This window comes from Pseudomonas sp. A-1 (assembly GCF_004801855.1).
Lineage (GTDB): Bacteria > Pseudomonadota > Gammaproteobacteria > Pseudomonadales > Pseudomonadaceae > Geopseudomonas.
The window spans coordinates 1-43,501 of sequence record NZ_SSTC01000036.1 but is presented as its reverse complement, the minus strand read 5'-3'; the positions used below and the strand labels follow the sequence as shown (position 1 = coordinate 43,501).

Genomic DNA, 43,501 nt, shown 5'->3' with positions numbered 1-43,501 from the left:
CGGCCGATCTGCCGGCGGCGCCGCTGAGCATCGTCGGCGTGCGCGAAGGGGAGCGGCTGCGCCGCCCGCCGGGCAGCGGCGAGCCGCTGCGCCTGAGCCTGTCGACGCTGGGCGGCAGCGGGCAGCGCTGGTGGTTCGTCGACGGCCGCCCGGTGGGCGAGGCCGGCGCCGACGCCTCCTTCAGCCACGCCTTCGCGTCCGGTCGGCACCAGCTCGGCGTGCTGGACGAGAGCGGGCGGACCGCGCGGCTGGAGTTCGTCGTGGAGCCCTGAGGCGGCAGACCGGCTCAGCCGCGGCGGATCAGCCACACCCCGGCGACGATCAGCAGCAGTCCGGCGACCTTGCCGAGGGTCATCGAGGACTGCGGGAAGCCGGCCCAGCCGAAGTGGTCGAGCAGCAGCGCGGCGCTGAGCTGGCCGGCGAGGATCAGCGACATGAACAGCAGGGCGCCGATGCGCGGCGCGGCGAAGGCGGCGCTGACCACGAACAGCACGCCGAGCAGGCCGCCGGTCCAGTGCCACCAGCTCAGCCCGCGGAACGGCGCGATGCCGCTGGGCAGCTCGCGCTGGGCGGCGGTGATGAACAGCAGCGCCAGGCTGCCGACCACGAAGGAGATCAGCGAGGCGGTCAGCACGCTGTCGATGCGCTGCGCCAACTGGCCGTTGACGCCGGCCTGCACGGGCATCATGGCGCCGGAGAGCAGGGGCAGGGCGAGCAGGAACCAGCTGGGCAACGACATGGGGGACTCCGGTGAGCGGGAACGGGGCATAGTATGCCGCAACTGGCGGTGCCCGCCGGCTGGACTATGGTTAAGGCGAAGCGGTCGCCCGGCTCGCCGGACGACCTTTCCCTGCCTGACGAGGAGCGCACGATGGACATGAACCGTCGGCAATTCTTCAAGGTCTGCGGTGTCGGCCTCGGCGCCTCGAGCCTGGCGGCTCTGGGCATGGCGCCACCTGCGGCCTACGCCGAGACGATCCGCCACTTCAAGCTGACCAGCACCCGCGAGACGCGCAACACCTGCCCGTACTGCTCGGTGGGCTGCGGCCTGATCATGTACAGCCGCGGCGACGGCGGCAAGAACGTCGTCCAGGAGATCATCCACATCGAGGGCGACGCCGACCACCCGGTCAACCGCGGCACCCTGTGCCCGAAGGGCGCGGGGCTGCTCGACTTCGTGCACAGCCCCAACCGCCTCAGGTACCCCGAGGTGCGCGAGGCCGGCAGCAACGAGTGGCGGCGGATCGGCTGGGACGAGGCGCTGGAGCGCATCGCCCGGCTGATGAAGGATGACCGCGACGCCAACTTCGTCGCGAAGAACGCCGCCGGGCAGACGGTCAACCGCTGGCTGAGCACCGGCTTCCTGGCCGCCTCGGCGTCCTCCAACGAGGCGGGCTACATCACCCACAAGGTGGTGCGTTCGCTGGGCATGCTGGCGTTCGACAACCAGGCGCGTGTCTGACACGGCCCGACGGTGGCAGGTCTTGCCCCGACGTTTGGCCGTGGCGCCATGACCAACCACTGGTCCGACATCAAGAATGCGGACCTGGTGCTGATCATGGGCGGCAACGCCGCCGAAGCCCACCCCTGCGGCTTCAAGTGGGTGACCGAGGCGAAGGCGCACAACAAGGCGCGCCTGATCGTGGTCGACCCGCGCTTCAACCGCTCCGCCTCGGTGGCCGACCTGTACGCGCCGATCCGCACCGGCACGGACATCGCCTTCCTCGGCGGGCTGATCAACTACCTGATCAGCAACGACAAGATCCAGCACGAGTACGTGCGCAACTACACCGACGTGTCCTTCGTGGTGAAGGAAGGCTTCGGCTTCGCGGACGGCCTGTTCAACGGCTACGACGCGGACAGGCGCAGCTATCCGGACAAGTCCGCCTGGGGCTACGAGATCGGCGAGGACGGCTACGCGGTGGTCGACCCGACGCTGAGCCATCCGCGCTGCGTCTACAACCTGCTCAGGCAGCACTACAGCCGCTACACCCCGGAACTGGTCAGCCGCATCTGCGGCACGCCGCAGGACACCATGCTCAAGGTCTGGGAGGCCATCGCCGAGACCTCGGCGCCCGGCAAGGCGATGACCATCATGTATGCGCTGGGCTGGACCCAGCACACGGTGGGCTCGCAGATGATCCGCACCGGCGCCATGGTGCAGCTGCTGCTCGGCAACATCGGCATGCCCGGCGGCGGGATGAACGCCCTGCGCGGTCACTCCAACATCCAGGGCCTGACCGACCTGGGCCTGCTGTCCAACCTGCTGCCCGGCTACCTGACCCTGGCCGGCGACGCCGAGCAGGACTATCCCGCCTACATCGCCAAACGCACGCAGAAGCCACTGCGTCCGGGGCAGCTGTCCTACTGGCAGAACTACGAGAAGTTCCACGTCAGCCTGATGAAGGCCTGGTTCGGCAAGAGCGCCACCGCTGAGAACGACTGGGCCTACGACTGGCTGCCCAAGCTGGACGTGCCCGGCTACGACGTGCTCAAGGTGTTCGACATGATGTTCCAGGGGCAGGTCAACGGCTACTTCTGCCAGGGCTTCAACCCGATCGCCGCCTTCCCCAACAAGGCCAAGGTCGGCGCTGCGCTGGCCAGGCTCAAGTACCTGGTGATCATGGACCCGCTGGTCACCGACACCTCGGAGTTCTGGCGCAACGCCGGCGAGTTCAACGACGTCGACACGGCGAGCATCCAGACCACGGTGTTCCGCCTGCCGACCACCTGCTTCGCCGAGGAGGACGGATCCTTGGTCAACAGCGGGCGCTGGCTGCAGTGGCACTGGAAGGCCGCCGAGCCGCCGGGTGAGGCGCGCACCGACATCGCCATCATGGCCGGGCTGTTCCATCGCCTGCGCGCGCTGTACACGACGGAGGGCGGCGCCTTCCCCGAGCCGATCCTCGGCCTCGACTGGCCCTACCTGCGCCCGGACGAGCCGGGGCCGGACGAGCTGGCCCGCGAGTTCAGCGGCAAGGCGCTGGCCGACGTCGTCGATCCCGCCTCCGGCGCCGTGCTGGCCAGGGCCGGCGAACAGCTGGCGGGTTTTGCCCAACTGCGCGCCGACGGCTCGACCGCCAGCGGCTGCTGGATCTTCAGCGGCAGCTGGACCCAGGCCGGCAACCAGATGGCGCGGCGCGACAACGCCGACCCCTACGGCATGGGCCAGACCCTCGGCTGGGCCTGGGCGTGGCCGGCCAACCGGCGCATCCTCTACAACCGCGCCTCGGCCGCCCCCTCGGGCCAGCCGTGGGACCCGGTGAAGAAGCGCCTGGTGTGGTGGAACGGCAAGAGCTGGGGCGGCACCGACGTACCCGACTTCAAGGCCGACTCGGCGCCGGAGGAGGGCATGAACCCGTTCATCATGAACCCCGAAGGGGTGGCGCGCCTGTTCGCCGTCGACAAGATGGCCGAGGGGCCGTTCCCCGAGCACTACGAGCCGTTCGAGACTCCGATCGGGCGCAACCCGCTGCACGACAACGCCCAGGCGGTGAGCAACCCGGCGGCAAGGGTGTTCAAGAACGACCTGGAGCTGTTCGGCAAGGCGGAGGAATTCCCCTACGCGGCCACCACCTACCGGCTGACCGAGCACTTCCACTACTGGACCAAGCACTGCCGGCTCGCCGCCATCACCCAGCCCGAGCAGTTCGTCGAGATCGGCGAGGCGCTGGCCAAGGAGCTGGGCATCAAGGCCGGCGACCGCGTCAGGGTCAGCTCCAACCGCGGCTACATCAAGGCGGTGGCGGTGGTGACCAAGCGCCTGCGGCCGCTGACGGTGGACGGCAAGACCGTGCACCACGTCGGCATCCCGATCCACTGGGGCTTCACCGGGGTGGCGAAGAACGGCTTCATCACCAACACCCTGACCCCCTTCGTCGGCGACGGCAACACGCAGACGCCGGAGTTCAAGTCGTTCCTCGTCAACGTGGAGAAGGTGTGACATGGCCAGCCAGGACATCATCGCCCGTTCCGCCACCACCACGCCGATGCCGCAGGTACGCCAGTCCGGCGAGGTGGCCAAGCTGATCGACACTTCCAAGTGCATCGGCTGCAAGGCCTGCCAGGTCGCCTGCTCGGAGTGGAACGAGCTGCGCGACCAGGTCGGCGGCAACGCCGGCACCTACGACAATCCCAACGACCTCAGCGCCGACTCCTGGACGCTGATGCGCTTCACCGAGTACGAGAACCCCGCCAGCGGCAACCTCGAATGGCTGATCCGCAAGGACGGTTGCATGCACTGCGCCGACCCCGGCTGCCTCAAGGCCTGTCCGAGCCCCGGCGCCATCGTCAAGTACGCCAACGGCATCGTCGACTTCAACCAGGACAAGTGCATCGGCTGCGGCTACTGCATCACCGGCTGCCCGTTCGACATCCCGCGCATCTCGCAGAAGGACCACAAGGCCTACAAGTGCACCCTGTGCAGCGACCGCGTGGCGGTGGGCCTGGAGCCGGCCTGCGTGAAGACCTGCCCGACCGGCGCCATCGTGTTCGGCAGCAAGGAGGACATGCAGGCGCATGCCGCCGAGCGGGTGAAGGACCTCAAGGAACGCGGCTTCGACCAGGCCGGGCTGTACGACCCGGACGGCGTCGGCGGCACCCACGTGATGTACGTGCTGCACCACGCCGACCAGCCGTCGCTGTACGCCGGCCTGCCCGATGCGCCGGTGATCAGCCCGCTGGTCAGCCTGTGGAAGGGCATCACCAAGCCGCTGGCGCTGCTGGCGATGGGCGCCACCGTGCTGGCCGGCTTCTTCCACTACGTGCGGGTCGGCCCGAACAAGGTGGACGAGGAGGAGGACCCCGGCGAGCCGACGGTGCATGAGGTGGATCCGTCGGTGCATGTGGTCGATCCGAACAAGCGGCCCTGAGGCGCTCGCCGCGGGTCGATTCAGCCACGAACCACGCATTCTCCCCTCGCGGGATGAGGGGGCGGCAACCAGGCCGCCGCCTCCGGGAGCCCAGCATGAAACACGAGATCCAGCGCTACACCCCTTCGGAGCGGTCCAACCACTGGGCCGTGGCCATCCTCTTCGTCCTCGCCGGGCTGTCCGGGCTGGCGCTGTTCCATCCGGCGCTGTTCGGGCTGTCCGTGCTGTTCGGCGGCGGCCCGTGGACGCGCATCCTGCATCCCTTCCTCGGCGTGGCCATGTTCGTGCTGTTCTTGGTCATGGCGCTGCGCTTCGCCGGGCATAACCGCCTGACCGCCAACGACCGCCAGTGGCTCGGGCAGATCGGCGACGTGCTGTGCAACCGCGAGGACCGGCTGCCTGAAGTCGGCCGCTACAACGCCGGACAGAAGCTGCTGTTCTGGGTGCTGGTGCTGTGCATGCTGGTGCTGCTGGCCAGCGGCATCGTCATCTGGCGCCAGTACTTCGGCCACCTGTTCGGCATCGAACTGATCCGCCTGGCCGCGCTGGCCCACGCCGCCGCCGCCTTCGTGCTGGTGACCAGCATCATCGTGCACATCTACGCCGCCATCTGGGTCAAGGGCTCGGTGGGCGCCATGCTCACCGGCAAGGTCAGCCGCGCCTGGGCGCGCAAGCACCATCCGGGCTGGCTCAAGGAGATCGGCCGCAAGTAGCTCGGCCAGCGGTGCGCACGGCGCACCCTACGGCGGGGCAATCCGCTGCGCAGGGGGCGCCGCGCGCGCCAGCGCTGAGCACGAAGCACCCTGCGGTGGGGGTAGGGTGCGCCGTGCGCACCATTCCCAGGCCAACCCTGTCACCATGGCCAATGCCGCAGACGTGCATTCCCGAGTGCAGCGACTACGCTTCCCTTCAGGCCCCGAAAAACCACAACAAGCCCAGAAGGAGTCCTGCGTGTCAGGCACCATTCTCGAGCCCGGCCAGATCGCCGCTGCCGCCAGCAAGCCCGTGTTCCTCCAGTTGCCGCCGCGCCAGTTGTTCGCCCTGCGCGCCGAGCGTCTCGCCCAGCTCGCCAAAGGCCATGCGCTGGGCGACTACCTGCGCCTGCTCGCCGCCGCGTGCCGCGCCCAGCAGCAGGTGCTGGATGCGCCGCCTTCCGTTGCCGCTCCCGACCCGCAGCGCTGCGCCCAGGCCATCGCCCACGGCATGCCGCCGCTGGCCGCCGACAGCCTAGTGCGCGAGGACGCCTGGCTGGCGCTGCTCGACGCCTGGCTGGACGCCTTCGTGCCTCCTGAACCGGTCAATCCATCCCTCGTCGCTGCGCTGGAGCAGCTGCGCGGCGCCGACGCCGGCCAGCGCAAGGCCTGGGGCGTGGCGCTGGTCAGCGGCCAGTTCGCCGGCGTGCCGGCCGGCGTGGCGCCCTTCGTCGGTGCCGCCCTGCAACTGGCCTGGAGCCACTGGCTGCTCGGCCTCGACCTGTCTGCCATCGTCGAGGCCGAGGATCAGCAGACCTGTCCGGCCTGCGGTTCGCTGCCGGTGGCCGGGGTGATCCACGGCCACGGCGCGCGCAACGGCCTGCGCTACCTGGTCTGCTCGCTGTGCGCCTGCGAATGGCACTACGTGCGCCTCAAGTGCAGCCACTGCCGCAGCACCAAGCGCCTCGACCATCTGCATCTCGAGCACTCGCCGCACGGCGTACGTGCCGAGGCCTGTCCGGAGTGCCGCCACTACCTCAAGCAGCTCTACCTGGAGCTGGAGCCGGGCGGCGAGGCGCTGTCCGCCGACCTGGCCAGCCTCGACCTCGATCTGCTGCTGGACGGCGCCGGCTACCTGCGCCAGGCGCCCGACCTGCTGCTGATCCCGGGAGGCGAGGGATGACCGCCCTGCGCCTGCCCTCGGTGGACAGGCTGCTGCGCAGCCCGGCGGTGGAACCGCTGCAGCGCCGCTACGGTCGCGAGGCGCTGCTCGCCACCTTGCGCGACCTGCTCGACGAGCTGCGCGAGCCGGCCCGCCACGGCCAGCTGGCGGAAATCGAGCTGAGCGAGGCGGTGCTCGCCGGGCGCGCCGGCGAGCGGCTGGCCGCCCAGCACCGCAGCCGCGTGCGCCGGGTGTTCAACCTCACCGGCACCGTGCTGCACACCAACCTCGGCCGCGCCCTGCTGCCGCAGGCGGCCATCGACGCGCTGGTCGAGGCCGCGCGCTATCCGCTCAACCTCGAATACGACCTGGCCACTGGCCGGCGTGGCGACCGCGACGAGCTGGTCGAGGGCCTGCTGCGCGAGCTGACCGGCGCCGAGGCGGTCACCGTGGTCAACAACAACGCCGCCGCCGTGCTGCTGGCGCTGGCCGCCCTCGGCGCGCGCAGGGAAGGCATCATCTCGCGCGGCGAGCTGATCGAGATCGGCGGCGCCTTCCGCATCCCCGACATCATGGCCCGCGCCGGGGTCAAGCTGGTCGAGGTCGGCACCACCAACCGCACCCATGCGCGCGACTACGAGGCGGCCATCGGCCCGCGCACGGGCCTCTTGATGCGCGTGCACACCAGCAACTACAGCGTGCAGGGCTTCACCGCCAGCGTGGCCACCGGGCAACTGGCAGCCATCGCCCGCGGCCACGGTCTGCCGCTGCTCGAGGATCTGGGCAGCGGCACCCTGGTCGACCTGACCCGCTGGGGCCTGCCGGCCGAGCCGACCGTGCAAGAGGCGCTGGCCGCCGGCGCCGATATCGTCACCTTCAGCGGCGACAAGCTGCTCGGCGGCCCGCAGGCGGGGATCATCGTCGGCCGCCGCGAGCTGATCGCGAAGATCAAGAAACACCCGCTCAAGCGCGCTCTGCGCGTCGACAAGCTGACCCTCGCCGCGCTGGAGGCGGTGCTCGGCCTGTACCGCGATCCCGAGCGACTCGCCGAGCGCCTGCCGACCCTGCGCCTGCTCAGCCGCCCGCAGGATGAGATCCGCGCCCAGGCCGAGCGCCTGGCTCCGCAGCTGCAGGAGGCCCTGGGGCCGAGCTGGCAGGTGAGCGTCGCGGACGCGCTGGGCATGATCGGCAGCGGCGCCCAGCCGGTGGCGCGCCTGCCCAGCGCCGCGCTGTGCCTGCGCCCGCAGCAGCCCAAGCGCCTGCGCGGCCGCGCCCTGCGCCAGCTGGAGGAGGCGCTGCGCCTGCTGCCGCTGCCGATGATCGGCCGCCTCGACGACGACGCCCTGTGGCTCGACCTGCGCCAGCTCGACGACGAGCCGGCCTTCGTCGAGCAACTGGCGCAGCTGGCCGGAGCCGTATCGTGATCGTCGGCACCGCCGGGCACATCGACCACGGCAAGACCGCGCTGCTGCGCGCGCTGACCGGGACGGCCGGCGACCGCCGCCGCGAGGAACGCGAACGCGGCATCACCATCGACCTCGGCTACAGCTATGCCGATCTGGGCAACGGCGAGCTGACCGGCTTCATCGACGTGCCCGGCCACGAGCGTTTCGTGCACAACATGCTGGCCGGCGCCGGCGGCATCGACTGCGTGCTGCTGGCGGTGGCCGCCGACGACGGGGTGATGCCGCAGACCCGCGAGCACCTGGCCATCGTCACGCTGCTCGGCATTCCCCGCGCGCTGGTGGTGCTGACCAAGATCGATCGGGTCGACGACGCGCGCCTGGTCGAGGTTGCGCAGCAGGTCGGCGAACTGCTGGTCGCGGGAGCTTTCGCCGGAGCGCCGCTGCTGCCGGTATCCAGCGTCAGCGGCGCCGGCCTCGACGCCCTGCGCGCGGCGCTGCTCGCCGAGGCGCGGGCGGTGGTGGCGCGTGCCGCCGACGGCCACTTCCGCCTGGCCATCGACCGCACCTTCAGCGTCGCTGGCGCCGGCGTGGTGGTCACCGGCACGGCGCTGGCCGGGCGGGTCACGGTCGGCGACGAGCTGCTGCTCAGCCCGAGCGGGCGCCGCGTGCGGGTGCGTGGCCTGCACGCGCAGAACCGCGAGGCGCAGCAGGCCCACGCCGGCCAGCGGGTGGCGCTGAACCTCGCCGGCGAGCGTCTGGCGGTGGAGCTGCTGCATCGCGGCGACTGGCTGCTCGGCGCCGCGCTGCATGCACCGACCACCCGCCTCGACATCGACCTGCGCCTGCTGCCCGGCGAGACGCGCGCGCTGCAGCACTGGACGCCGGTGCACGTGCATCTGGGCGCCAGCGATGTCACCGGCCGGGTCGCCCTGCTCGAGGGCGACAGCCTGGCGCCGGGTGGCCGGGCATTCGCCCAGCTGGTGCTCAACGCACCGCTGCACGCGGTGCACGGCGACGCCCTGGTGCTGCGCGACCAGTCGGCGCAGCGCACCCTGGGCGGCGGGCAGGTGCTCGATCCGTTCGCTCCGGCGCGGGCGCGGCGCACGCCGCAGCGGCTCGCCCAGCTGCACGCGCTGGCTGCGGGCGGCCTGGAGCAGGCGCTGCCGAGCCTGCTGGCGACGGCGCTCAACGGCATCGACCCGCAGGCGCTGGAGCGCCAGTTCAACCGCCCGCGCACGCTGTGGCAGGTGCCGGAGCAGGTGGTGGAGATCGCCACCCGTGGCGGCGTGCGCCTGCTGCCGGCGGCGCGCTGGCAGGCGCTGGGCGAGCGGCTGCAGGCGGCGCTGACGCGCTTCCACGAAGAGCAGCCCGACGAGCTCGGTCCCGACCGTGACCGCCTGCGCCGCTACGCCTTCGCCGAGCTGGAGCGGCCGTTGTTCGTCGCCCTGCTGGAGCAGGCGCTGGCGCACGGCGCAGTGCAGGCCAGCGGCCCCTGGCTGCACCTGCCGGAGCATCGCGTGCAGCTCGCCGCCGCCGACGAGAAGCTGCGCGCCCAGGTCTGGCCGCTGCTGCTGGAGGGCGGCTACGACCCGCCCTGGGTGCGCGAGCTGGCCGCCGAACTGGTGGTGGAGGAGGGCGCCATGCGCCTGCTGCTGCGCAAGCTGGCGCGCCTCGGCCTGCTGCAGCAGGTGGTCAGGGACCTGTTCTATCCGCTGCAGACCCTGCAACAGCTGGCGCAGGTGGTCTTGCAACTGGAGGCGCAGCTGGGGATGATCCGGGTGATCGACTTCCGCGACCGCCTCGGCATCGGCCGCAAGCGCTGCGTGCAGATCCTCGAGCACTTCGACCGCATCGGCCTGACCCGGCGCTGCGGCAACGAGCGCCGGGTGCGTCACGACAACGCGCTGGCGCAGCCGGCCACCGCGGTCGCCGCATGAGTTCGACTGGCATGCCAATCCGGCACGCCGCCCGCGAGACAGGGAAGGCAATCGCGCCCGGTGGCGCGGCCGGGCTTCAAACCCTATTTATGGCATGGCCATTGCGGCGCTGTGTCGGTCTATGCCTGCAAAATCAAGGGTTTGCGGTTGGTGCTGCTGGCCATTGCTGTGCATTGTGGGGCTATGTTTTCGACACTTTTTCGACAGTTATGGGCCGTTATGGGCCGTTATGGTCGGTGGCTACCATGTGCGTTCTCGGTAGCCTCTGACGCACTCCTGGACGTCGTCGTCGATCACGTTGCCCGGCTTGATGCACTCCTTCACGGTGCGGCGCTCGGAGCGTTGAGCCTCTTTCTTTTCAATCTCTCGATTTTTCAGGTGCTGCTGGGCAGGCTCTGCCATTCCGCCTTTTCCTTGAGCTAGTCCCCTCATAATTTGGTCGGTGAATGCATCCGTTATGGGGGTGAGCCAGCTTTCGTCTTGCTCCGCTCCAATGGCCTGGCTTCCCAGTGCCATCAGCAGAATCGCCACCGCGCCTTTCTTCATGACTCGTCTTCTCGTCCTCGGGCAAACCATCGCCTAGCCGCTTCCCTTGTGAGTGCTATCCCGCGCTTTGACTGGTCAAGTTTCGGTTGGCTTCGTCGTATTCCGGACTGGTCTGGCCTGCTTCTGGGGCGATCGCCCCACTTGCCAGCCAAAGGGCGTACTGCGGAAACAGCCTTGTTAGCTCTCCGACCTCTTGGGTGCTGATCCTGGTGCGTTTGTCGTAACGCACCGTTCGCCAGCGTGTGCCTCCGATGCTGGTGTTTTTCACCAGTTCGTCGATGCCTGCCTTATCGACAAGCGTTCTAACGCGGTCGTCTATTGATTCCATAATGTTCTAGTAGATTACAGTTGTAATGTACAACTGAGCCTGATTTGTTGTATATTACAACTCAGGCGGTAAATGTAGTCCAACAAAGTCCAGCTAGTCACATGGTAAGGGGTCCCCGATGGATACGGAAGGCATCGAACAGCTTGAGCTGCCGGCAGGCTCCCCGCCAGTGATGCCCTGGCGACAGTTCGCCGACTGGATTCGGATGGAGCAGGACCACGAAACGGTTCTCGGCTGGATCAAGCGGGGTTACTTGCCGACGATTCGGATTGGCAAGCATCGGATGGTCAATGTCGCATTGCTCATCAAGCAACTTGAAGAAAGGGAGATTTGATTATGGACAGGAATGTTGCTCGGGTAGTTGCTCAGCGCTTGCGTGACCTTCGCCGCGTTCGTGGTCGCCATTTCAACTTGGTCAAAGAATATGAGGCCGAATTCAGGGGGGCTATTACTGCTCTTTGGCATGTAGGTCTGATTACTCAAGACGAGTGGAGCCGCCTTTATGATGCTGGCTGTAAGTTCGCCATGTCAGCTCAGGGCTATTCTTGGTCCGCGATAAAGGAACATTATCGGCCTGCGCCTCTTTCGCCTACCTTATTTGAAAAGGTTTTCCAGGATGAACCCGCATCTGAATCGGTATCTGCGCCTTCCGCACCTGGACGGCTGCGGGTGTGCGGTGTGCTGGTCCAATCGCGAGCATCGCAAAAGAACTGCAAGCCCGAGCGCGTACCTGTCCAGCTTGTCAGCTTCGACGGTATTTATCCGAGGCGGAACGTATTCCCCCGACTCGGCAAACACTGGGCGCCGGCCTCGTTACTGGTCGGTCATCAAGAACGAAAAGGGCACGCCGTTTGTCGGCCCTGATTACTAGTGCGTGAGGTAAAAGCCATGGCAATTCCTTCGAGGGTTGAACAGGTCGAGGACAAGGTAAAGCGTTTCTACGTTTTCGCCCCCTCCTCGGTGTACCTGGAACTGCAAAAGGAAGCGATCAAGCGCGGAACGGACCTGTGGACCCTCGGCGGTTCCGTCCTGACCGCGTGGGTTCAGGCCGGCTTTCCCGACGGGTTCCCGTCACCCCCTGAACCCTGATCCCCTGCCCGTCGCTGTCGCCTTCGGTCGCGTGGCCCCTTAAGCGACGGCAGGCGTGGGGGGCAAGGGTCGCGCAGCGACTCGCGAAGCCCTTGCCCCCCATGCCTGACGGCGCAAGGGTCCACAAGCGACAGAAGGCAGAAGCGGCGGGTAGGGGATCAGGCCCCCTGCCCAGAGCTAGAGCCAGAGGGAGCGATCTTGATCTTGCTCTTAAGAATGCCGGCGAAGCCGACATTAATGCAGTTGCAGTTAAGCGCCCGGAGGGCAAGAGCGACAGGGATCGTTACCCGTAAGGGCGGAGACAAATCTTTGATTTGGCTCCGTGAGCGAAGCGAATAGAGCCCGCCCCGTAAGGGGTCGCCCAAATGGAATATCTGATAACACTGCTAATAGTTCTATTACCTATGGCGATAGTCTATTTCGGGATAAGGCTGTATTCCCGACTGCCGTCCGAATGCTTCAAAAACCATAAGCGCGAATAAAAGCGCGAAAGTGAGGAAAAGCAAATGGCACGATTTACTATGGAACTTCCGATCCTCGGTGTCCAAGTCACCAAAGTCGATGACAAGGTTTATGCTAAGGTCTTCGTAGGCGAAGAGCCCGATAACCAAACCGAAACCATTGCCTCGATTATGACCATGCCCATTCGCGAGGAGTGTGCAGACGAGGTTTTCGCGGCGACTCGAGCCCTTCAGCTCGGCCAGATGGTCCGTCTGCATGTCGAGACCGAGCGAGGCGGCAAACAGTCCACCAAGAACGTGGTGCTACATATCGAGCCCGTACAGCATCGTCCCGTTCAACCGAATCAGCCTGGTCAGGTCAGCAAGCCTGCTGAACCTGCCAAGGCGTAACGCTCATGGCTGTCGAATTCATTCAAGTTTGCCGCTCCTGGGTAACTCATCAGGATGGTTCCCTCGGCTGCAACACGTTCGAATGGGTTCAAGGTTACGTTTTGCCGCCCGAGGTTTCCGGGCACCTCGATCTGTTGGTCCAGGGTGGTTTTTCTGCCGATCTTTTTAAGATCGGTTTTCTCGGCACGTTGTCGTTGTTCGCCACTGGCTTCGGCATCGGCCTAATCGTCGCGCAACTGCGCAAACTCAAAAATAGGTGATTTCATGAAAAAAATGCTCCAGAAGTTCAACCCGGTTCCGTCCTTCCGCAACACCTGCATCGGCCTTACCGGCTTCGTCGCCGCGAATTCCGCCTTCGCGGCTGTCGATACCTCGGCCGTCGAAACCGCGATCGATGCCAGCGTCGGTGATGCCGAAACCGTCGGTGGCTACGTCGTCGCCGCTGTCGCTGCCCTGGTGGTGATCGGCCTCATCATCGGCATCATCCGCAAGATCTGACCGCGTGATCTGGTCTCTCCTGCTGGGTGTACTCGCTGCGGGGGCCTTCGTGCAGGGCTTCAGGTCTGCTGAGTACCTTTGACAACAAAGGGGCCGCAAGGCCCCTTTTTCATTGGGCATTTCTATGCGCTTGCTCCTGCTTCTCTTGCTCGCCCTGCCGGCCTATTCCTTCGCTGCCATAACATGGGGGCCGCAAGCGGGTTCCGGTACTTACCCCACTGCAAAGGCTGCCTGTGGTAGCTATTCGCTGGTTGGCTCTGTCTCTATCAGTGATTCCGTTGCCACTTGCTGTCAATATGACATCCGTGGCAACTGCTACACCTCGAAGACGGTATATAAGACCGGCTCCGTGTGTGATGCCGGCACCGCCTGGAACTCCACGAATGGCGGTTGCACCAACACCGACCCCTGCTATGCCAAGTCCGGCACTTCGTCTTCTTTCACGCGCTCTGGCACTATCGGTGATTCGTTTTTCTTCATGTCCGGCAAGCTTTCCGGCACTGCTAACACCGGCTGTCAGGGCGGTTGCGACGGCATTGTTTCCGGTGTTACTTGCCGCGTCTTTGCCGGCGAGCCCGGAACCTACAAGTGCTCCGGGTCCTTGAATTACTCGGGCAGCCAATGCCAAGCCGGCTCCCCTGGTGATCTGTCCAACGCTGATTCCCCAACGCCTCCCCCCGCTCCGCCGACCGAGGACAAGGACAGCAATTGCGGCTCCTGGATATCTACCGCCGATGGCCAGTCGCAAACCTGTGTAGACACCACCACCAAGGTCCAGCCGGGCACTGCCGATGCCGGCTCTGCCCCTTCGCCCAATCCGTCCAGTTCGGTCAATGACACCACTACGGTGACCACCAAAAAGACCAATGCCGATGGTTCGGTTACCACCACCACCAGCAAGACCACCAACAACACCTATTGCACTGTTGGTTCTTGCAACACCACCAGCACCACCAACACGACCGTAGTCGTTACCGACCCTGCCGGTAACGTCACCTCAAACACCACCAGTTGCTCCGGGCCGAACTGCGGAAAGCCTTCCGATGGCACTGGCAACGGTTCTGGTAGTGGTGGCGAAGGTGGTGACGAAATAACCGTTATCGGTGGCTCCGGTTCCCAGCTTGTCGAGCCTGCCCTTGGCAATTTTGACGACTCTGCCGCCGATTGGGATGAAAAGGTCGATGAAGCCCAGCAGGAACTCCGGGACGTTGTTGCTGATATCAAATCCACCTTTACCGCTTCTTCTTCTCCTACTCTTTCCGGTGGCTCTGGTTCTTTGCCTTGCGATTCCATAACTGTTCTTGGCTCTCGCTTCTCGCTTTGTCTTACTCCGTATGAGGGTTCCTTGGCAATTATCAAGACTATTCTCTTGTTTGTTGCCGCTTTGATTGCTTTCTTCATTATTTTTGTGAGGGATTAACATGATTATTGACCTCTCCTTTATCTCTGCTTTTTTTGATACAGCAACTCAGTTTTTTCAGGCTGGTTGGGATTGGATCAATGAAGGTATATATCAGCTTCTAAAGGATTTCTTGGTGGTTCTTACCAAGGCCGCTATTTATGCTTATCTCAAGGCGACTGTTCTTTGCCTTGAAGTGGCTAAGGAAGTTGTTCAGGATATCTTTGCAGACCTTAACTTTTCTTCCCGCGTTGAGTCTGCCTATAACTCCATTCCTTCCAATGTTCGTTCTACACTGGATTTCTTCGGTGTTCCACAGGCCATTACTGTAATTTTAAGCGCTATTCCCACCAAGCTCGCCATGCGCTTCGTTCCATTCATAGGTCGATAACATGTCCATCAAAATCCACCACGGCCCCAATGGCTCCTATAAGACTTCTGGAGCAATTCAGGATGATGCGATCCCTGCTATCAAGGCAGGGCGCGTCATCATCACCAATATTCGTGGCTTTACGCTTGAATCTGTTCGGCGTGTCTTTCCCGATTGTCCTGACACTGTGGAAGTTATAAACCTTTCCATGGAATCGACCGAAGACCTCGGCAAGATGCGCGAATGGTTCAAGTGGGCTCCGCGCGGTGCTTTCCTGATTTTCGATGAAACGCAAATTCTTTTCCCCAAGAGCTGGCGGGAAAAGGATTTGGAAGTTTTTGATTATCCGGGTGGTCTTGAGGCGGCGAAAAAAGCGGATCGGCCAACCGGCTGGCTTGATGCGTGGACCCGTCATCGTCATTGGAACTGGGATATTGTCCTAACTACTCCTAATATTAGGTATATCCGCGATGATATCCGCCTTACTTGTGAGAAAGCCTATTTGCATTCCAACTTGGCGGTAATTGGCATTAGTGGTCGCTACAAGGAAGCGATGCACGATGCACAGGACAACCGTCCTTCAATGGACGGTTCTTCAATTGTCGAAATAAAGAAAATCAAAGATGAAACCTTCAGGCTCTATCAATCCACCGCAACCGGCGTCGTCCAAGATACCACTGCGGGCAAAAACCTTTTTCTCTCGCCTAAGGTTCTTGGCCTCCTGGTATTTATTGCCCTGGTTGGTTTCTATCTGGCTTCTAGCAAAGTCCCTGGCGTGCTTTCTGGTTCGCCCGTTTCTGCCCCCTCTGCTGTGGGTGCTTCGTCGTCTGGGGCGCATTCTGGTGCGTCTCCTGGTGTTTCTCCTGGTGTGGCTGGCCGTGCTGTGGCTGCTGGCCAAGGCGTTGCGCCTGCTGATCGGCTAGAGCATCCCTTTGCCGCTCATGCTCTCAAGGTTCGCGGCGTCGTCTCTAGCGTCGATCACCAGCGCCAGGTCGTGCTGATCGAAGTGGCACGCGACGGGCGATCCTTCGTCCAGACCGGCCAGGAACTCCAGCGACTCGGCTACACCGTCCAGGTCAAGACCGCCTGCGTTGTCGAGCTGCGTTTCCGCCATTGGCAATCCCTCGTTTACTGCCCTGGAACGCTCCCGCCTGCTCCCGCTACGTCGATGGGGATTGCATCCGCTGCGCCTGCGCCCCCTCTGCCGGCTCCGCCTGTCACTGCGCCGCCTAAGGGCACGTGAGCGGCCCGGAGGGCCAAGAGCGACAGGGATCGTTACCCGTATGGGATGAGACCTAGGCTCAGCGAGCGCGCGAGTAGAGCCCGCCCCCGAAGGGGGTCGCCCAAGTGACACGACACAACAACACCAGGAACAGGAAAAACAGCGGCGCACTGGGGGAGCCGAGCGGCTCGGTGCAGAGCGAGGCGACCCCAGAGCGCCGCCCCTGACGTCCCTGTAGCACGTCAGATAAACGAAGTTGAAAACGGACAATATTGGACATTAGGGGTTAAGGATGGCATCGCCAAAGCATCAATTCCGCTTGAATCATGACGGTGAACAGGACCAGAAAGGTCGCCTGTTCGTGTGCCCGATCAGCGCGCGCCTGACGGACCTGTCTGGCGTTCGGCTACTGCAATGCTCGGTTGATACGGTGCGGCAACTGTACCGCGGCACGCTGCGCGCGGCGGCCTTGTCGCTGTTCGAGCTGTCCGGCATGGTCGAATTTGCCGGTTACACCTGGCATGCGGGGCGCGTCGGTCGTGATTCCGGCTATCAGTTCAAGCTCCAGAATGCTGACTTGGGCGTCGTGCTGCTGCTGAAAAACTTCAACGTGGCCGACGACGAGTCAGGCCCGCACCTGAAAATCGAGGTTTCCCCGCATCTGATCGAACAGCGCACGCCCGAACGGCTTCAGGCGCTCATGGACGGCCTGGCGGACTGGTGCCTTGAGGACTGGGCTCCAAATCAGTGCGCTGTGCACCTGGCGCTCGATGTGCAGGGCTGGACACCTCCGGCCGACATGATTGCGCGCATGCACTGCCGTTCCCGGCGAGTGCGTGATACCTCTGGCATCAGCTCGATTCACTGGGACGCTGAAGCGTCGGTCTATGGCCAAGGGCAATCCTTCCTGTTCGGCTCCGCTGCTGGCGTCCAGCTCGCCATCTACAACAAGACCTTGCAGGCTCGGGCAATCGATAAGCTCGACTACTGGCAAGCCGTCTGGCGCTCCTATGACAACCCCTTCGACCCTGCCGACCCGGTCAACTATGACTCCAAGCAAACGGTCTGGCGGGTTGAGGTTCGCTACCATCACTCCGTGGTGCAACAGTTCGCGGCAGGCTCCTGCAACCTGGAAACCGGCGAGGCGATTGGCACGCGCACTTTTGAGGAACTCGTGGCGCACCTGGACGGCCTTTGGCGCTACGGCATGCAATCGTTCCGCCTCCTGGATCGCCCCGGCCTGTACGCTGCCGCGTGGACCCTGTTCGCTCAGGATGCCCGAGTGCAAACGGGCGTTGACTCCCTCGTCGACGATCACCAGTACAAGCGGTATTACAAGACCTCGGCGGGTTTCACCGGCAAGAACGTTGAGTTGCTCATGGGAAACCTCGTCAGCCTCGCTGCGCGTCAGGGCATCGGGGCAAAAAAGACCTTTGCTGAGCTGAAGGCGTGGGTCTGCTGGCCGACCGTCCTCGAGCACTATGAACTCAAGGGCAAGACCGAGCGCGACATTTACCGCTGGGTGCGTGACAAGCTTCAGGAACGAACGATCAGATGGGGGAAAGCCATATGATCGAGCGTCAGGCGGATGGCCGTTGGAAAGTCGACGTTGAGCCTGTGAAGGGCCGACGGTTCCGGCGCACGTTCAAGACCAAGGCTGAAGCGATGCGCTTCGAAGCACAGGTTAGGCAACAGCTTACCCAGAACCCTGCATGGAACCCGTCGGCTCGGGATCGTCGGCGATTGCTCGACCTGCTGTCCACTTGGGGAACCCTGCACGGCCATACGCTCGCGGATTACGCTGGGCGTGAGCTGCTGATGCGACGCATGTTCGAGCGCCTGGGCAATCCCGAGGCGCAAAGCTTGAGTCCTGCTTCGTTTGCAGCGTATCGGGCGGATCGGTTGGCATCGGGGATCAGCGGAAAGACGCTCAACAACGAATTGACCTATGCGAGGGCCATGTTTAACCAGCTCCGTGCGCTGGACTGTATCGACTACGCCAATCCCCTGGAAGGTATCAAGCCGTTACGGCTGCAAGAGCGCGAATTGACGTACCTCGATCACGCGCAGCTCGAGCGCCTTTTTGCCGTCCTCCGGTCGATGGTGCATGTCCATGTCGAACTGGTGGCGTTCGTCTGCCTGGTCACTGGCTGTCGATGGGGTGAAGCTCAGTCCCTGGTGCCCTCGCGGGTGCGTGGCGGCTTCGTCCAGTTCGTCAACACGAAGTCGCGCAAGCGGCGGGCGGTGCCTATTACCCCCGACCTGGAAAAGCGTCTGCTCGATCACTTCGAGCGGTTCGGGCTGTTTACGCGTTGCCGGGATACCTTCGATGATGCCCTGGACCGGGCGGGCATCGAGCTGCCTGCTGGACAGTCCACGCACGTCCTTCGCCACACGTTCGCAAGCCATTTCGTGATGAACGGGGGTAGTCTGCTAGCCTTGCAGAAGATCCTCGGGCACTCGTCGCTGAGCGTCACCATGCGTTATGCCCATCTGGCTCCGGATCACATGCAGGATGTTTTGACCTTCGGACCGGCGCGGGATTTTCGACACTTTTTCGACACTGCCGACAGCGCGTCAGGGGATGACGACAAAAAATCCTTGTAAATCAACATGGAAGGCAATCGCGCCCGGTGGCGCGGCCGGGCTTCAAACCCGGTTGGGGACGGCAGCCGTTCCCGGGTGAGTTCGACTCTCACTGCCTTCCGCCACTTTCCGTCCCTTCAGGTTTTCCACCGCAGCGCCTGCACTCCGGGCGCCTGCGGGTCGAAGTTGTCCAGACGCATCTGCTCGGCGAAGGCGGCCAGCGCCGCCGCGCCGCTGACGAAGCTAGCGCGGGCAGCAGGCCAGTCGTCGGGCCTGATACGCACCAGCCAGCCCTCGCCATAGCAGTCGCGGTTGATCAGCACCGGCTGTTCCTGCACGCGGACATTGCCCTCGACCAGTTCGCCGGCCAGCGGGCTGCGCGCCGAGCTGGCGGCCTTGGCGAACTCGACCACGCCGAAGCTGCGGCCGGCGTCGATGTGCAGGCCGACGCGCCTGGGGGTGAAGGCGAAGATCTGCCCGTACAGTGCGCAGCCGTAGGCGCTCAGGCCGAGGGTGACGATGCCATCGGGCTCCTCGCGCAACCACAGGTTGTAGGCCGGGGCGTAGAGCAGTCCGGCGGGGAAGGGCAGGCCGTGCAGGGTGAGGATGTCGTTCATGGGCGCTCCTTGCCGGTCGAGTCGCTCAGAGGGTCAGCACGCGGTCGTATTCGAGGATCATCTGCGCCAGCTCGCCGCCGCTGGTGGCCGTCTCGACTTCCTCGATCAGCCGGTACTCGTGCAGCGGCACACCGGGGGCACGGCACATCAGCAGGTGCGCCCCGGCGCTTCTGGCCTGGCGGATGAAGTGGCGCAGCGGCTCGCCGCCGTCGATGGCGTGCAGCGTGTCGGCGATCTCCGCGCGCGCCAGCTGCACGCCCTCGCCGGTGAGGAACAGGGTCACCTCGGCGTCCATGCAGGCCAGCAGGGTGGCGATGTGGAAGGGCGCGGCGCAGCGCATCGGCGTGCTCGGGCCGCTGGCGACCAGGATCAGGATGCGCTGCGCCATGCTTCAGCGCCGCCGCGGCGGGTACTGTTCGAGGATCTTCGCCACCGTTTCGTGGATGGCGGCGCTGCGCTCCTGGGGCGAGCCGGGGTTGCGGCGCACCGTCTGCGCGCCGCTGCCGCGCCAGATCAGCTTGCCGTCCTGGTCGAGGAAGTCCAGCTGCAGGGTGCCGACCTGGTAGTCGAGGGTGCGTACCTCGGTGAAGCCGGGCGAGGCCCACAGCCGGCCATGGTGGTCGGTCATCAGGTCGCTGCCGTAGTAGGTGGCGACCTGCTGCTGGCGGGTGTCGACGATCAGGAACGCCTGCACGCGAAAGTCGGCCGCAGCGCCGGGGGCTGACTGGCGCAGCCCGCGCTGCTCGAGCTGCTGGGCGATCGCGGCGCGCACTCGTTGCTCGGTGAGGTCGCTGGTCAGGCGCGGGTCGTTCGGGCGGTACTGCACGGCCGGTTCCTGCCAGTTCCAGGTCTGCAGGGCGGCGAAGTCGCGGTTGGGGTCGTAGTCGCTGTCGACCTGGATGCTCTGGCAGGCGGCCAGGCCGAGCAGGACGACGAGGAGGAGGGTACGGCGGAACATGGTGATCTCCCGGAGGCAGAAAGGCGCCGGGATTGGCGTCGTACCGATGAGAGTGGTCGCGTCCGGGGCCGCGGTCAAGGCGGCGGGAAGCCGTCCAGCGCCTGGCGCACGGCGCGGCGCAGGGCATCGGCGCTGGCGGCGCCACGGCCGCTCTGCTCGGCTTCGCCGATGGCCTGCCAGACCCGCTCGCCGCTGCGGGCATCGAAGAAGTCCAGCTGCACCTCCTCGACCCGATAGGTGACGGTACGCACCAGCGGGATGGGCATGCCCCCCCAGTAGCCGTAGTGGTGATGGTAGTAACCCAGGCCGGCCCCGAGATAGGGATCGTCGTAGGTCTGACGCTGGCGGATCGCACTGCGCTGGTAGGCGCGCAGGCTGAGGGTGGCCGGGCTCTGCGTGCTCCCCGGGCGCAGGCCGCGCTGGTCGAGTTCGGCGCTGACGATGCCGGCCAGCAGTTCGTCCACCTCTTCGGCCCACTGCCAGTGGCGATACTGGCCGAAGTCGCGCGTCGCCGGCGGATAGCTGCCCGGGTCGGCATGGCGCGCCGTCGCCGGGTCGAGGGGCGCCGGCGGATAGGGCTGGTGGCTGGCCGTGTAGGGGTTGCTGGCCTGACAGCCGGCGAGGGCGGCGAGCAGCAGCAGGAGCGGGACGCGGGCGGACATGGCGGCACCTGCGAGTAACGGGGCGATCATGCACAGCTTGCGACCGAAGACCGCCATTTATCAATGCCCGTGCGCGGCATTGTCCTGCTGGGGCGTCTCGATCCGCCGCCATGTGCCGCTTGGCGGCCGGCTGGGCGAGCCCCGCCGCTGGCATCAGGGCTGTGGTCGGCAGATCCAGTGCAGGTAGCGACCGAGCCCGGCGAAGGCCGGGTGGCGGCGGTAGGCCAGTTCCATCTCCAGCAGTTCGGTCAGCTCGGCGCGGGCCTGGAACTCGGCCGGCATGTAGTCGTGGAACACCCGCACGCCGCTGCGCTGCTCGATGCGGAACCAGTCGTCCAGCTGCACGGCCAGCTCGCGCGGGTCGAGCGGGCGCTGCGGCGTCAGGCTCTGCCCCTCGCCGGCGAAGCGCTCCCTGCGCAGCTTGCGGAAGTGACCCTTGAGCAGATTGCGGTAGATCAGCGCGTCACGGTTGTAGAAGGCCAGCGACAGCCAGCCGTCGGGGGCCGTGAGCTGATGCAGCACCGGCAGGATCGCCGGCGGCTCGGCCAGCCACTCCAGCACCGCATGGCAGAGCACCAGATCGAAGCGGGTATCCAGCTGGCCGAGCAGCTCCTGCCAGGGCGCCTGGATGAAGGTGGCTTGCTGGCCCGCTTCGGCAAAGCGCGCGCGGGCGCCCTCCAGCATCGGTGCGGCGGGCTCGGCCAGGGTCACCGCATGGCCCTGGCCGGCCAGCCACAGGCTCATGTGGCCGAGGCCGGCGCCGACGTCGAGCACCCGCAGCGGCCGCTCGGGCAGGGCCTCCTTGAGGTCGGCCTGCAGCACGGCGAGGCGGATGGCACCCTTGGCGCCGCCGTAGATCTTCTCGGCGAAACGGGTGGCCAGTTCGTCGAAATGACGGTCCTGCTGTCCGGATTCGCTCATCGCTTGTAGCGCCGTTCGGTGTCAGCCAGCTTGGCACGCACCACGGCGTCCAGGTCCAGGCCCAGTTCGCCGCACAGCAGCAACAGGTAGAGCACCACGTCACCGATTTCCTGGCCGGCGTGCTCCAGCTTGTCGCCCGGCAGCCGCCGGGCCTCGTCCTCGCTCAGCCACTGGAAGATCTCCACCAGCTCGGCCATCTCCACGCTGGCGGCCATGGCCAGGTTCTTCGGGCTGTGGAAGCGGCGCCAGTCGTTGTGGTCGCGGATGGCGTGCAGGCGGCGGGTCAGTTCCTCGATGTCCATGGGCATCAGTGCCGGCGTCCTTCCAGATCGCCGCTGAACAGCTCGTCTTCCAGATCGTCGCCGGGGATGGCGTGCTCCTCGGCCGCCCAGGCGCCGAGGTCGATCAGCTTGCAGCGCTCGCAGCAGAAGGGGCGGTAGGGGTTGTTGGCCGTCCACTCCACCTGCGCAGCGCAGGTCGGGCAGGCGACGGTCAGGGGCTTGTTCATCACTGGCCTCCTCGCAGGGTCAGATAGAAGTCGTGCAGGCGCTCCACCTCGCCGTGCAGCCAGGCCAGGTCGCGGTCGTTGACCAGCACGTCGTGGGCATGGCGCAGGCGCTCCTCGCGGCTGGCCTGGGCCTGCAGGATGGCGCGCACCTGCGCCTCGGGGACACGGTCGCGCTGCACGGTGCGCTCGATCTGCACCTGCTCCGGCACGTCCACCACCAGCACGCGCTGGCTCATCTGCCGCTGCGCGGCGGATTCCACCAGCAGCGGCGAGACCAGGATGGCGTAGGGCGAGCGGGCTTCCTCCAGGGCGTCGCGCATCTCCGCGCGGATCAGCGGATGCAGCAGCTGCTCCAGCCACTGGCGCTCCTCGGGGGCGTCGAAGATCCGCGCGCGCAGCGCCGCGCGGTCCAGTGCGCCATCCTCGCGGAGAATCTGTGCGCCGAAGCGGTCGACGATGTGGGCCAGCGCCGGCCGGCCGGGCTCGACCACCCAGCGCGCCGCCTGGTCGGCATCGACCAGGTGCACGCCGAGGCTGGCGAAATGGTCGGCCGCCGCGCTCTTGCCGCTGCCGATGCCGCCGGTCAGGCCGAGAATCCAGGGTTTCATGGGAAAGCAGGTCCGTAGCCGCGATGGCGCATTATCGCCCGGTTGACCGAAGGGCTCCACTCGTCGAGTGCGGATTGCAGGGAGGGCGCCGTGTGATGGGAGCTCGCGCCAGCGAATGGCCACCACGACGCGCCGCTACGCAGCGGGCCTGCGCTGGAAACTCGCTGCGCGGATCTTCAACCGCAGGCCCGTTGCGATCAACCCATCCCTGCAAAGCGCAGGTAGCTGCCGGTGATCTCGTCGCCCCACAGCAGGGCGATCCAGCCGGCGATGGCCAGGTAGGGGCCGAAGGGCAGCGGCGTACCGCTCCCGGCGCGGCGCAGGCGCAGGATGACGATGCCGAGCACGGCGCCGACCAGCGAGGACAGCAGGATGGTCAGCGGCAGGATCTGCCAGCCACCCCAGGCGCCGAGCATGGCCAGCAGCTTGAAGTCACCGTAGCCCATGCCCTCCTTGCCGGTCACCAGCTTGAACAGCCAGTACACCGACCACAGGCTGAGATAGCCGGCCACCGCACCCCAGAAGGCATCGGCCGGGCTGGCGAACAGCCCGGACTGGTTGACGATCAGCCCCAGCCACAACAGCGGCAGCACCAGCACGTCGGGCAGCAGCTGATGATCGGCGTCGATCAGGCTCATCGCCAGCAGGCCCCAGCTCAGCAGCAGCGCGGCACCCGCCTGCCAGCCGAAGCCGAAGTGCCAGGCGACATAGCCCGACAGCACGCCGCAGGCCAGCTCCACCAGCGGATAGCGCTTGCTGATCGGCGCCCGGCAGCCCGAGCAGCGCCCGCGCAGGGCCAGCCAGCTGAGCAGCGGGATGTTCTCCCAAGGCCTGATCCGGTGCCCGCAGTGCGGGCAACTGGAATCTGGCAGCAGCAGATCGAAGCGCTCGTGCTCGACGCCCGGCAGCTCCAGCACCTCGCGCGCCTGCGCCTGCCAGTCGCGCTGCATCATGATCGGCAGGCGGTAGACCACCACGTTGAGGAAACTGCCGATCAACAGGCCGATGACGGTAGCGCAGAAAACGAAGGCCAGCGGGTTGCTGGCCAGGAAGTCGAAGATGTTCATCCACTATCCGACCACGGAACCCAGAGTGAAGATCGGCAGGTACATGGCGATGATCAGGCCGCCGACCAGCACGCCGAGCACGGCCATGATCATCGGCTCCATCAGGGTGGTCAGGTTGTCGACCATGTTGTCCACTTCGGCCTCGTAGTACTCGGCGACCTTGTCCAGCATGCTGTCCAGTGAGCCGGACTCCTCGCCGATGGCCGTCATCTGGATGGCCATGGCCGGGAACACTCCGGTGGTGCGCATCGAGAAGTTCAGCTGCACGCCGCTGGATACGTCCTGCTTGATGCGGCCGACCGCTTGGCGAAACACCACATTGCCGGCGGCGCCTGCCACCGAGTCCAGCGCCTCGACCAATGGCACGCCGGCCGAGAAGGTGGTGGAAAGGGTGCGTGCGTAGCGGGCCACGGCACTCTTGTAGGTGATGACCCCGACCAGTGGCAGCTTGAGCAGAACACGGTCGACCTGATCGCGGAACTCCGCCGAGCGCTGGTAGACCTGCTTGAAGACGAGGGCGAAGGCGGTCAGGGCCAGCAGGATGACGTACCACCACTCCTGCATGCCGCGGGATAGATTGACGACCATCTGGGTGAATGCTGGCAGTTCGGCGCCGAAGCCCTTGAATACCTCCTCGAACTGAGGCACCACCTTGATCAGCAGGATTGCCGAGACGATGCAGGCGACCACGATCACCGCGATGGGGTAGGTCATCGCCTTCTTGACCTTGGCCTTGAGTGCCTCGGTCTTTTCCTTGTAGGTGGCGATGCGGTCCAGCAGGGTTTCCAGGGCGCCGGACTGTTCCCCGGACTCCACCAGATTGCAGTACAGGTCGTCGAAGTACTTCGGCTTCTTGCGCAGCGACGTGGCCAGGCTGTTGCCTGCCGCGACCTCCTGCTTGACCTCCAGCACCAGGGCCCGCATGTTCTGGTTTTCCAGCCCGTCGGCGATGATGTCGAAGGACTGCAGCAGGGGAACGCCGGACTTCATCATGGTCGCCAGCTGCCGGGTGAATAGGGCGACATCCATGGGCTTGATCGGCTTGCCCCTGCCCAGCAGCGACCTGGGCTTCTTGCGAACCTTGATCGGGTTGATGCCCTGCTTGCGCAGTTGCGCCTTGATCGCGGCCGTATTGGGACCGTTGATCTCCCCCTTGATCTTCGTGCCCTTGCGATCGATACCCTCCCAGAGGAAAGGGCTGTTCTGTATCGCTTTTGCCGCTTTTGCCACCATGCTTAATCCTTGGTCACGCGGTTGACTTCCTCAAGGCTGGTCAGGCCCTGCATGGCCTTGAACAGGCCGGAAGTGCGTAGATCGTTGAAGCCTTCCTCGCGAGCCTTGGCCGCGATCTGGATGGAGTTGCCTTCTTCCATGATAAGCCGCTGCAACGGTGGCGTGATTTTAACCACTTCATAAATACCCACACGCCCCTTGTAGCCGCCCTTGCAGGCATCGCAGCCGACCGGCTGGTACAGCTTGAACTTGCCGATCTGCTCTTCGGGGAAGCCTTCCTTGATCAGCACCTCCTTCGGCAGGTCATGGACTTTCCTGCAGGCGGGGCACAGGCGGCGAGCCAGGCGCTGGGCGATGATCAGGTTGACCGAGGTGGCGATGTTGAAGGCCGGCACGCCCATGTTGCGCAGGCGGGTGAGGGTTTCCGCGGCGCTGTTGGTGTGCAGGGTGGACATCACCATGTGGCCGGTCTGCGCGGCCTTGACGGCGATCTCGGCGGTTTCCAGGTCGCGGATCTCGCCGACCATGATCACGTCCGGATCCTGGCGCAGGAAGGCGCGCAGGGCCTGGGTGAAGTCCATGCCCTGCTTGGGGTTGACGTTGACCTGGTTGATGCCCTCCAGGTTGATCTCGACCGGGTCCTCGGCAGTGGAAATGTTGATGTCCGGCGTGTTGAGGATGTTCAGGCCGGTGTACAGGGAAACCGTCTTGCCCGAGCCGGTGGGGCCGGTCACCAGGATCATGCCCTGCGGCTGGCTGAGCGCCTTAAGGTACAGCTCCTTCTGGTTTTCCTCGTAGCCGAGGGCATCGATGCCCATCTGGGCGCTGGAGGGATCGAGGATCCGCATCACGATCTTCTCGCCCCACAGGGTCGGCAGGGTGTTGACCCGGAAGTCGATGGCCTTGTTGGCGGTGATCTTCAGCTTGATCCGCCCGTCCTGCGGCTTGCGCCGCTCGGAGATGTCCATGGCCGCCATGACCTTGAGGCGTGCGGCGATGCGGGTGGCCAGCTGGATCGGCGGCTTGGCCACCTCGTGGAGGATGCCATCGGTGCGGAAGCGCACCCGGTAGCTCTTCTCGTAGGGCTCGAAGTGCAGGTCCGAGGCGCCGCCGCGGATGGCGTCCAGCAGCATCTTGTTGACGAACTTGACCACCGGGGAGTCGTCGGCCTCGTTGGCGACGTTCTCTTCCTTCTTCTCGCCGCCCTGCTCGATGTCGACGCCGTCGAGATCGACATCGCCCAGCTCCGCCATGCCGCTGTTGGGGCTGTCGAAGAACTTGTCGATGGCCTCGCCGAGCTTGTCGTCTTCGACCAGCAGCGGCTCCACGCTGAGCCCGGTGCTGAACTGGATGTCGCGGATCGCCTGCTGGTTGGTCGGGTCGGAAACCCCGACGAACAGGATGTTGCCGCGCTTGAGCAGTGGCAGTACCCGGTGCTGGCGGACCAGTTTCTCGCTGACCAGTTCCTTGGGTTGTACTTCCTTGTCGAGCACCTTGAGCTCGAGCAGCGGCAGGCCGAACTGCTCGGCGGCCATCTCGGCGAGCGCCCGCGGCTTGACCAGCTTGTTCTGTACCAGGTGGCTGACCAGCGGGATCTTGTTGCGCAGGGCCTCGGCCTGCGCCTGTTGCGCGGTCCTGGCGTCCAGCAGTTCGGCGAGCACCAGCTGGCGGGCCAGGCCGGTGAGGGCGATGGAGTCGTTCATGGCGGGGGATAACCTGCGGATCCGGTGGCTGCCTTATAGCGCACTGGCGCCGGCCTGCCAAATCCCTGCAGTTCGTGTGACAAAAAACGTCAGATCCTGCCGCTGGAGTGGCGTGCGGTGTCCGCTGCCGGGGCGCGGACCCCGCCCATGGTGCGTGTTCTGAAGTTGGCACGCCTCCTGCATTGATTAATTCAGGTCCGACGACCGGCTCACTTCAAGGAGATACCTCTATGAAAGCTCTGCAGAAAAAGGCCCAGAAGGGCTTCACCCTGATCGAACTGATGATCGTGGTTGCCATCATCGGCATCCTCGCCGCCATCGCCATTCCGCAGTTCAACGAGTACCGCGCCAAGTCCAACGACACCGTGGCCAAGGCCGACGCCAAGAACATGATCAGCGTCATGACCGCTGCCCAGCGCTAAGCTGACCGATTCGGACAGGAGATTGCATAGATGAAAAAGATTCTTTCCGGCCTGATCGTGGCCTCCAGCCTGCTCGCCACCACCGCCTTCGCTGCCGGCACCGTCACTGCCGTTGATGCTGATCAGATCGACACTACCAAGTGCGTGCTGCTCGATGCGCCGGTCAAGGTCAACCTGTCGGCCAACGTGAGCGGCGTGTACCAGTGCAACGACACCGACAACTCGATCCGCATCGCCACCTGCCACTCCTCCGGCAGCCGCAGCGGTCCGAAGGAGCTGAACTGTGCCCAGATCGGCAAGGATGCGTCGAATAACCCCGTTTTCAACGACTCTAGCTGCAGCGCTACCGTGACCAAGTTCACCGTTCCGGTATCCTTCAGCGGCTTCGCGGCCAGCAGCACCGGCGGCTCCATCGGCGAAGTGCCGCTGACCGGCAAGTGCGACACCACCGAGCTGAAGAAGCAGAGCGTATTCAGCTACTGATCCCGCCTGCGGGATGAGGTCCGCGCGAGCGTCGCTCGGTGGGCCGTGTGCGGCAGATGCCAGCCGGGGTGGTCAAGCACCCCGGCTGTTTCGTGCAAGGAGTATCAGGGTGGATAGCGCAGAATCCGGTTTTACCTTGATCGAACTGATGATAGTGGTCGCGATTATCGCTATTCTGGCCGCCGTGGCCGTACCGGTATTCAACGATTACCGGCACAGGGCCAACGATGCCACCGCCGAGGCCGATGCCAAGAGCCTGATCCAGGTGATGGCCGCTGCGGCGAAGTGAGCCCGCACAGGCCCGGATCTGCCAGGGAGCGGCAGGCTCCGGCCCGCTCGTCTGTTTCCGTCCTCCACCCTGCGTGAGACGTGGTTCATCGATGTTTCCTTCTTCCGATTTCTTCTCCGGCCTCCGTCTGGCTCAGCGCGCGCATTTCCCGGCGCTGGCGGGGGGCGCTCTGGTCGTGCTGGTCCTGGCGGCCTGGATGGCAGCCCAGTTCAGCGCCCGCCAGCCGACGACGGTGGCGCTGGATGTCGGCTTTTCCGCAATGCGCCTGCTGCTGCCTCTGGTCATGGTGCTGATGACCCAGGAACTGCTGTCGCGCGAGTTCGATCGCCGCTATTTTCTGTCCTCGTTGACCTATCCGCGCGCACGCCATCGTCTGCTGCTGGGACGCTTCGCCGCGCTGGCGATGCTCTGCCTCGGCCTGTTGCTGGTCATGAGCGTGGTGCTGGGCCTGGCGGTGACCCTGATCGGCAAGGGTTACGAGCAGGTTACCCCGGTGTCGCTGGGGCAGCCTTACCTGGTCGCCATCGCTTTCCTCGCCCTCGACCTGCTGGTGCTCACCGCACTGGCCGCCTTCCTCGCCATGGTCGCCTCCACGCCGAGCTTCGTGCTGGTCGGCACCTTCGGTTTCCTGCTGGTGGCGCGCTCCTTCGCCGCGATAGTCGAGTTGCTCAATCGCAATGCGGCAGTGGTCGCTGACGCCGAGGGCTATCGCGCCGGAATCGGTACCCTGGGCTACCTGTTGCCCGATCTGGGGGCGCTGGATGTGCGCATGGTCGCGCTCTATGGTCGCCTGGACTTCCTTCCCGCCGACTGGCCCTGGCTGGTGCTGGGCTGCCTGGCCTATGCCTTCGCCCTGCTGGGGCTGGCGGTATGGGCTCTGCAACGCAAGCGTTTTGCCTGACCATGCGCCGCCCTCGTCCTGCCCTGTCGCTGGCCCTGCTGGGGTTCGTCCTGTTCGCCGGCGTCACCCTGTGGCGCAGCGAGCATCCTGTCCTGCGCCCCGATGCCGAGGTCGGCGATCGGGTGGTGATCGCCGCGCCGGTGCTGTTGGCACTGTACGGCGGTGACCGTTTCCTGGCAGCCAACCTGGAGGCCATGCGCCTGTCTGCCACCGGTACGGACCAGGGCCTGACTGATACCGGCTATCTGGTCCGGGCTCAGCGCGAGGTCGCTCGCCTCAATGCCTGTCACGAGGATAACTATTACCTGGCCAATGGCCTGCTGACCTGGGGAGGTGCCGTGGACGAGGGGAACGACGTGCTGCGGGCTGCTATCGACTGCCGATTCTGGGATGACATCCCCGCGTTCTTCTACGGAGTCAACCAGGCCTTCTTCCGACGCGATATCGTGGCAGCGAAATGGGCGCTGGAGCTGGCGGCGCAACGGGCCCCGGAGAATGCGGCCAGCTTGCACAAGCTGGTGGTGATGCTGCAGGCGGAAAGTTTTGCCGACGAGCGACTGGCGCTGAACTACCTGGTCCAGCAGCGCGATACGGCCAGCGATCCCAAGTTGCGGCAGATGCTCGCCCAGCGCGTGGTGCGCCTGCAGGGGCTGGTGACGCTGCGCGAAGCGCAGCGCCGCTACGAGGCCGCTCATGGTCCCCTGCAGGCTCTGCAGCAGCTGATTGAGCAGGGCCTGCTCGACAGCTTGCCGATCGACCCGTTGCGTCTGGGCTACGAGCTGCAGAATGGGCGAATCGTCCTGAAGAAACTGAGGATTCCCGGAATGGAGGAGCAGTCGTGAGTGCAGCGCTGGAGTTTCGCAGCGTCAGCAAGACCTTCAGGGCGAAGGGCAAGACCGTGCAGGCGCTGCGCGAGGTCAGCTTCAGCCTGGGTGAGGGCGAGGTGTTCGGCTTCGTCGGCCCCAACGGCGCCGGCAAGTCCACCACCATCAAGATCATGCTCGATGTGATCAACGACTACCAGGGCGAGGTGCACCTGTACGGCCGTTCGGCCCGCGACGCCGAGGCGCGCCGCGGGGTTGCCTATGTGCCCGAGGCGCCAGCCCTCTACGAGCAGTTCACGCCGCTGGAAATCCTGCGCATGGGGCTGTCGATGTACGGCATCCGTCGCAAGGATGCCGACGCCTGGTGCATGGCGTGGCTGGAGCGCTTTTCCGTCGCGGTGAATGCCAGGCGGAGGATTCGCGAGCTCTCCAAGGGCAATGTGCAGCGTGTAGCCCTCGCGCATGCCATGGTGGTTCAGCCGCGTCTGCTGGTTCTCGATGAGCCACTTTCGGGGCTCGATCCAGTGGGGCGCAAGGATGTGGTCGACATTCTCAATGAGTACAAGAATGGCGGTGGAGCGATTTTCTTTACCTCGCATGTACTGCATGACGTCGAGCGCATTGCCGATCGCTTCGGCTTCATCAATCAGGGTGAACTGCTGACGGTGCGTTCGCCGCGCGACCTGGCCGCCGAGCGGGCCGATTTCCATCGAGTACGCTACCAGGCACCGGCAGCGGTCACTCCCGGCTGTGTCGAGTGTCGTGTCGGGGAGTTCGAGTGCGAGTGTGCCCAGAGCGAACTGCCTGAGATGATTACCCGCTTGAGCGCAGCAGGAGGTCATCTCCTGGAGGTCAGGCCGGCGGTGTCTCTGGAGACCGTGTTCTTCCGCACCCTGGAAAAAGCTGCCAGCGTGCGCTCCTGAGTTGCGTCGGTTGGCCATTCGAGGCGTCTCGGTGGCGTTGGCAGTGTGGCATCATGGCGCCCTGAACCTCTGCAGGGAGCCTTTGTCATGACCCCCCACCGCGCCGAACGCCTGCGCCACGCCATGCACCGCCACGCCGATTCCCTCGGCAACCTCCTGGTCGAGGGTTTCCACTATCTGGCGCTGTTCGCCATCGGCGGGGCGGTGGCCTGGGCGGCGGGGCATACCTTCCTCGGCATGTTCGAACGCGGCCAGGCGACCATCGACGACATCCTGCTGCTGTTCATCTACCTCGAGCTGGGCGCGATGGTCGGCATCTACTTCAAGACCAACCACATGCCGGTGCGCTTCCTGATCTACGTGTCGATCACCGCGCTGACCCGCCTGCTGATCGGCGACATCCAGCACACCCACAAGCCGAACATGGGCATCGTCATGGTCTGCGGGGCCATCCTGCTGCTGGCGCTGGCCAACCTGGTGGTGCGCTTCAGTTCGGCCAGGTTCCCGGCGGTGGAGACCTCGGGGCGCAAGGGCGGCGAAGCGCTCGAGAGCCATGGCGACCGGCCCTGAGCGGGTGAATGAAAGGGGGCGTGGTTTTCTGTAGCTATCATGATTTGATAGCATTGCTCCATGCAGAGCCGACACCGTAAAACCCTCGAAGCCATCTTCCGCACTCCGACCAGTGCGGCGTTGGTTTTTTCCGACATAGAGGCGCTGGTTCTCCACTTGGGAGGTCGAGTGCTGGAGCGCGAGGGATCTCGGGTCAAGCTCGTGCTGGGAGATGTGCAGTGGCGTTGTCACCGTCCCCATCCTGGCAAGGAGGCCAAGAAGTATCAGGTTGAAGAAGCCCGCGAGTTCTTGCGGCGGGCAGGAGTCGAGCCATGAACAGCATGACTTACAAGGGCTATACCGCCCGTATCGAGTTCGACGAGCGGGACGACATTTTCGTTGGTCGCGTACTCGGGGTGCGAGACATCATCAGTTTTCACGCGGACTCCGTAGCAGAGCTGCGTGCCGAGTTCGCGCATGCCGTTGACGATTATCTAGCCGATTGTGCCGAGCAGGGCATCAGTCCGGACAGGCCGGCTTCGGGCAAGGTCATGCTGCGTATCCGCCCGGAGGTGCATGCCGCTGCGGCCATTGCGGCACAGGTCGCCGGCAAGAGCCTGAACCAGTGGGCCGATGAGGTGTTCGAGCGCGCGGCGCGCGCATAGCGCCTCGCGATGGTCGGTGGTTTCAATCCGCGAACCGCCCGCGCAGCCGCTCGGCGCGGTATTCCAGGCTGCTGGCGCGGTAGCCCGGTCGCAGCGGCGGCAGCGGCAGGCAGTCGCGCCACTCGCTGCCGGGCAGCAGGCGGTGCAGGATGCGGTAGTGCGGGCTGTCGTAGCGGTCGTCGGCGAGATCGATGGTATCGCCGCTCTGGTAGGCGCCGACCCGCCAGGTCAGTTCGGCCAGCGGTCGCTCGCTGCCATTGCGCAGGCGGGCGCGCAGCGGGCGGTCGGCGGGGCAGCCGGCGTCCCACTGCAGGTCCAGCTCTAGGCGGTCGAGGCGCCCCTGTTCGCGTTGCTCCTGCCAGATCACGCCCAGCGCCACCAGGCCGAGGGCGAACAGCGCCAGCAGGTTGATCGGCACGGCGCGGGTCGGGTAGCGGACCAGCAGGACCAGCCAGGTGAGGACGATCAGGGCGCCGATCAGCATGCGGGATTCCTCGCGGTGTTCAGTCCTCGGGATGGTCGCGCAGGAACACCAGCCGGTCCGCGCTCGACTGCGCCGCGGCGTAGCGGTAGCCGGCCAGGTCGAAGTCCTTGAGCGCCTCGGCATCCCGCAGGCGGTTCCTGATCACGTAGCGGGCCATCAGGCCGCGGGCCTTCTTGGCGTAGAAGCTGATGATCTTGTACTGGCCGTTCTTCAGGTCGCGGAATTCGGTGTCGATGACCCGGGCTGCGAGCGCCTGGCGCCTGACCGCGCCGAAGTATTCGTTGGAGGCGAGGTTGAGCAGGACGTCGTCGCCCTGTTCGGCCAGCGCCTGGTTAAGCCACTGGCTGATGCGCTCGCCCCAGAAGGCGTAGAGGTCCTTGCCGCGGGCGTTGGCGAGGCGGGTGCCCATCTCCAGGCGGTAGGGCTGCATCAGGTCGAGCGGGCGCAGCACGCCGTAGAGGCCGGAGAGCATGCGCAGGTGGCGCTGGGCGAAGTCGAAGTCGCCCTCGTCGAAGCTGTCCGCATCCAGTCCGGTGTAGACGTCGCCCTTGAAGGCGAGCAGAGCCTGCTTGGCGTTCTCGGGGCTGAACTCGGGAGTCCACTGGGCGAAGCGTGCGGCGTTGAGGCCGGCGAGCTTGTCGGACAGGCCCATCAGTTCGGCGATCTGCGCCGGGGTCAGCTCGCGCAGCTGGTCGATCAGCTCGGCGGCGTGGTCGAGATGTTCGGGCAGGGTATGGCGCGCGGTCACCGGCGCGGTGGTGTAGTCGAGCGTCTTGGCGGGGGAAATCACCATCAGCATTGCAGCTCTCCTCTGGCTGTCGGGCGATTCTAGCAGTAGGCTCAGGGTGCGGGGTCCTCGCGGGTTGGCACGGGGGCCGGGCCGGTGGCTAGACTCAATGCAGAGGAGGTCGGTTCGGTGCAGTAACTTTGCGGTAATCGTTGGGACGCTATCTGGGAGACAGGCCGCCGCGCGACGCACGAGCGCGAGGGCGGCCCCTGAGGGCGGAGCGCCTGCGGGCATTCCGTCGCATGACCGACAGGATCGAGGTGACCGACCATGGACAAAAGCGCCAGCAAGACCACGCATCCCCGACTGTATGTGCTCGATACCAACGTCCTGATTCACGACCCCAATGCCCTGCTGAATTTCGAGGAGCATCAGGTGGCCATCCCGATGACCGTGCTCGAGGAGCTCGATCATCTCAAGAGCGGCAAGCACGGCGTGGCCGCCGAGTGCCGCCAGGCGATCCGCCTGATCGACCAGTTGCTCGGCGAGGCGACGCCGCCGCAGGTCGAGCAGGGCGTGCCGATCCAGCGCGGCAAGGGCGCGCCGCGGGGCAGCCTGTCGATCCTCATGAGCCGCCTGGACACCAGCCTCAGCGGCCTGCCCGAACACCTCAACGACAACAAGATCATCAACCAGCTGGTGGAGCTGCAGGGCCGTCGCCCGGACGTCGAGGTGGTGCTGGTCAGCAAGGACATCAACATGCGCCTCAAGGCGCGCGCCTGCGGGGTGGCCGCCGAGGACTACCACACCGACCAGTTGGTCGACGACGTGGCGCTGCTGCCGCGCGGCTACCACAGCTTCCCCGGCTCGTTCTGGCAGAAGGTCAGCAAGGTCGATACCCACCAGGAGATCGGCCGCACCCTGCACCGCGTGCCGCTCAACGGCAACAGCCTGCCGAACATGCACGTCAACGAGTTCGTGGTCGACGAGCAGGGCTTCGTCGGCTGGGTCAAGGAGGTGGACAAGCGTCACCTGCTGCTGCTCGACCTGCACCAGGAGCCGCTGATGCACCAGGAGGCCTGGGGCCTGCGTCCGCGCGACATCTACCAGGCGCTGGCGCTCTATGCGCTGCTCGATCCGGACATCCACCTGGTCAACCTGACCGGCGCCGCCGGCTCGGGCAAGACCATCCTCGCCCTGGCTGCGGCCATCGAGCAGACCATGGTCAGCAAGCGCTACCGGCGCATCATCGCCACCCGCAGCGTGCAGGGGCTCGACGAGGACATCGGCTTCCTGCCGGGCACCGAGGCGGAGAAGATGGAGCCCTGGCTGGGCGCCATCACCGACAACCTCGAGGCGCTGCACATGGACGACGAGAGCACCCACGGCAGCGTCGACTACATCCTCCAGCGCGTGCCGCTGCAGTTCAAGTCGCTCAACTACATCCGCGGGCGCAGCTTCCAGCAGAGCCTGATCCTCATCGACGAGTGCCAGAACCTCACGCCGCACCAGATGAAGACCATCATCACCCGCGCCGGCAGCGGTTCCAAGGTGATCTGCCTGGGCAACCTGGCGCAGATCGACACGCCCTACCTGTCGGCGACCAGTTCCGGGCTGACCTACCTGACCGAGCGCTTCAAGGACTTCCCCCACGGCGTGCACATCACCCTGCAGGGGGTGCCGCGCTCGCTGCTGGCGGAGTACGCCGAGGCGCATCTGTAGCGTACAGGGGCGCGGCGGCGCCTGTAGGGGCGAGTTCATTCGCCTGTCCGGGCGCCGTCGGCGAATGAATTCGCCCCTACGCGAGCATCAGGGCAGCTGCACCTCGATCACGCCGTCGGCATTGACCGTCAGCTCGCTGGAGCCGGCTTCGATCTCCGGCGCCGGCGCGCTGTCCATGCTCATCGTCTTGGCCGCCATGCTGCGCAGCAGCGGCGGGCGCGGGCCGCCGCCGGCGTTGAGGTCGAGGCGCACCACGCGGTAGCTGCGCGCGCCCATGGCTTCGCTGACCAGCTGGGCGCGGGCCTTGAAGGCGGCCACGGCTTCCCGGAGCAACTGGTCCTCGCTGCGCTTGCGGCTGTCCGTCGACAGGCTGAAGTGCATGTCGGCCATCTGCAGCTCGTCGAGCAGCCCGGCGCTGAGCTGGGCGAGGGTGGCGAAGTCGGCGCTGTCCAGGCGCAGCTCGGCGCGTTCGCGCCAGGCGACGATCTTGCGGCCCTTGTCGTCGTAGACCGGGCTGCTGTGCCGGCTGCCCAGGCTGACCTCCACGCCCTTGGCGGCGCGGGCGCGCTGCACGGCGCGGTTGAGCGTCTCGGTGGTCTGCGCCGACAGTCTGGCCGGGTCGCTGTGCTGGGCTTCGCTGTAGAGCAGCACGTGCATGCGGTCGTGGGCCACCTCGCGGTTGACCTCGGCACGCAGGCCGATCTGGTTGTAGCGCGGTTCCTCGGCCTGGGCCGGTGGCAGCAGCCACAGGCCGGCGGCGAGGGCGAGCAGGGGAGTGCAGCGGGAAAGTGCGGGCATCGGGGGACTCCTGTCGGTTCGGCCGGCGAAGGCGCCGGTCGTCCAGCTGTGACTGAGCGCGGCCGGGCGGGTTCCCGGCGCGCTCGCGTGCCCATTTGCCGCAGCCGGGCGAGGGGCAATCTGGTTATACTCCGCGAAGTTTCCGGAATATTCCATGCAAGCGCCCGTCCAGTTACTCTCCGCCAGCCTGCAGAACCTCGGTCGGCTGGTCCTCATCCGCCTGCTCGTGCTGGCTGCCCAGGCCGGCTCGGTGGGCTTCGCCTGGTGGTCCGACCGCCTGCCGCTGCCGTGGACGGAGCTGGGCATCACCCTCGCCGTCTCCGGCCTGCTGAGCATCTTCACTGCCCTGCGCCTGCGTGCCTCCTGGCCGGTCACCGAGCTGGAGTACGCGGTGCAGCTGGGCTGCGACTTGGTGATCCACAGCGTGCTGCTGTACTACACCGGCGGCTCGAGCAACCCCTTCGTCTCCTACTACCTGGTGCCGCTGACCATCGCCGCGGCGACCCTGCCCTGGCTGCACACCCTGTCGCTGGCCGGCCTGGCGCTGGCCAGCTACACCCTGCTGCTGTTCTGGTCGCATCCGCTGGACATCCCCGCCGAGCCGCGGGAGACCCTGCTGGTCTACGGCATGTGGCTGAGCTTCGCCCTGGCCGCCGGGCTGATCACCTTCTTCGTCGCCAAGATGGCCGAGGAGCTGCGCGGCCAAGAGCAGTTGCGCGCCCAGCGCCGCGAGGAAGGCATGCGCGACCAGCAGCTGCTCGCCGTGGCCACCCAGGCCGCCGGCGCCGCCCACGAGCTGGGCACGCCGCTGGCGACCATGAGCGTGCTGCTCAAGGAGCTGCGCCAGGAGCACCGCGACCAGCCGGCGCTGCAGGAGGACCTGGCCCTGCTGCAGGAGCAGGTCAGGCTGTGCAAGGACACCCTGCAGCAACTGGTGCGCGCCGCCGAGGCCGAGCGCCGCCAGTCGATCGTCGAGCAGACCGTCAGCGAGTGGCTGGAGGCGGTGCTACGCCGCTGGCACCTGATGCGCCCGGAAGCCACCTACCGCTACCAGTGCCTGGGCGTCGGTGCGCCGCCGCGGCTGATGCCGCCGACCGACCTCAGCCAGGCGCTGCTCAACCTGCTCAACAACGCCGCCGATGCCTGTCCGGAGAACCTCGACATCCGCCTGGACTGGGACGCGCGGGAGATCTGCCTGAGCATCCGCGATCACGGCGTCGGCGTGCCGCTGGCCATCGCCGAGCAGCTCGGCAAGCCGTTCTTCACCACCAAGGGCAAGGGCGGCAAGGGCTTCGGCCTCGGTCTGTTCCTCAGTCAGGCCAGCGTCACCCGACTCGGTGGTACAGTGAAGCTCTACAACCACGAAGAGGGCGGCACGCTGACCGAGTTGCGACTGCCGCGCAATTACGGCGTCGCCTGAGCGCCGGTTCTGCCTTGTGCGAGGAATGAAATGAGCGAAGAAGTCCTGTTCGATGCGGAGGAACAGCCGCACCTGCTGTTGGTGGACGACGACGAGACCTTCACCCGCGTGCTGGCGCGGGCCATGAGCCGCCGCGGCCTGCGCGTGTCGGTGGCCAACTCCGCCGACGCGGGCCTGGCCCAGGCCGAGCGCGACACGCCCGACTATGCGGTGCTCGACCTTAAGATGGACGGCGACTCCGGCCTGGTGCTGCTGCCCAAGCTGCTGGCGCTGGACAGCGAGATGCGCGTGGTGATCCTCACCGGCTACTCGAGCATCGCCACCGCGGTGGAGGCGATCAAGCGCGGCGCCTGCAATTACCTGTGCAAGCCGGCCGACGCCGACGACGTGCTGGCCGCGTTGCTCTCCGAGCATGCCGACCTCGACAGTCTGGTGCCGGACAACCCGATGTCGGTGGACCGCCTGCAGTGGGAGCACATCCAGCGCGTGCTGGCCGAGCACGACGGCAACATCTCCGCCACCGCCCGCGCCCTCGGCATGCACCGCCGTACCCTGCAGCGCAAGCTGCAGAAACGCCCCGTGCGGCGCTGAAGGCGCTGCGGCCCGATAGCGGGAAAGCCTTTCCGCTTCGGGCCGGTTAACATGGGCGCCCCTCGCTGCCCCGGGCGCCCCATGCTCTCGCTGTTCCTGCAGACCTTGTCCGTCACGCTGCCGGTATTCGCCATGCTGTTCCTCGGCGTGCTGCTCAAGCGCTTCGGCCAGATCGACGACCGCTTCATCCACAGCGCCAGCGGCCTGGTGTTCAACGTCAGCATGCCGGTCATGCTGTTCCTCGCCATTCTCCACGCCGACCTCGAGGCGGCGCTACAGCCGGCGCTGCTCGGCTACTTCGCCCTGGCCACCCTGGTCGGTTTCGCGCTCGCCTGGGGCTGGGCGCTGTGGCGCTGCCCGCGCGCCGAGCGCGGCGTCTACGTGCAGGGGGCGTTCCGCGGCAACAACGGCATCGTCGGTCTGGCGCTGGCCACCAGCCTGTACGGCGACTACGGCCTGTCGCTGGGCGGGGTGCTCGGCGGGCTGGTGATCCTGCTCTACAACAGCCTCGCCGTGCTGGTGCTGGAGGTCTACAACCCCGACAGCCGGACCAGCCCCTGGAAGATCCTCAGGGGCATCCTGCGCAATCCGCTGATCCTCGGCGTGCTGGCGGCGATGCCCTTTGCCTGGTGGCAGCTGCGCCTGCCGGTCTGGCTGACCACCTCGGGCGAATACCTCGCCCGGCTGGCCCTGCCGCTGGCGCTGATCTGCATCGGTGGCACCCTGTCGCTGGCCTCGCTGCGTGCCAGCAGCGGCCTGGCGCTGAGCGCCAGCCTGATGAAGATGCTCTGGCTGCCGGCGCTGGCCACCGCCGGCGCCTGGGCGTGCGGCTTCCGCCAGGCCGAGCTGGGCATCCTGTTCCTGTTCTTCGCCAGCCCGACGGCTGCGGCCAGTTTCGTCATGGCCCGCGCCGCCGGCGCCAACCACCAGCTGGCGGCGGCGATCATCGTGATCACCACCCTGCTGGCGGTGCTGACCACCAACCTCGGCCTGTTCGTGCTGCAGTGGGGCGGCTGGATCTGAGTCAGCGCTGCTGCTGCCAGGCGCGGAAACCGATCACCACCAGGGTGACCAGGGTCAGCGGCAGGACGAACCAGGTCATCGCCTGGCTGAACATGGCCAGCCCCGGTGCGTCGGTGCTGTGCATGATCAGCCAGGTGGTGTAGATGGCGTAGTAGGCCGCGAACAGCGCACCCTCCCAGCGGTTGATGCGGTAGCCGGCGAAGAAGATCGGCATGCAGGCCAGGGCCACGGCGATCATCACCGGGAAGTCGAAAGACAGCGCGTTGGCCGAGACGCTGATCGGCAGCGGCGCCACCAGCGAGGCGAGGCCGAGCACGCAGAGCAGGTTGAAGATGTTGCTGCCGACCACGTTGCCCACCGCGATGTCGCGTTCGCCCTTGAAGGCGGCGATCATCGAGGTGGCCAGCTCCGGCAGCGAGGTGCCGATAGCGATCACCGTCAGGCCGATCACTAGTTCGGACAGGCCCAGGGCCTTGGCCAGGGCCACCGCGCCCTCCACCAGCAGATTGGAGCCGCCGACCAGCAGCACCAGGCCGGCGACCAGCAGACCGAGGTTGACTGCCCAGGCGTAGGGCTTGGGCGCTTCGTGCAGGCCGAACTCCTCGGCGAACTCGTCGCCCTCGGCCGCTCCCTTATCCTTGCGGCTGCTGATGATCAGGAACAGGGTGTAGGCGACCACGCCGCCGAACAGCAGGGCGCCGTCGAGGCGACCCAGCTTGCCGTCCATGGCCAGCGCCCAGGTCACCAGGCTGGCGCCGATCATCAGCGGCACGTCGAGGCGGATCAGCTGGCGCGAGACGATCAGCGGCGCGACCAGCGCCGACAGGCCGAGGATCAAGAGGACGTTGGCGATGTTGCTGCCGACCACGTTGCCCACGGCGATGTCGCCGCTGCCATCGAGGGCCGCCTGCACGCTGACCGCGGTTTCCGGCGCGCTGGTGCCGAAGGCGACCACGGTCAGGCCGATGATCAACGGCGGGATGCCGAACTGCGCGGCCAGGCGGGCGGCGCCGCGCACCAGCACCTCGGCGCCGGCGACCAGCAGCACCAGGCCGGCGATCAGGTAGACGAAGGTCATCAGGGTCATGGGAAGGCTCCGGTAAAAATCTGCGCCAGCTTAGCCGTTTGTCGGCCGGCTGCCAGCCCCGGTCCAGGGCCGATTGTTACCGCATGCTGCGCCGCGCTCTCAGTCCGTCACCCGCTCCAGGCGCACCGGTGCCGTACCGCTGCTGAGCATCCCCAGGCGCTCGGCGGCGGCGCGCGACAGGTCGATGATCCGGCCGCGGGCGTGCGGGCCGCGGTCGTTGATGCGCACCACCACGCTGCGCTGGTTGCGCAGGTTGGTGACCCGCACCTTGCTGCCGAACGGCAGCTGGCGATGGGCGGCGGTCAGCGCGTGCTGGTCGAAGCGTTCGCCGCTGGCGGTGCGCCGGCCGTGATGGCGGCTGCCGTACCAGGAGGCCTTGCCCTCGGCACGATAGCCGCCGGCCTCGGCCGGGGCGGGAGCCGGCTGCGGCGCATGGCCGGCGCAGCCGGCCAGCAGTACGAGGAGGGTGGCGAGGAGCAGGTGTTTCATCGAGGGTACCCGTGAATGGCACAACGCCGGGCATGCCCGGGCAGGTCGCTCCGGCGTTGTCTGGTCTGCCTTTGAGCGTTGCGGCGGCGTTTGGTTCGCCGCCGCTGCGCCTCAGCCCTCGAGCTTCTTCTTCAGCAGCTCGTTGACCTGGCCGGGGTTGGCCTTGCCCTTGGACGCCTTCATGGCCTGGCCGACGAAGAAGCCGAACATCTTGGCGCGCTTGGCCTCGTCGCTGGCGCGGTACTGCTCGACCTGGGCGGCGTTGGCGGCCAGCACTTCATCCAGCATCGCCTCGATGGCGCCCGAGTCGGTGACCTGCTTGAGTCCCTTGGCCTCGATGACGGCATCGGCCGAGTCGCCTTCGCCGGCGGCGAGGGCCTCGAACACCATCTTGGCGATCTTGCCGGAGATGGTGTTGTCCTTGATGCGCAGGATCATCCCGCCGAGCTGGGCGGCCGATACCGGCGACTGCTCGATCTCCAGGCCTTCCTTGTTGAGCAGGCTGGACAGTTCGCCCATCACCCAGTTGGCGGCCAGCTTGGCGTCGCCGCAGGCAGCCTGTACCTGTTCGAAGTACTCGGCCATCTCGCGGCTGGCGGAGAGCACGCTGGCGTCGTAGGCGGACAGGCCGTACTGGCTCTCGAAGCGCGCGCGCTTCTCGCCCGGCAGTTCCGGCAATTCGCCACGAATTTGCTCGATGAAGCTGTCTTCCAGCACCACCGGCAGCAGGTCGGGGCAGGGGAAGTAGCGGTAGTCGTTGGCTTCTTCCTTGCCGCGCATCGAGCGGGTCTCGTCCTTGTTCGGGTCGTACAGGCGGGTTTCCTGCACCACCTTGCCGCCGTCCTCGATCAGTTCGATCTGCCGCTGGATCTCGTGGTTGATCGCTTTCTCGATGAAGCGGAACGAGTTGACGTTCTTGATCTCGGCGCGGGTGCCGAACGCTTCCTGGCCCTTGGGGCGCACCGAGACGTTGCAGTCGCAGCGCAGCGAGCCTTCGGCCATGTTGCCGTCGCAGATGCCCAGATAGCGCACCAGCGCATGGATCGCCTTGACGTAGGCGACCGCCTCCTTGGCCGAGCGGATGTCCGGCTCGGAGACGATCTCCAGCAGCGGGGTGCCGGCGCGGTTGAGGTCGATCCCGGACATGCCGTGGAAGTCCTCGTGCAGGCTCTTGCCGGCGTCTTCTTCCAGGTGCGCGCGGGTGATGCCGATGCGCTTGACGGTGCCGTCCTCGAGGGTGATGTCCAGGTGGCCCTTGCCGACCACCGGGTGGTCCATCTGGCTGGTCTGGTAGCCCTTGGGCAGGTCCGGGTAGAAGTAGTTCTTGCGCGCGAACACGTTGGTGCGGCCCAGTTCGGCGTCGATCGCCAGGCCGAACTTCACCGCCATGCGCACGGCTTCTTCATTGAGTACCGGCAGGGTGCCGGGCATGCCCAGGTCGACCAGGCTGGCCTGGGTATTGGGCTCGGCGCCGAAGGTGGTGGCGCTGCCGGAGAAGATCTTCGAGCGGGTGCTGAGCTGGGCGTGGATTTCCAGCCCGATCACGGTTTCCCATTGCATGTGTGTCGTCCTCAGAATCCGGCCGGGGTGCGGGTGTGCCAGTCGCTGACCTGCTGGTACTGGTGCGCCACGTTGAGCAGGCGCGCCTCCTGGAAGTACGGCGCCAAGAGCTGCACGCCCACCGGCAGGCCGTCGACGAAGCCGGCCGGCATGGACAGGCCGGGGATGCCGGCGAGGTTGGCGGTGATGGTGTAGATGTCTTCCAGGTAGGCCGACACCGGATCGGCGCTCTTCGCACCGAGCTTCCACGCCGGGTTCGGGGTGGTCGGGCCGAGGATCACGTCGACCTCGCCGAACGCCTGCACGAAGTCGTTCTTGATCAGCCGGCGGATCTTCTGCGCCTTCAGGTAGTAGGCGTCGTAGTAGCCGGCCGACAGCGCGTAGGTGCCGACCATGATGCGGCGCTTGACCTCGGCGCCGAAGCCCTCGCCGCGCGAACGCTTGTAGAGGTCTTCGAGGTTGACCGGGTTCTCGCAGCGGTAGCCGAAGCGCACGCCGTCGAAGCGCGACAGGTTGGAGCTGGCCTCGGCCGGGGCGATCACGTAGTAGGCGGGAATCGCGTGCTGCATGTTCGGCAGCGAGATGTCCTTGACCGTGGCGCCGAGCCTCTTCAGCTCCTCGACCACCGCCAGCACCTGCGCGGCGATGCGCGCGTCGAGGCCGGCGCCGAAGTACTCCTTCGGCAGGCCGATGCGCAGGCCGGCCAGCGGCTGGTTCAGCGCGGCCAGGTAGTCGTCCACCGGGGCGTCGACGCTGGTGGAATCCTTGGCGTCGAAGCCGGCCATGGCGCCGAGCAGGAGGGCGCAGTCCTCGGCGGTGCGGGCGATGGGGCCGCCCTGGTCGAGGCTTGAGGCGTAGGCGATCATGCCCCAGCGGGATACCCGTCCATAGGTGGGCTTGAGGCCGGTGAGGTTGGTCAGCGCCGCCGGCTGGCGGATCGAGCCGCCGGTGTCGGTGCCGGTGGCGGCCGGGATCAGGCCGGCGGCGACCGCCGCCGCCGAGCCGCCGCTGGAGCCGCCGGGCACGCGGGACAGGTCCCAGGGGTTCTTCACCGCGCCGAAGTGGCTGGATTCGTTGGCCGAGCCCATGGCGAACTCGTCCATGTTCAGCTTGCCGAGGCTGACCGCGCCGGCGGCGGCCAGCTTCTCGACCACGGTGGCGTCGTAGGGCGCCTTGAAGTTGGCGAGGATCTTCGAGGCGCAGGTGGTCAGCACGTCTTTCGTGCAGAACAGGTCCTTGTGGGCGATCGGCGCGCCGAGCAGGGCGCCGGTCTCGCCGGCCGCGCGCCGCGCGTCGGCGGCCGCCGCCTG

The 43,501-nt window shown here is 66.0% G+C and carries 51 protein-coding genes, 1 tRNA gene and 1 pseudogene; 32 read left to right on the top strand and 21 right to left on the bottom strand.

Annotation, left to right across the window (positions count from 1 at the left end):
- Nucleotides 1-272: pseudogene (locus E5198_RS10390) on the top strand (penicillin-binding protein 1C); the annotation flags it as partial.
- A gap of 14 nt (nt 273-286) precedes the next feature.
- Here E5198_RS10390 and E5198_RS10385 read toward each other — a convergent pair.
- Nucleotides 287-739, bottom strand: coding sequence for a DMT family transporter (locus tag E5198_RS10385; RefSeq protein WP_136489925.1), 453 nt, complete (start codon nt 737-739; stop codon nt 287-289).
- 132 nt (nt 740-871) lie between these two features.
- Here E5198_RS10385 and fdnG point away from each other — a divergent pair, with 132 nt between their 5' ends.
- From fdnG to selB, 6 genes are all read left to right on the top strand, one after another.
- Entirely contained in the window at nt 872-3,943 is a 3,072-nt protein-coding gene (gene fdnG / locus E5198_RS10380; protein WP_136489924.1) for a formate dehydrogenase-N subunit alpha, read from the top strand.
- Nucleotide 3,944: 1 nt separating this feature from the next.
- A complete protein-coding gene (gene fdxH, locus E5198_RS10375) occupies nt 3,945-4,871 on the top strand; it encodes a formate dehydrogenase subunit beta (RefSeq protein ID WP_136489923.1) in 927 nt (308 codons plus the stop codon).
- 95 nt (nt 4,872-4,966) lie between these two features.
- Complete coding sequence (locus E5198_RS10370; RefSeq protein ID WP_136489922.1) at nt 4,967-5,584, top strand: formate dehydrogenase subunit gamma; 618 nt, start codon at nt 4,967-4,969, stop codon at nt 5,582-5,584.
- A 238-nt stretch (nt 5,585-5,822) separates the two neighbouring features.
- The gene (gene fdhE, locus E5198_RS10365; protein ID WP_136489921.1) at nt 5,823-6,746 is read left to right on the top strand and encodes a formate dehydrogenase accessory protein FdhE; all 924 of its coding nucleotides are present in this window, start codon (nt 5,823-5,825) and stop codon (nt 6,744-6,746) included.
- Nucleotides 6,743-8,149 (top strand): L-seryl-tRNA(Sec) selenium transferase, encoded by a 1,407-nt coding sequence (gene selA / locus E5198_RS10360; protein WP_136489920.1) that lies wholly within the window; start codon nt 6,743-6,745, stop codon nt 8,147-8,149. The genes fdhE and selA overlap by 4 nt, the downstream gene beginning before the upstream one ends.
- Nucleotides 8,146-10,068, top strand: coding sequence for a selenocysteine-specific translation elongation factor (gene selB / locus E5198_RS10355; RefSeq protein WP_136489919.1), 1,923 nt, complete (start codon nt 8,146-8,148; stop codon nt 10,066-10,068). Before selA ends, selB begins: the two co-directional genes overlap by 4 nt.
- Before the next feature lie 240 nt (nt 10,069-10,308).
- Here selB and E5198_RS10350 read toward each other — a convergent pair whose 3' ends face one another.
- Together E5198_RS10350 and E5198_RS21995 are read right to left on the bottom strand one after the other, a co-directional pair.
- On the bottom strand, nt 10,309-10,614 hold the full coding sequence (locus tag E5198_RS10350; protein WP_136489918.1) for a hypothetical protein: 306 nt from the start codon (nt 10,612-10,614) through the stop codon (nt 10,309-10,311).
- Between the two features lie 55 nt (nt 10,615-10,669).
- Complete coding sequence (locus E5198_RS21995) at nt 10,670-10,942, bottom strand: hypothetical protein (RefSeq protein ID WP_136489917.1); 273 nt, start codon at nt 10,940-10,942, stop codon at nt 10,670-10,672.
- Nucleotides 10,943-11,060: 118 nt separating this feature from the next.
- Here E5198_RS21995 and E5198_RS10340 point away from each other — a divergent pair, with 118 nt between their 5' ends.
- From E5198_RS10340 to E5198_RS10285, 12 genes are all read left to right on the top strand, one after another.
- The gene (locus E5198_RS10340; RefSeq protein WP_136489916.1) at nt 11,061-11,276 is read left to right on the top strand and encodes a DNA-binding protein; all 216 of its coding nucleotides are present in this window, start codon (nt 11,061-11,063) and stop codon (nt 11,274-11,276) included.
- Nucleotides 11,277-11,278: 2 nt separating this feature from the next.
- The gene (locus E5198_RS21990) at nt 11,279-11,806 is read left to right on the top strand and encodes a hypothetical protein (RefSeq protein WP_136489915.1); all 528 of its coding nucleotides are present in this window, start codon (nt 11,279-11,281) and stop codon (nt 11,804-11,806) included.
- A 24-nt stretch (nt 11,807-11,830) separates the two neighbouring features.
- On the top strand, nt 11,831-12,031 hold the full coding sequence (locus E5198_RS10330; protein WP_136489914.1) for a hypothetical protein: 201 nt from the start codon (nt 11,831-11,833) through the stop codon (nt 12,029-12,031).
- A gap of 506 nt (nt 12,032-12,537) precedes the next feature.
- Nucleotides 12,538-12,882, top strand: coding sequence for a hypothetical protein (locus E5198_RS10325; protein ID WP_136489913.1), 345 nt, complete (start codon nt 12,538-12,540; stop codon nt 12,880-12,882).
- Between the two features lie 5 nt (nt 12,883-12,887).
- A complete protein-coding gene (locus E5198_RS10320; protein WP_136489912.1) occupies nt 12,888-13,142 on the top strand; it encodes a hypothetical protein in 255 nt (84 codons plus the stop codon).
- A gap of 4 nt (nt 13,143-13,146) precedes the next feature.
- Nucleotides 13,147-13,380 (top strand): major capsid protein, encoded by a 234-nt coding sequence (locus E5198_RS10315; protein ID WP_136489911.1) that lies wholly within the window; start codon nt 13,147-13,149, stop codon nt 13,378-13,380.
- A gap of 124 nt (nt 13,381-13,504) precedes the next feature.
- On the top strand, nt 13,505-14,800 hold the full coding sequence (locus E5198_RS10310; RefSeq protein ID WP_136489910.1) for a hypothetical protein: 1,296 nt from the start codon (nt 13,505-13,507) through the stop codon (nt 14,798-14,800).
- A gap of 1 nt (nt 14,801) precedes the next feature.
- The gene (locus E5198_RS10305) at nt 14,802-15,170 is read left to right on the top strand and encodes a DUF2523 family protein (RefSeq protein ID WP_136489909.1); all 369 of its coding nucleotides are present in this window, start codon (nt 14,802-14,804) and stop codon (nt 15,168-15,170) included.
- A 1-nt stretch (nt 15,171) separates the two neighbouring features.
- Nucleotides 15,172-16,392, top strand: a complete 1,221-nt coding sequence (locus tag E5198_RS10300; protein WP_136489908.1) for a zonular occludens toxin domain-containing protein — start codon at nt 15,172-15,174, stop codon at nt 16,390-16,392.
- Nucleotides 16,393-16,663: 271 nt separating this feature from the next.
- Nucleotides 16,664-17,944: a hypothetical protein gene (locus tag E5198_RS10295; protein ID WP_136489907.1), complete on the top strand. Its 1,281-nt coding sequence runs from the start codon at nt 16,664-16,666 to the stop codon at nt 17,942-17,944.
- A complete protein-coding gene (locus tag E5198_RS10290; RefSeq protein ID WP_256659034.1) occupies nt 17,941-18,978 on the top strand; it encodes a tyrosine-type recombinase/integrase in 1,038 nt (345 codons plus the stop codon). Before E5198_RS10295 ends, E5198_RS10290 begins: the two co-directional genes overlap by 4 nt.
- Nucleotides 18,979-18,986: 8 nt before the next feature.
- A tRNA-Sec gene (locus E5198_RS10285) sits at nt 18,987-19,082 on the top strand.
- 12 nt (nt 19,083-19,094) lie between these two features.
- Here the strand turns inward: E5198_RS10285 and E5198_RS10280 are convergent.
- From E5198_RS10280 to pilB, 11 genes are all read right to left on the bottom strand, one after another.
- Nucleotides 19,095-19,574 (bottom strand): glycine cleavage system protein H, encoded by a 480-nt coding sequence (locus tag E5198_RS10280; protein ID WP_136489905.1) that lies wholly within the window; start codon nt 19,572-19,574, stop codon nt 19,095-19,097.
- A gap of 25 nt (nt 19,575-19,599) precedes the next feature.
- Nucleotides 19,600-19,962: a DsrE family protein gene (locus E5198_RS10275; protein WP_136489904.1), complete on the bottom strand. Its 363-nt coding sequence runs from the start codon at nt 19,960-19,962 to the stop codon at nt 19,600-19,602.
- Between the two features lie 3 nt (nt 19,963-19,965).
- Nucleotides 19,966-20,532 (bottom strand): DUF4136 domain-containing protein, encoded by a 567-nt coding sequence (locus E5198_RS10270; RefSeq protein ID WP_136489903.1) that lies wholly within the window; start codon nt 20,530-20,532, stop codon nt 19,966-19,968.
- Between the two features lie 74 nt (nt 20,533-20,606).
- Nucleotides 20,607-21,194 carry a DUF4136 domain-containing protein gene (locus E5198_RS10265; protein ID WP_168772514.1) on the bottom strand — a complete coding sequence of 196 codons (588 nt, stop codon included), beginning with the start codon at nt 21,192-21,194 and terminating at the stop codon, nt 20,607-20,609.
- A gap of 153 nt (nt 21,195-21,347) precedes the next feature.
- Complete coding sequence (locus E5198_RS10260; RefSeq protein ID WP_136489901.1) at nt 21,348-22,115, bottom strand: methyltransferase domain-containing protein; 768 nt, start codon at nt 22,113-22,115, stop codon at nt 21,348-21,350.
- The gene (locus tag E5198_RS10255) at nt 22,112-22,417 is read right to left on the bottom strand and encodes a MazG-like family protein (RefSeq protein ID WP_136489927.1); all 306 of its coding nucleotides are present in this window, start codon (nt 22,415-22,417) and stop codon (nt 22,112-22,114) included. The genes E5198_RS10260 and E5198_RS10255 overlap by 4 nt, the downstream gene beginning before the upstream one ends.
- A 5-nt stretch (nt 22,418-22,422) precedes the next feature.
- Nucleotides 22,423-22,623 carry a DNA gyrase inhibitor YacG gene (yacG, locus tag E5198_RS10250; protein ID WP_136489900.1) on the bottom strand — a complete coding sequence of 67 codons (201 nt, stop codon included), beginning with the start codon at nt 22,621-22,623 and terminating at the stop codon, nt 22,423-22,425.
- Entirely contained in the window at nt 22,623-23,231 is a 609-nt protein-coding gene (gene coaE, locus E5198_RS10245) for a dephospho-CoA kinase (protein ID WP_136489899.1), read from the bottom strand. Before coaE ends, yacG begins: the two co-directional genes overlap by 1 nt.
- Nucleotides 23,232-23,428: 197 nt before the next feature.
- Nucleotides 23,429-24,298 carry an A24 family peptidase gene (locus tag E5198_RS10240; protein WP_136489898.1) on the bottom strand — a complete coding sequence of 290 codons (870 nt, stop codon included), beginning with the start codon at nt 24,296-24,298 and terminating at the stop codon, nt 23,429-23,431.
- Between the two features lie 3 nt (nt 24,299-24,301).
- Nucleotides 24,302-25,531: a type II secretion system F family protein gene (locus E5198_RS10235; RefSeq protein ID WP_136489897.1), complete on the bottom strand. Its 1,230-nt coding sequence runs from the start codon at nt 25,529-25,531 to the stop codon at nt 24,302-24,304.
- A 2-nt stretch (nt 25,532-25,533) separates the two neighbouring features.
- Nucleotides 25,534-27,234 (bottom strand): type IV-A pilus assembly ATPase PilB, encoded by a 1,701-nt coding sequence (gene pilB / locus E5198_RS10230; protein WP_136489896.1) that lies wholly within the window; start codon nt 27,232-27,234, stop codon nt 25,534-25,536.
- A gap of 230 nt (nt 27,235-27,464) precedes the next feature.
- On the opposite strand from pilB, the gene E5198_RS10225 reads away from it, so the two are divergent.
- The 9 genes from E5198_RS10225 to E5198_RS10185 all read left to right on the top strand — a co-directional run bounded on the left by E5198_RS10225 (nt 27,465) and on the right by E5198_RS10185 (nt 32,290).
- Nucleotides 27,465-27,656 carry a type IV pilin protein gene (locus tag E5198_RS10225; RefSeq protein ID WP_136489895.1) on the top strand — a complete coding sequence of 64 codons (192 nt, stop codon included), beginning with the start codon at nt 27,465-27,467 and terminating at the stop codon, nt 27,654-27,656.
- A 30-nt stretch (nt 27,657-27,686) separates the two neighbouring features.
- Complete coding sequence (locus E5198_RS10220) at nt 27,687-28,139, top strand: hypothetical protein (RefSeq protein WP_136489894.1); 453 nt, start codon at nt 27,687-27,689, stop codon at nt 28,137-28,139.
- 109 nt (nt 28,140-28,248) lie between these two features.
- Entirely contained in the window at nt 28,249-28,428 is a 180-nt protein-coding gene (locus tag E5198_RS22190; RefSeq protein ID WP_136489893.1) for a prepilin-type N-terminal cleavage/methylation domain-containing protein, read from the top strand.
- Nucleotides 28,429-28,624: 196 nt separating this feature from the next.
- Nucleotides 28,625-29,329, top strand: coding sequence for a hypothetical protein (locus E5198_RS10210; protein WP_236574586.1), 705 nt, complete (start codon nt 28,625-28,627; stop codon nt 29,327-29,329).
- Nucleotides 29,330-29,331: 2 nt separating this feature from the next.
- On the top strand, nt 29,332-30,171 hold the full coding sequence (locus E5198_RS10205) for a hypothetical protein (protein ID WP_136489892.1): 840 nt from the start codon (nt 29,332-29,334) through the stop codon (nt 30,169-30,171).
- Entirely contained in the window at nt 30,168-31,076 is a 909-nt protein-coding gene (locus tag E5198_RS10200) for an ABC transporter ATP-binding protein (protein ID WP_136489891.1), read from the top strand. Before E5198_RS10205 ends, E5198_RS10200 begins: the two co-directional genes overlap by 4 nt.
- Nucleotides 31,077-31,163: 87 nt before the next feature.
- Nucleotides 31,164-31,646 (top strand): phosphate-starvation-inducible protein PsiE, encoded by a 483-nt coding sequence (locus tag E5198_RS10195; RefSeq protein ID WP_136489890.1) that lies wholly within the window; start codon nt 31,164-31,166, stop codon nt 31,644-31,646.
- A gap of 60 nt (nt 31,647-31,706) precedes the next feature.
- The gene (locus E5198_RS10190) at nt 31,707-31,961 is read left to right on the top strand and encodes a type II toxin-antitoxin system HicA family toxin (RefSeq protein WP_136489889.1); all 255 of its coding nucleotides are present in this window, start codon (nt 31,707-31,709) and stop codon (nt 31,959-31,961) included.
- Nucleotides 31,958-32,290: a type II toxin-antitoxin system HicB family antitoxin gene (locus E5198_RS10185; RefSeq protein WP_136489888.1), complete on the top strand. Its 333-nt coding sequence runs from the start codon at nt 31,958-31,960 to the stop codon at nt 32,288-32,290. Before E5198_RS10190 ends, E5198_RS10185 begins: the two co-directional genes overlap by 4 nt.
- Nucleotides 32,291-32,312: 22 nt before the next feature.
- Here the strand turns inward: E5198_RS10185 and E5198_RS10180 are convergent, their stop codons facing one another.
- Together E5198_RS10180 and yaaA are read right to left on the bottom strand one after the other, a co-directional pair.
- Nucleotides 32,313-32,774: a multidrug transporter gene (locus E5198_RS10180; protein WP_136489887.1), complete on the bottom strand. Its 462-nt coding sequence runs from the start codon at nt 32,772-32,774 to the stop codon at nt 32,313-32,315.
- Nucleotides 32,775-32,793: 19 nt separating this feature from the next.
- Nucleotides 32,794-33,573, bottom strand: a complete 780-nt coding sequence (yaaA, locus tag E5198_RS10175; RefSeq protein ID WP_136489886.1) for a peroxide stress protein YaaA — start codon at nt 33,571-33,573, stop codon at nt 32,794-32,796.
- A gap of 258 nt (nt 33,574-33,831) precedes the next feature.
- Here yaaA and E5198_RS10170 point away from each other — a divergent pair, with 258 nt between their 5' ends.
- The gene (locus E5198_RS10170) at nt 33,832-35,223 is read left to right on the top strand and encodes a PhoH family protein (RefSeq protein WP_136489885.1); all 1,392 of its coding nucleotides are present in this window, start codon (nt 33,832-33,834) and stop codon (nt 35,221-35,223) included.
- 87 nt (nt 35,224-35,310) lie between these two features.
- Here the strand turns inward: E5198_RS10170 and E5198_RS10165 are convergent, their stop codons facing one another.
- Nucleotides 35,311-36,021 carry an SIMPL domain-containing protein gene (locus tag E5198_RS10165; protein WP_136489884.1) on the bottom strand — a complete coding sequence of 237 codons (711 nt, stop codon included), beginning with the start codon at nt 36,019-36,021 and terminating at the stop codon, nt 35,311-35,313.
- Between the two features lie 154 nt (nt 36,022-36,175).
- Between E5198_RS10165 and E5198_RS10160 the strand changes: the two genes are divergently transcribed.
- The 3 genes from E5198_RS10160 (at nt 36,176) to E5198_RS10150 (ending at nt 39,055) form a co-directional block, all read left to right on the top strand.
- Nucleotides 36,176-37,441 (top strand): ATP-binding protein, encoded by a 1,266-nt coding sequence (locus tag E5198_RS10160; protein ID WP_136489883.1) that lies wholly within the window; start codon nt 36,176-36,178, stop codon nt 37,439-37,441.
- A 30-nt stretch (nt 37,442-37,471) separates the two neighbouring features.
- Nucleotides 37,472-38,032 carry a response regulator transcription factor gene (locus E5198_RS10155; protein WP_136489882.1) on the top strand — a complete coding sequence of 187 codons (561 nt, stop codon included), beginning with the start codon at nt 37,472-37,474 and terminating at the stop codon, nt 38,030-38,032.
- An 81-nt stretch (nt 38,033-38,113) separates the two neighbouring features.
- Entirely contained in the window at nt 38,114-39,055 is a 942-nt protein-coding gene (locus E5198_RS10150; protein WP_136489881.1) for an AEC family transporter, read from the top strand.
- 1 nt (nt 39,056) lies between these two features.
- Here the strand turns inward: E5198_RS10150 and E5198_RS10145 are convergent, their stop codons facing one another.
- The 4 genes from E5198_RS10145 to gatA all read right to left on the bottom strand — a co-directional run.
- Nucleotides 39,057-40,142 carry a calcium/sodium antiporter gene (locus E5198_RS10145; protein WP_136489880.1) on the bottom strand — a complete coding sequence of 362 codons (1,086 nt, stop codon included), beginning with the start codon at nt 40,140-40,142 and terminating at the stop codon, nt 39,057-39,059.
- A gap of 99 nt (nt 40,143-40,241) precedes the next feature.
- Nucleotides 40,242-40,631, bottom strand: a complete 390-nt coding sequence (locus E5198_RS10140; protein ID WP_136489879.1) for a septal ring lytic transglycosylase RlpA family protein — start codon at nt 40,629-40,631, stop codon at nt 40,242-40,244.
- A 111-nt stretch (nt 40,632-40,742) separates the two neighbouring features.
- Nucleotides 40,743-42,191, bottom strand: coding sequence for an Asp-tRNA(Asn)/Glu-tRNA(Gln) amidotransferase subunit GatB (gene gatB, locus E5198_RS10135; protein ID WP_136489878.1), 1,449 nt, complete (start codon nt 42,189-42,191; stop codon nt 40,743-40,745).
- A gap of 11 nt (nt 42,192-42,202) precedes the next feature.
- The coding region (gene gatA, locus E5198_RS10130) for an Asp-tRNA(Asn)/Glu-tRNA(Gln) amidotransferase subunit GatA (protein WP_136489877.1) at nt 42,203-43,501 on the bottom strand (1,299 nt) is incomplete at its 5' end.

What these genes read in the sequence shown, in the direction of transcription:
- E5198_RS10385 (WP_136489925.1), bottom strand. Translation starts at nt 739, where the DNA reads ATGTCGTTGCCCAGCTGGTTCCTGCTCGCCCTGCCCCTGCTCTCCGGC.
- fdxH (WP_136489923.1), top strand. Translation starts at nt 3,945, where the DNA reads ATGGCCAGCCAGGACATCATCGCCCGTTCCGCCACCACCACGCCGATG.
- E5198_RS10370 (WP_136489922.1), top strand. Translation starts at nt 4,967, where the DNA reads ATGAAACACGAGATCCAGCGCTACACCCCTTCGGAGCGGTCCAACCAC.
- selA (WP_136489920.1), top strand. Translation starts at nt 6,743, where the DNA reads ATGACCGCCCTGCGCCTGCCCTCGGTGGACAGGCTGCTGCGCAGCCCG.
- E5198_RS10350 (WP_136489918.1), bottom strand. Translation starts at nt 10,614, where the DNA reads ATGAAGAAAGGCGCGGTGGCGATTCTGCTGATGGCACTGGGAAGCCAG.
- E5198_RS21995 (WP_136489917.1), bottom strand. Translation starts at nt 10,942, where the DNA reads ATGGAATCAATAGACGACCGCGTTAGAACGCTTGTCGATAAGGCAGGC.
- E5198_RS10340 (WP_136489916.1), top strand. Translation starts at nt 11,061, where the DNA reads ATGGATACGGAAGGCATCGAACAGCTTGAGCTGCCGGCAGGCTCCCCG.
- E5198_RS21990 (WP_136489915.1), top strand. Translation starts at nt 11,279, where the DNA reads ATGGACAGGAATGTTGCTCGGGTAGTTGCTCAGCGCTTGCGTGACCTT.
- E5198_RS10330 (WP_136489914.1), top strand. Translation starts at nt 11,831, where the DNA reads ATGGCAATTCCTTCGAGGGTTGAACAGGTCGAGGACAAGGTAAAGCGT.
- E5198_RS10325 (WP_136489913.1), top strand. Translation starts at nt 12,538, where the DNA reads ATGGCACGATTTACTATGGAACTTCCGATCCTCGGTGTCCAAGTCACC.
- E5198_RS10320 (WP_136489912.1), top strand. Translation starts at nt 12,888, where the DNA reads ATGGCTGTCGAATTCATTCAAGTTTGCCGCTCCTGGGTAACTCATCAG.
- E5198_RS10315 (WP_136489911.1), top strand. Translation starts at nt 13,147, where the DNA reads ATGAAAAAAATGCTCCAGAAGTTCAACCCGGTTCCGTCCTTCCGCAAC.
- E5198_RS10310 (WP_136489910.1), top strand. Translation starts at nt 13,505, where the DNA reads ATGCGCTTGCTCCTGCTTCTCTTGCTCGCCCTGCCGGCCTATTCCTTC.
- E5198_RS10305 (WP_136489909.1), top strand. Translation starts at nt 14,802, where the DNA reads ATGATTATTGACCTCTCCTTTATCTCTGCTTTTTTTGATACAGCAACT.
- E5198_RS10300 (WP_136489908.1), top strand. Translation starts at nt 15,172, where the DNA reads ATGTCCATCAAAATCCACCACGGCCCCAATGGCTCCTATAAGACTTCT.
- E5198_RS10295 (WP_136489907.1), top strand. Translation starts at nt 16,664, where the DNA reads ATGGCATCGCCAAAGCATCAATTCCGCTTGAATCATGACGGTGAACAG.
- E5198_RS10290 (WP_256659034.1), top strand. Translation starts at nt 17,941, where the DNA reads ATGATCGAGCGTCAGGCGGATGGCCGTTGGAAAGTCGACGTTGAGCCT.
- E5198_RS10280 (WP_136489905.1), bottom strand. Translation starts at nt 19,574, where the DNA reads ATGAACGACATCCTCACCCTGCACGGCCTGCCCTTCCCCGCCGGACTG.
- E5198_RS10275 (WP_136489904.1), bottom strand. Translation starts at nt 19,962, where the DNA reads ATGGCGCAGCGCATCCTGATCCTGGTCGCCAGCGGCCCGAGCACGCCG.
- E5198_RS10270 (WP_136489903.1), bottom strand. Translation starts at nt 20,532, where the DNA reads ATGTTCCGCCGTACCCTCCTCCTCGTCGTCCTGCTCGGCCTGGCCGCC.
- E5198_RS10265 (WP_168772514.1), bottom strand. Translation starts at nt 21,194, where the DNA reads ATGTCCGCCCGCGTCCCGCTCCTGCTGCTGCTCGCCGCCCTCGCCGGC.
- E5198_RS10260 (WP_136489901.1), bottom strand. Translation starts at nt 22,115, where the DNA reads ATGAGCGAATCCGGACAGCAGGACCGTCATTTCGACGAACTGGCCACC.
- E5198_RS10255 (WP_136489927.1), bottom strand. Translation starts at nt 22,417, where the DNA reads ATGGACATCGAGGAACTGACCCGCCGCCTGCACGCCATCCGCGACCAC.
- yacG (WP_136489900.1), bottom strand. Translation starts at nt 22,623, where the DNA reads ATGAACAAGCCCCTGACCGTCGCCTGCCCGACCTGCGCTGCGCAGGTG.
- coaE (WP_136489899.1), bottom strand. Translation starts at nt 23,231, where the DNA reads ATGAAACCCTGGATTCTCGGCCTGACCGGCGGCATCGGCAGCGGCAAG.
- E5198_RS10240 (WP_136489898.1), bottom strand. Translation starts at nt 24,298, where the DNA reads ATGAACATCTTCGACTTCCTGGCCAGCAACCCGCTGGCCTTCGTTTTC.
- E5198_RS10235 (WP_136489897.1), bottom strand. Translation starts at nt 25,531, where the DNA reads ATGGTGGCAAAAGCGGCAAAAGCGATACAGAACAGCCCTTTCCTCTGG.
- pilB (WP_136489896.1), bottom strand. Translation starts at nt 27,234, where the DNA reads ATGAACGACTCCATCGCCCTCACCGGCCTGGCCCGCCAGCTGGTGCTC.
- E5198_RS10225 (WP_136489895.1), top strand. Translation starts at nt 27,465, where the DNA reads ATGAAAGCTCTGCAGAAAAAGGCCCAGAAGGGCTTCACCCTGATCGAA.
- E5198_RS10220 (WP_136489894.1), top strand. Translation starts at nt 27,687, where the DNA reads ATGAAAAAGATTCTTTCCGGCCTGATCGTGGCCTCCAGCCTGCTCGCC.
- E5198_RS10210 (WP_236574586.1), top strand. Translation starts at nt 28,625, where the DNA reads ATGGCAGCCCAGTTCAGCGCCCGCCAGCCGACGACGGTGGCGCTGGAT.
- E5198_RS10205 (WP_136489892.1), top strand. Translation starts at nt 29,332, where the DNA reads ATGCGCCGCCCTCGTCCTGCCCTGTCGCTGGCCCTGCTGGGGTTCGTC.
- E5198_RS10195 (WP_136489890.1), top strand. Translation starts at nt 31,164, where the DNA reads ATGACCCCCCACCGCGCCGAACGCCTGCGCCACGCCATGCACCGCCAC.
- E5198_RS10190 (WP_136489889.1), top strand. Translation starts at nt 31,707, where the DNA reads ATGCAGAGCCGACACCGTAAAACCCTCGAAGCCATCTTCCGCACTCCG.
- E5198_RS10185 (WP_136489888.1), top strand. Translation starts at nt 31,958, where the DNA reads ATGAACAGCATGACTTACAAGGGCTATACCGCCCGTATCGAGTTCGAC.
- E5198_RS10180 (WP_136489887.1), bottom strand. Translation starts at nt 32,774, where the DNA reads ATGCTGATCGGCGCCCTGATCGTCCTCACCTGGCTGGTCCTGCTGGTC.
- yaaA (WP_136489886.1), bottom strand. Translation starts at nt 33,573, where the DNA reads ATGCTGATGGTGATTTCCCCCGCCAAGACGCTCGACTACACCACCGCG.
- E5198_RS10170 (WP_136489885.1), top strand. Translation starts at nt 33,832, where the DNA reads ATGGACAAAAGCGCCAGCAAGACCACGCATCCCCGACTGTATGTGCTC.
- E5198_RS10165 (WP_136489884.1), bottom strand. Translation starts at nt 36,021, where the DNA reads ATGCCCGCACTTTCCCGCTGCACTCCCCTGCTCGCCCTCGCCGCCGGC.
- E5198_RS10160 (WP_136489883.1), top strand. Translation starts at nt 36,176, where the DNA reads ATGCAAGCGCCCGTCCAGTTACTCTCCGCCAGCCTGCAGAACCTCGGT.
- E5198_RS10155 (WP_136489882.1), top strand. Translation starts at nt 37,472, where the DNA reads ATGAGCGAAGAAGTCCTGTTCGATGCGGAGGAACAGCCGCACCTGCTG.
- E5198_RS10150 (WP_136489881.1), top strand. Translation starts at nt 38,114, where the DNA reads ATGCTCTCGCTGTTCCTGCAGACCTTGTCCGTCACGCTGCCGGTATTC.
- E5198_RS10145 (WP_136489880.1), bottom strand. Translation starts at nt 40,142, where the DNA reads ATGACCCTGATGACCTTCGTCTACCTGATCGCCGGCCTGGTGCTGCTG.
- E5198_RS10140 (WP_136489879.1), bottom strand. Translation starts at nt 40,631, where the DNA reads ATGAAACACCTGCTCCTCGCCACCCTCCTCGTACTGCTGGCCGGCTGC.
- gatB (WP_136489878.1), bottom strand. Translation starts at nt 42,191, where the DNA reads ATGCAATGGGAAACCGTGATCGGGCTGGAAATCCACGCCCAGCTCAGC.